The sequence below is a fragment of the Dysgonomonas sp. PH5-45 genome (genome assembly GCF_029893235.1).
Classification (GTDB): Bacteria; Bacteroidota; Bacteroidia; order Bacteroidales; family Dysgonomonadaceae; genus UBA1309.
Genome location: NZ_JARXWE010000011.1, coordinates 1 through 57,671 on the forward strand (window position 1 = coordinate 1; position 57,671 = coordinate 57,671).

47 protein-coding genes and 2 tRNA genes (1 of these 49 running past the window's edge) are annotated in these 57,671 nt (G+C 42.9%); 17 read left to right on the forward strand and 32 right to left on the reverse strand.

The genetic code is table 11. The annotated features are described in order from the left end of the window. Positions 1 to 288 (forward strand): integrase core domain-containing protein (locus tag M2132_RS05595; protein WP_280672151.1); only part of this gene is annotated, 288 nt, incomplete at its 5' end. A gap of 75 nt (positions 289 to 363) precedes the next feature. Here the strand turns inward: M2132_RS05595 and hutH are convergent. The 9 genes from hutH to M2132_RS05640 form a co-directional block, all read right to left on the reverse strand. Then, entirely contained in the window at positions 364 to 1,854 is a 1,491-nt protein-coding gene (gene hutH / locus M2132_RS05600) for a histidine ammonia-lyase (RefSeq protein WP_280672153.1), read from the reverse strand. Positions 1,855 to 1,857: 3 nt separating this feature from the next. Beyond that, positions 1,858 to 2,481: a cyclodeaminase/cyclohydrolase family protein gene (locus M2132_RS05605; protein ID WP_280672155.1), complete on the reverse strand. Its 624-nt coding sequence runs from the start codon at positions 2,479 to 2,481 to the stop codon at positions 1,858 to 1,860. Positions 2,482 to 2,511: 30 nt separating this feature from the next. Then, complete coding sequence (hutI, locus tag M2132_RS05610; RefSeq protein ID WP_280672157.1) at positions 2,512 to 3,777, reverse strand: imidazolonepropionase; 1,266 nt, start codon at positions 3,775 to 3,777, stop codon at positions 2,512 to 2,514. A gap of 99 nt (positions 3,778 to 3,876) precedes the next feature. Next, positions 3,877 to 4,773, reverse strand: coding sequence for a glutamate formimidoyltransferase (gene ftcD, locus M2132_RS05615; RefSeq protein ID WP_280672159.1), 897 nt, complete (start codon positions 4,771 to 4,773; stop codon positions 3,877 to 3,879). Between the two features lie 14 nt (positions 4,774 to 4,787). After that, entirely contained in the window at positions 4,788 to 5,633 is an 846-nt protein-coding gene (locus tag M2132_RS05620; RefSeq protein WP_280698227.1) for a hypothetical protein, read from the reverse strand. Beyond that, on the reverse strand, positions 5,630 to 7,615 hold the full coding sequence (locus tag M2132_RS05625) for a urocanate hydratase (RefSeq protein WP_280672163.1): 1,986 nt from the start codon (positions 7,613 to 7,615) through the stop codon (positions 5,630 to 5,632). Before M2132_RS05625 ends, M2132_RS05620 begins: the two co-directional genes overlap by 4 nt. A 233-nt stretch (positions 7,616 to 7,848) precedes the next feature. Next, positions 7,849 to 9,510: an alkaline phosphatase gene (locus M2132_RS05630; RefSeq protein WP_280672165.1), complete on the reverse strand. Its 1,662-nt coding sequence runs from the start codon at positions 9,508 to 9,510 to the stop codon at positions 7,849 to 7,851. Between the two features lie 349 nt (positions 9,511 to 9,859). Next, a tRNA-Leu gene (locus M2132_RS05635) sits at positions 9,860 to 9,943 on the reverse strand. Positions 9,944 to 9,990: 47 nt separating this feature from the next. Continuing rightward, positions 9,991 to 10,063: transfer RNA gene (locus M2132_RS05640), tRNA-Gly, on the reverse strand. Between the two features lie 451 nt (positions 10,064 to 10,514). Between M2132_RS05640 and M2132_RS05645 the strand changes: the two genes are divergently transcribed. The 5 genes from M2132_RS05645 to M2132_RS05665 all read left to right on the forward strand — a co-directional run bounded on the left by M2132_RS05645 (position 10,515) and on the right by M2132_RS05665 (position 17,034). After that, complete coding sequence (locus M2132_RS05645; protein ID WP_280672167.1) at positions 10,515 to 12,107, forward strand: ABC-F family ATP-binding cassette domain-containing protein; 1,593 nt, start codon at positions 10,515 to 10,517, stop codon at positions 12,105 to 12,107. A gap of 159 nt (positions 12,108 to 12,266) precedes the next feature. Then, positions 12,267 to 13,619, forward strand: coding sequence for a TolC family protein (locus tag M2132_RS05650; protein WP_280672170.1), 1,353 nt, complete (start codon positions 12,267 to 12,269; stop codon positions 13,617 to 13,619). 41 nt (positions 13,620 to 13,660) lie between these two features. Continuing rightward, a complete protein-coding gene (locus tag M2132_RS05655; protein ID WP_280672172.1) occupies positions 13,661 to 14,653 on the forward strand; it encodes an HlyD family secretion protein in 993 nt (330 codons plus the stop codon). 12 nt (positions 14,654 to 14,665) lie between these two features. Next, positions 14,666 to 15,835: an ABC transporter permease gene (locus tag M2132_RS05660; protein WP_280672174.1), complete on the forward strand. Its 1,170-nt coding sequence runs from the start codon at positions 14,666 to 14,668 to the stop codon at positions 15,833 to 15,835. Then, positions 15,832 to 17,034, forward strand: coding sequence for an ABC transporter permease (locus M2132_RS05665; RefSeq protein WP_280672176.1), 1,203 nt, complete (start codon positions 15,832 to 15,834; stop codon positions 17,032 to 17,034). The genes M2132_RS05660 and M2132_RS05665 overlap by 4 nt, the downstream gene beginning before the upstream one ends. A gap of 14 nt (positions 17,035 to 17,048) precedes the next feature. On the opposite strand, the gene M2132_RS05670 is transcribed toward M2132_RS05665, so the two are convergent. Genes M2132_RS05670 through M2132_RS05690 form a run of 5 tightly spaced genes read right to left on the reverse strand, consistent with a single transcriptional unit; the run spans position 17,049 to position 22,040 of the window. Continuing rightward, complete coding sequence (locus M2132_RS05670; RefSeq protein WP_280672178.1) at positions 17,049 to 18,038, reverse strand: glycosyltransferase family 2 protein; 990 nt, start codon at positions 18,036 to 18,038, stop codon at positions 17,049 to 17,051. Continuing rightward, positions 18,031 to 18,978 (reverse strand): glycosyltransferase family 2 protein, encoded by a 948-nt coding sequence (locus M2132_RS05675; protein WP_280672180.1) that lies wholly within the window; start codon positions 18,976 to 18,978, stop codon positions 18,031 to 18,033. The genes M2132_RS05670 and M2132_RS05675 overlap by 8 nt, the downstream gene beginning before the upstream one ends. Further along, on the reverse strand, positions 18,975 to 19,856 hold the full coding sequence (locus M2132_RS05680) for a hypothetical protein (protein ID WP_280672182.1): 882 nt from the start codon (positions 19,854 to 19,856) through the stop codon (positions 18,975 to 18,977). The genes M2132_RS05675 and M2132_RS05680 overlap by 4 nt, the downstream gene beginning before the upstream one ends. Then, positions 19,856 to 21,307 carry a lipopolysaccharide biosynthesis protein gene (locus tag M2132_RS05685; protein ID WP_280672184.1) on the reverse strand — a complete coding sequence of 484 codons (1,452 nt, stop codon included), beginning with the start codon at positions 21,305 to 21,307 and terminating at the stop codon, positions 19,856 to 19,858. Before M2132_RS05685 ends, M2132_RS05680 begins: the two co-directional genes overlap by 1 nt. A gap of 49 nt (positions 21,308 to 21,356) precedes the next feature. Continuing rightward, positions 21,357 to 22,040: a 2-C-methyl-D-erythritol 4-phosphate cytidylyltransferase gene (locus M2132_RS05690; protein ID WP_280672186.1), complete on the reverse strand. Its 684-nt coding sequence runs from the start codon at positions 22,038 to 22,040 to the stop codon at positions 21,357 to 21,359. Positions 22,041 to 22,240: 200 nt separating this feature from the next. Between M2132_RS05690 and uvrA the strand changes: the two genes are divergently transcribed. The 5 genes from uvrA to M2132_RS05715 all read left to right on the forward strand — a co-directional run bounded on the left by uvrA (position 22,241) and on the right by M2132_RS05715 (position 31,591). Then, the gene (uvrA, locus tag M2132_RS05695) at positions 22,241 to 25,030 is read left to right on the forward strand and encodes an excinuclease ABC subunit UvrA (RefSeq protein ID WP_280672188.1); all 2,790 of its coding nucleotides are present in this window, start codon (positions 22,241 to 22,243) and stop codon (positions 25,028 to 25,030) included. Between the two features lie 88 nt (positions 25,031 to 25,118). Continuing rightward, positions 25,119 to 28,340: a leucine--tRNA ligase gene (leuS, locus tag M2132_RS05700; RefSeq protein ID WP_280672190.1), complete on the forward strand. Its 3,222-nt coding sequence runs from the start codon at positions 25,119 to 25,121 to the stop codon at positions 28,338 to 28,340. Positions 28,341 to 28,345: 5 nt separating this feature from the next. Then, positions 28,346 to 29,224, forward strand: coding sequence for a YitT family protein (locus M2132_RS05705; RefSeq protein ID WP_280672192.1), 879 nt, complete (start codon positions 28,346 to 28,348; stop codon positions 29,222 to 29,224). Between the two features lie 6 nt (positions 29,225 to 29,230). Then, positions 29,231 to 29,998 carry an SDR family oxidoreductase gene (locus M2132_RS05710; RefSeq protein ID WP_280672194.1) on the forward strand — a complete coding sequence of 256 codons (768 nt, stop codon included), beginning with the start codon at positions 29,231 to 29,233 and terminating at the stop codon, positions 29,996 to 29,998. A 117-nt stretch (positions 29,999 to 30,115) separates the two neighbouring features. Beyond that, complete coding sequence (locus M2132_RS05715) at positions 30,116 to 31,591, forward strand: O-antigen translocase (protein WP_280672196.1); 1,476 nt, start codon at positions 30,116 to 30,118, stop codon at positions 31,589 to 31,591. Between the two features lie 12 nt (positions 31,592 to 31,603). Here M2132_RS05715 and M2132_RS05720 read toward each other — a convergent pair whose 3' ends face one another. From M2132_RS05720 to M2132_RS05750, 7 genes are all read right to left on the reverse strand, one after another. Beyond that, positions 31,604 to 32,107: a pyridoxamine 5'-phosphate oxidase family protein gene (locus M2132_RS05720; RefSeq protein WP_280672198.1), complete on the reverse strand. Its 504-nt coding sequence runs from the start codon at positions 32,105 to 32,107 to the stop codon at positions 31,604 to 31,606. 22 nt (positions 32,108 to 32,129) lie between these two features. Next, a complete protein-coding gene (ybeY, locus tag M2132_RS05725) occupies positions 32,130 to 32,552 on the reverse strand; it encodes an rRNA maturation RNase YbeY (protein ID WP_280672200.1) in 423 nt (140 codons plus the stop codon). A gap of 24 nt (positions 32,553 to 32,576) precedes the next feature. Further along, positions 32,577 to 33,779 carry a class I SAM-dependent rRNA methyltransferase gene (locus M2132_RS05730; RefSeq protein ID WP_280672202.1) on the reverse strand — a complete coding sequence of 401 codons (1,203 nt, stop codon included), beginning with the start codon at positions 33,777 to 33,779 and terminating at the stop codon, positions 32,577 to 32,579. After that, a complete protein-coding gene (locus tag M2132_RS05735; protein WP_280672204.1) occupies positions 33,780 to 34,361 on the reverse strand; it encodes a 3'-5' exonuclease in 582 nt (193 codons plus the stop codon). After that, complete coding sequence (locus tag M2132_RS05740; RefSeq protein ID WP_280672206.1) at positions 34,355 to 34,930, reverse strand: DUF5063 domain-containing protein; 576 nt, start codon at positions 34,928 to 34,930, stop codon at positions 34,355 to 34,357. The genes M2132_RS05735 and M2132_RS05740 overlap by 7 nt, the downstream gene beginning before the upstream one ends. A 62-nt stretch (positions 34,931 to 34,992) precedes the next feature. Next, the gene (locus tag M2132_RS05745; protein WP_280672208.1) at positions 34,993 to 35,688 is read right to left on the reverse strand and encodes an NAD-dependent deacylase; all 696 of its coding nucleotides are present in this window, start codon (positions 35,686 to 35,688) and stop codon (positions 34,993 to 34,995) included. 137 nt (positions 35,689 to 35,825) lie between these two features. Further along, entirely contained in the window at positions 35,826 to 37,082 is a 1,257-nt protein-coding gene (locus tag M2132_RS05750) for a hypothetical protein (RefSeq protein ID WP_280672210.1), read from the reverse strand. Between the two features lie 362 nt (positions 37,083 to 37,444). Here M2132_RS05750 and sppA point away from each other — a divergent pair, with 362 nt between their 5' ends. From sppA to M2132_RS05775, 5 genes are all read left to right on the forward strand, one after another. Continuing rightward, positions 37,445 to 39,214 (forward strand): signal peptide peptidase SppA, encoded by a 1,770-nt coding sequence (sppA, locus tag M2132_RS05755; protein WP_280672212.1) that lies wholly within the window; start codon positions 37,445 to 37,447, stop codon positions 39,212 to 39,214. Between the two features lie 12 nt (positions 39,215 to 39,226). After that, positions 39,227 to 40,336 (forward strand): tetraacyldisaccharide 4'-kinase, encoded by a 1,110-nt coding sequence (lpxK, locus tag M2132_RS05760; protein WP_280672214.1) that lies wholly within the window; start codon positions 39,227 to 39,229, stop codon positions 40,334 to 40,336. Further along, a complete protein-coding gene (locus tag M2132_RS05765; RefSeq protein ID WP_280672216.1) occupies positions 40,293 to 41,108 on the forward strand; it encodes a purine-nucleoside phosphorylase in 816 nt (271 codons plus the stop codon). Before lpxK ends, M2132_RS05765 begins: the two co-directional genes overlap by 44 nt. Positions 41,109 to 41,114: 6 nt before the next feature. Continuing rightward, on the forward strand, positions 41,115 to 42,143 hold the full coding sequence (gene thiL / locus M2132_RS05770; protein WP_280672218.1) for a thiamine-phosphate kinase: 1,029 nt from the start codon (positions 41,115 to 41,117) through the stop codon (positions 42,141 to 42,143). A 68-nt stretch (positions 42,144 to 42,211) separates the two neighbouring features. Beyond that, positions 42,212 to 42,766 (forward strand): hypothetical protein, encoded by a 555-nt coding sequence (locus M2132_RS05775; RefSeq protein ID WP_280672220.1) that lies wholly within the window; start codon positions 42,212 to 42,214, stop codon positions 42,764 to 42,766. 106 nt (positions 42,767 to 42,872) lie between these two features. Here M2132_RS05775 and sufB read toward each other — a convergent pair whose 3' ends face one another. From sufB to M2132_RS05830, 11 genes are all read right to left on the reverse strand, one after another. Next, positions 42,873 to 44,330, reverse strand: a complete 1,458-nt coding sequence (gene sufB / locus M2132_RS05780) for a Fe-S cluster assembly protein SufB (RefSeq protein ID WP_280672222.1) — start codon at positions 44,328 to 44,330, stop codon at positions 42,873 to 42,875. A gap of 202 nt (positions 44,331 to 44,532) precedes the next feature. Beyond that, positions 44,533 to 45,646, reverse strand: a protein-coding gene (prfB, locus tag M2132_RS05785; protein ID WP_280672224.1) for a peptide chain release factor 2 whose coding sequence is annotated in 2 segments (ribosomal slippage) — positions 44,533 to 45,582 and positions 45,584 to 45,646 — 1,113 coding nt in all. Because the reading frame shifts where the segments join, the coding sequence is not laid out codon by codon here. Positions 45,647 to 45,769: 123 nt separating this feature from the next. After that, positions 45,770 to 46,210, reverse strand: a complete 441-nt coding sequence (locus M2132_RS05790; RefSeq protein ID WP_280672226.1) for a C-GCAxxG-C-C family protein — start codon at positions 46,208 to 46,210, stop codon at positions 45,770 to 45,772. Between the two features lie 21 nt (positions 46,211 to 46,231). Then, the gene (locus tag M2132_RS05795; protein WP_280672228.1) at positions 46,232 to 46,876 is read right to left on the reverse strand and encodes a hypothetical protein; all 645 of its coding nucleotides are present in this window, start codon (positions 46,874 to 46,876) and stop codon (positions 46,232 to 46,234) included. Then, complete coding sequence (locus M2132_RS05800) at positions 46,857 to 47,663, reverse strand: metallophosphoesterase (RefSeq protein ID WP_280672230.1); 807 nt, start codon at positions 47,661 to 47,663, stop codon at positions 46,857 to 46,859. The genes M2132_RS05795 and M2132_RS05800 overlap by 20 nt, the downstream gene beginning before the upstream one ends. A gap of 113 nt (positions 47,664 to 47,776) precedes the next feature. After that, positions 47,777 to 48,811, reverse strand: coding sequence for an inorganic phosphate transporter (locus tag M2132_RS05805; RefSeq protein ID WP_280672232.1), 1,035 nt, complete (start codon positions 48,809 to 48,811; stop codon positions 47,777 to 47,779). A gap of 10 nt (positions 48,812 to 48,821) precedes the next feature. Continuing rightward, positions 48,822 to 49,469 carry a DUF47 domain-containing protein gene (locus tag M2132_RS05810; RefSeq protein ID WP_280672233.1) on the reverse strand — a complete coding sequence of 216 codons (648 nt, stop codon included), beginning with the start codon at positions 49,467 to 49,469 and terminating at the stop codon, positions 48,822 to 48,824. Between the two features lie 249 nt (positions 49,470 to 49,718). Further along, the gene (locus M2132_RS05815) at positions 49,719 to 50,591 is read right to left on the reverse strand and encodes a bile acid:sodium symporter (RefSeq protein WP_280672235.1); all 873 of its coding nucleotides are present in this window, start codon (positions 50,589 to 50,591) and stop codon (positions 49,719 to 49,721) included. Between the two features lie 55 nt (positions 50,592 to 50,646). Then, positions 50,647 to 51,984 (reverse strand): dihydroorotase, encoded by a 1,338-nt coding sequence (locus M2132_RS05820; protein WP_280672238.1) that lies wholly within the window; start codon positions 51,982 to 51,984, stop codon positions 50,647 to 50,649. Positions 51,985 to 52,056: 72 nt separating this feature from the next. Next, positions 52,057 to 52,683 (reverse strand): polysaccharide deacetylase family protein, encoded by a 627-nt coding sequence (locus M2132_RS05825; protein WP_280672240.1) that lies wholly within the window; start codon positions 52,681 to 52,683, stop codon positions 52,057 to 52,059. A 73-nt stretch (positions 52,684 to 52,756) separates the two neighbouring features. Next, positions 52,757 to 56,260 carry a DUF2723 domain-containing protein gene (locus M2132_RS05830; protein WP_280672242.1) on the reverse strand — a complete coding sequence of 1,168 codons (3,504 nt, stop codon included), beginning with the start codon at positions 56,258 to 56,260 and terminating at the stop codon, positions 52,757 to 52,759. 1,209 nt (positions 56,261 to 57,469) lie between these two features. On the opposite strand from M2132_RS05830, the gene M2132_RS05835 reads away from it, so the two are divergent. Further along, positions 57,470 to 57,671, forward strand: partial view of a hypothetical protein gene (locus M2132_RS05835; RefSeq protein WP_280672244.1) — the 5' end (the start) only. Its footprint extends 794 nt past the window's final position; the window shows 202 of its 996 coding nt (coding positions 1–202); it begins with the start codon at positions 57,470 to 57,472; its stop codon lies beyond the right edge, outside the window.

The following is a 57,671-nucleotide window of genomic DNA, read 5'->3' on the forward strand; positions in this document are numbered from 1 at the left end:
AAAAAGATAACAACAAGCATGACTAAAAGTTATGTTCCTTATGCTAATGCAATAGCTGAAAGGGTTAATGGTATACTTAAACAGGAGTTTTTATTGGAAGATTATCAGGTTGACATCAAGACAATGAAACTTTTGGTTAAAGATGCTGTCCGTATTTATAACACCAAAAGACCTCATTGGTCTTGTTATATGAAAACCCCTGATCAAATGCATAAACAAAAAAATGTAGAGATCAGAACCTATAAAAGCAAAGATAGTTGTCGGGCTAGCCCGACAACTATCTCATAATTTATTAATATTTTTGTCTAATAAAACCTGTAACGGCTTTTTAGGACTAGTCAAGAAAAGGTAGCGGACGGCTATTTATACGGCAAGGTTATTCAAGAAATCGACTGTTTTTTGTATTTCTTTATACATAACAACATCGTCGTCTACGAACTTCACTTCTTTCCGATAGTCGGCCAACACTTTCTCCAACACCGGAGAAGTTTTGAGCGGACGGCGGAATTCCACACCCTGCGCCGCATTCATCAACTCAACGGCAAATATATGGTTCAGGTTGTCGATAATCTTCAAGAGTTTTGTTGCCGCATTTGCTCCCATGCTCACATGGTCTTCTTGTCCGTTAGACGAAACAATAGAGTCGCTCGATGCCGCATAGCAATACATCTTATTCTGGCTCACCATAGCTGCTGCCGCATACTGTGGAATCATAAATCCGGAATTGACACCGGGGTTAGCCACCAAGAATTCGGGCAATCCGCGGAATCCCATAATCAGTTGGGCAACACGGCGTTCCGAAATATTTCCGAGTTCGGCAAGAGCGATAGCCAAAAAGTCGTATGTGATGGCCAAAGGCTGTCCGTGGAAGTTACCGCCCGATATAATCTTATCTTCGTCGGGGAAGATGGTAGGATTGTCGGTCACGGAGTTTATCTCGGTCAGCAGTACCGAAGCCACATAGTTTATCGCATCCTTGCTCGCACCATGCACCTGAGGGATACAACGGAACGAATATGGGTCTTGCACATGTGCTTTATGTTGAGCTACGATTTCGCTTCCTTCAAGTAGGTTGCGCATTGTTTTAGCGGTCTCTATCTGTCCGTTATGAGGACGCATCTGATGGATGCAGTCTTGGAAAGGATCGATACGCCCGTCGAAAGCTTCGAGCGAAATGGCAGCGATCAAATCCGCTTTTTTCGACAATTTGAATGCCTGCAACATAGCATAAACCCCATGCGAACTCATAAACTGTGTTCCATTGAGCAATGCCAAACCTTCCTTACTCATCAGGCGGATAGGCTCCCACCCCTTTTCTTTAAGTACGGCTTTTGCTTCGCATTTTTGTCCTTTATAATAAACTTCTCCTTCGCCGATAAGTGGCAGGAATAGGTTGGAAAGAGGAGCAAGGTCGCCCGACGCACCCAACGAACCACGATCGTAAACGATAGGCAGAATGTCGTTATTATAAAAATCCAGAATACGCTGTACGGTAACTACCTGCACACCACTATATCCTAACGATAGGGCATGTGCTTTCAGCAGCAGCATGAGCTTAACTATAACAGGCGAAATTTCGGTACCTACGCTACAAGCGTGCGATTTTACCAAATTCTCCTGCAAGGTAGTAAGTTCGTCTTCCGAAATGCTTTTGTTGCAAAGCGAGCCAAAGCCTGTTGTGATACCATAAACAGGTGTCGACTGCGATGCTATCTTCTTATCAAGATAATCGCGGCACTTCTGTATACGGGCAACAGCCTCTTCAGAGAGTTCAAGTTTAAGTCCGTTGTCTAATATTTGTTCAATTATCTGGAAGTCGAGTCTCCCCGACCCTATATGATATACTTGGCTCATAGGTTAAAATATTTTCTTCACTTCGGTTATCAGGCGTTGCTCTTTAGCAATGGCTTCGCTTTCCAAACGTTCAACTTCTTCTGTCAGGCGTTTCACATACTCTTCGTCTTTGATAGAAGTAAGGTTGATGCGAACGTTTAGTATTGCGCCCAAAACAGCAGTACGCGCAGTCATGATACCCACACATGCGTCTGTTATGGCATTTTGGTTGCCATCGGCAGCCACTTGCGCAATAATATCCATCAAGGCGCAGGCCTTGCGTGCCACTTCCAAAGGAATTTCGGCAGCAATTTTTGTTGCGTCCTGTATCTGCTGGCTGCGCACAGCTTTTTCTTCGTCTGTTTCTTTAGGCAATTTGAAGGCATCGAATACTTTGTTGTAAGCGTCCGAGTCGGCATCAATATCATTGATAAAACCTTTCTGATAGTTTGCAGCAGCAGCAGCAATATCTTTCATGAGGGTTTCTTTGTCTTCGTATTTTTTACGGCCGATTGTAAGGTTTGCAACCATCTCTGTCAGAGCCGAAGCTATCGCTGCGCTCAAAGCCGCAACACTACCCCCTCCGGGAACGGGGTCACTGCCGGCTGTTTTATCTAAAAATCCTTTTACGGTTAAATCTACTAACATAATATTATTCTGTTTGTTTTATTTATTCTATTACTTGTTTAAATCTGGCGAAACTACCACTTCGCCCCTTTTCACAACTGTTTCCACAATATTCATTCCTATATGATAAGGCAGGAATTTGTAAGAAGGGAATTCAAGGATAGCCAAGTCGCCCAACTTGCCTACGTCTATGCTACCCACCTTGTCGGCACGGCCTACGGCGGCGGCGGCATTGATTGTAAGCGCTGTAACGGCTTCTTCGGGCGAAAGCTTCATATAAATACATGCCAAAGCAAAAGTAAGCGGAATGGAGCAGGTAAAACTGCTTCCCGGATTGAGGTCGGTAGCCAAAGCAACGGCACAGCCGGCGTCAATCATTTCGCGTCCCCGGGCATAGTGTTCTTTCAGCGAGAATGCGGTACAAGGCAGCAGTGTTGCCACCACATCATTGTCGCGCATATCGGCAATACCACGGTCGGATGCTTGCAGCAGATGGTCGGCCGAGAGTGCCCCCATTTCGGCAGCAAGTTCTGCTCCGCCAATGCAAACAATTTCGTCGGCATGAACTTTCAGTTTGAAGCCCATCTCTTTTGCGGCTGTCAGGTAACGGCGCGATTGCTCTATGTCGAACACGTTTTTCTCGCAGAATATGTCGCAGCATTCAGCAAGTCCTTTTTCCTTAACAAAAGGCATTACTTCGCGGATCATATAATCGATAAATTCGTCTTCTTTCCCCTTATATTCGGCAGGGGTGGCATGTGCGCCCATGAATGTACTTACTACATCAACCGGATGCTCAGCATTGAGGGTAGTCATTACTTCGAGCTGTTTCAGCTCGGTTTCTTTGTTCATCCCGTATCCGCTTTTGCCTTCAACGGTGGTAACACCCATAGTCAGCATTTTATCCAAACGCTTACGTGCTGTGTCTTTCAGGTCGCCAAACGATGCGTTGCGGGTAGCTGTCATTGTGTTGTGGATGCCTCCTCCGCGTTCCATGATCGACATATATGTGTCGCCACGCATACGCCACGAAAATTCCTCTTCGCGATATCCTCCAAAAACAAAGTGTGTATGCGAGTCTATAAAACCGGGCAACACAGTTTTGCCTTTAGCGTCTATCGTCCTGTAAAGAGAAAGATCCAGGGCGGGCATATCTTTGTCGTTACCAACAAAGGAGATTATCCCGTCGGTAACGACAACTGTTCCATTCTCAATCACATGCAAATCGTTCATGGCAGCAACGCCTTTCTTGGCTGTCTTTCCGCTACATGTAACTACTTGCGACGCGTTTTTGATAATGATGTTTCCTTTCTTCATATTGTAAGTACAAGATGATGGTTCAATAATTTGTTTCCGTAAGCAAGCTGCTTATTGCTATCACACTTACTGAAGCAGTAAAAAAGGTCTGCTACCTTATTACTCCATCAAGTGGGTTTCAAGAATTTGTTTTGTTGAGAAATTTTCTATCCCAAGATAATATTCGGCCGTATCGACCAATGCTTGCATAGGTACAAGACCTACTATCTCACTGCCGGCAATGGTTACACCATAGCGTTGAGCTTCTATACGTGTAAGTTCATGCGCACGGTAAATAGCTGTTTTGGTATAGTCGGTCAGGTTCATAGATACCTGAACAATGCCACGGTCGGTAAGTTCTACGCCCATAGCTTTGCAAAAACGCAAACCGCCACCAATATGACGTATTTTCTTTGCAATAGCATCAGCAACATCCATACGGTTTGTATTCAAGTTGATGTTATACGCAACCAAAGGCATACGTGCACCTATAACCGTACCTCCGGCTGTTGGGTGAGGTTGAGCAGGGCCAAAATCGGCATGCCATTCGGCTTGAGTCATTTTTTCTTTCAAACCTTCGTACTCTCCTTTGCGGATAACGGCAAGATTCTCACGATAAGGCGCAGAAGCAGCTTTTTCGTATAGGAACATAGGTATTCCGTAGCGGTCGGCAACTTCTTTGGCTACATCTTTAGCCATTTGTACGGCTTCTTCCATAGTCACGTCTTTGATAGGGATAAAAGGCACAACATCAGTAGCACCCATACGTGGGTGCTGTCCTTGGTGTGTGTTCAGGTCTATCAATTCGGTTGCTGTTCCGATGGCAGCAATAACCGCTTTTTTCAATGCTTCGGGTTCGCCTACAACGGTTACCACCATACGGTTATGGTCTTGGTCGGTACTGTAGTCCAATAGCTTAACACCTTCTTTTGCACGGAAGTTATCAACAATTTTTTCAATTTTGTTCAAGTCGCGTCCTTCGCTAAAATTAGGTACGCATTCAACGATTTTAGGCATGATTGTTTATTATTTTAGTTTGATTTATTTTTGTTAGATATCTTATTAAAAGCTTCGCGGGTTAAAACCGCAGCTTCATTATCCTTACAATCCCAAATTGTAACATAGTTTTCGGAGATTACATAATATTGCTCCCAATTTGTGTACTTTGAGTATAACATTAAAGTACATACATCTGTGGGTGTAATAAAATCGCCTGTTGTTGGGAGATGCGAATGCATACCTCCTACCAACTCTTTTCCATCCTCAGCCTCATACGAAGTAAAAATGATGTTGTTATGGATACTTTTTTTCTTTCGTAAATTATTCTTTTTATCGAAAGTTAGTAAATAATCATTCCCAAAAATAACGACTCCTGTTTCGATTGGCCCTGTAAGTATATAAACTTTTTTCTCTCCTTTGTAAACAAGTGGGATGAAATTGAGGTTTGTTTTTTTATAATACTTAAAAAGAGTATCCGTTTGAGCTTCCGCTAATGCTTTTTGCCGTATTATGTATAAAGAGTTTTCCTCTTCAGTAAATCCTCTTTCTCCAATATTAATAGTCGCTGAGTTTAAATTAAATGTTTTATCGAAAGTGATATTCCCTATTATCTTTGGAATATCTCCTTTTCCAAAAAACACACACCTTGTAGAATCGGAAGTTGCCGGATAGGAAAAATATCCTTGAATATCATTCCTTTTATCTCCACAATGTTCAAGAAACAAATCTGTTCCATGCCACGATGCCATTTCCAAACGATATAAATACTCCCCTTCTTCTACTATAGAAATAACCTTTTTCTGAGCCTTACTTTGCCCATGAGACAATAACGAAGGTCCCAACAAAAGGAATAAAAACAACAACTTAATTAATCTCATTTTTTCAACAATTCTTTTATATAATCCTCATCGGCAACAAAAGGCATGGTGATGTGATAACCATCGGCATGAGTCTGATTGAACGACTCGCATGTTTCGATGGCATTCTCGTTACGTGCCCACGAACGGCGGGCAACACCGCCCATCACGTCCCAAAGCATAGCCGAACGGATAATATCATCAATGCGCTTGCTACCATCGCAAACAAGGCCGAAGCCGCCGTTTATCGACTTGCCGATACCCACACCTCCACCGTTGTGTAACGCAATAAGGCTCATACCACGGGCTGCATTTCCGGCATAGCATTGCATAGCCATATCGGCCATGACGTTGCTACCGTCTTTGATGTTGGCTGTTTCGCGGAAAGGCGAATCTGTGCCGCTCACATCGTGGTGGTCGCGTCCCAACATGATAGGGCCAACTTCTCCATCGCGCACCAATTGGTTGAAACGGAGTGCTATATTCATCCGGCCCAAAGCATCCTGATAGAGAATACGTGCTTGCGTACCCACCACCAATTGATTCTTTTCGGCATCACGTATCCAGTCGTAATTATCTTTATCCTGACCACGGCGTGTAGGGTCTATACACTCCATCGCAGCTTTGTCGGTACGGATAAGGTCTTCGTGCTTACCGCTGAGGCAAACCCAACGGAACGGGCCGTAGCCATAGTCGAACAACTCTGGGCCCATAATATCCTCTACGTACGATGGCCAGATGAAGCCGTCTTTATCGTCAACTCCGTTGAACGATATTTCTTTCACGCCCGCATCGAAAATAGATTTCATGAAGGCATTACCATAATCGAAGAAATATGTTCCTTTTGCCACAAGTTTTTTGATAACTTCATAATGACGTTTCAGCGATTGATCTACCAAACGGCAGAACTCGTCACGGTCTTCGGCAAGTAAGCGGGTACGCTCTTCGAACGAAATTCCGGCAGGGCAATATCCTCCGCTGTAAACCGCATGGCACGAAGTCTGATCGGATAGTAGTTCTATATGTATATTCTCTTTTTCGGCATACTCCAACAGGTCTATAATATTTCCGTGGAAAGCTATTGAGCAAGGAACTTTCTCGGCAATGGCTTTGCGGGCTATGCTGAAAGCTTCTTCCATGTTGGCCGTAGCATGTTGTACCCATCCTTGATTCAGGCGGGTTTCTATACGCGAGTAGTCTACTTCGGCTATGATGGCAACTGCTCCGGCAATTTCCGCAGCTTTTGGCTGAGCGCCACTCATACCTCCCAATCCGGACGATATGAACATGTGTCCCGCCAAGTTTTTATCTTGTGGAATACCCAATTTTTTGCGACCGGCATTCAGAAGGGTATTGAACGTTCCGTGAACAATTCCTTGCGGGCCAATGTACATCCATCCACCGGCAGTCATCTGTCCGTAGTTGGCTACACCCATCTGGGCTGCAATTTCCCAATCCTTCTGATTGTCGAACTCGCCCACCATCATCGAGTTGGTGATGATTACACGGGGAGCTTCGGGTTTCGATTTAAATAATCCGAGCGGATGCCCCGATTCCACAACAAGCGTCTGCTCGTTGGTCATCACTTCCAGATACTTCATTATCAGCTTGTATTGCATCCAGTTCTGACACACCTGTCCCGTTTCGCCATAAGTAACCAGTTCGTAAGGATACAGAGCGATATCGAAACACAGGTTATTGTCTATCATTACCTGAAAGGCTTTCCCTTCGATACAGTTTCCTTTGTATTCGTCGATAGGCTTCGCTTTCAAATCGCCTTGAGGGCGGTAGCGGTATCCATAAATACGTCCATAGGTTCTTAGCTCTTTCAGAAATTCGGGAGCAAGTGTTTCATGGAGTTCGTTAGGAATGTAACGCAAAGCGTTTTTCAGGGCTGTTACTGTTTGCTGTGGTGTTAGCTTGTATCCGCGGTCGGGAGCGCGGCGTATTCCTTCAACAAAAGAAGGATAGTCAGGAAGTAGATTATCTAATTTTATTTCCATATTATAAAGTATGTATTTTACTAATTTTGCGAAATTAAGCCATATATTCCGTTCGGGGAAAATATCCAATATGTTTTGCACTATATTTCAAGGGGCGAAGATAGCCAAAATTATCAAAATGAAATCATAATTATCTTTGTCAAACCTGAAAGAAGATTTAAAATAACACAGAAAGTCTTATCCCACCACACGCCCCTCTTCTTTTTGCCATACAAGTTTGCACAGACAAATATTTATAATTTATCCGCCAAATTACGGGGCAGGTAAAAGGTATCGTTCTTGTCAATATAAACTGTTACCGAACCCAACTCGAATTGTTTTCCATTCAGGAAGGCTATCGACTTAAATGCCGGAACAATCAACACGTTTTTTCCTTTTTTAACAACAAGTTCAGGAAAACCCTTTGTCTTATTTATGCTGAAGTCCAAACCTTTAAAAACATCTCTATGCTTGGTAAAAATAGCGGCTGTCATATCTTCCAGAGGTTGAGTTAATCCTACGGCATCGAACAGGTATTGGTTTATCTCCACATTGGTGTTCATTCCCACCGGAATATCCCCTTCGGGATGGTAAGCGGCAAGAAAAACCTCCTCGCCCGTATGCCCTCCTGTGGTGAAGCCAAAATAGGTGCGCGAGTTCATTATCTTAACTAATGTGGAACCCATGCTGACGCTACCGCTTGCTTCCATATAATTGGCAGCTTTTTTATAGTTTCGCGACCGAAGCAGAAGGCTGTATTCCTCCTCAGTCAAATCTATGTCGGTATATTGCTTAACAACGGTTTTTATATCTTCGGGGCTGGTTGTGAGTAAAATTTGCTCCAAGCCTTCGGAAGTTTTTTTGTATTGAGATACATTGGCAAACAATTCATCGAATGTCTTTTTATCGTATCCGCTTGTGGAACGGTTATTCCCTATCGAAAAACCGCTATTGCCATGGTCGGGCAAGACGATAACGGTTGTTTCACCATTCTTTAGGGCAAAGTCCATGGCTACGCCTACGGCACGGTCGAAAGCCAGATATTCGGTGATACACCCCACCGCATCGTTGGCATGGGCAGCCCAATCAACTTTACTACCCTCAACCATAAGGAAGAATCCGTTTTCGTTTCCCGACAGCAGATCAATAGCCTTTCCCGTCATTTCGGCAAGGGATGGGATTTGCGTTGTATCGCGGTCTAAATCGTAAGGATGTTCACGGTCGCAAAACAATGCCCAAGCCTTGCTGCCTTTTTCAATATCACGAAAATCCTTCAAGCTGTTTTGTACAAGTCTTGTGCCCGTTGTTTTGAGGCGTTGTTTAATATCGTTGGTCAGAATATTGTTTCCCCCGCCAAACATTACATCTAAGTCTTGATAGGCTATTTGCGATGCCAGATAATCGTATTTCCCCCGGTTATAATAGTGCGCCGCACAATCGGCCGGCGTAGCATGAGGAAATTCAACGGTTGCGACCAATCCTGTGGCTTTATTCAACTGCCGGCGTGCCGCTTCGAGTATCGTTGCTAAGGGTTGATAGGCTTTTGCGGGATCGACAGTCACCAAATCGTTCCCGGGATCGGCCACCGGATAAATGGCTACATTGCTCGTCCGTTGAGGCATACCCGTCATATAGCAAGACGTTGTAGGTGCAGAATCGCCTATCGGGGCGTTCGACGAGAAAGTCTTTACCGTTCCGCACAGATAAGGGTCGATAGCTAAACGTTCACCCCCCTGTTTATTGTAAATCTGATACCACCGGGCAGCCGAAACAACCCCGATGGATGTTCCGTCGGGAATCATTACAATCACATTTTTTGTCGGCTTAACAGGTCGGCGGTACTGCCCCTGTGCAAAAACAGATACCACCAACAACGAGATTGCCAAACTCAAAAAAAACTTTCTTGCAAATTCCATCTTCGTCTTTATTTTAACCGGAAAAAGTGCACCCTTATTCATCGGACGCACTTTTCAGGATTTTTGTTATTTTGCAGCAAAATCAGTATTGCTCCTTGTTATAAATATTTTATTGCATTTGTCTTTCTGAACAAAATGAAGAATCTCTATATTTTTTTATTCAAGATCCTTCGTTACACTCAGGATGACAAAATAGATATATCTTATTTCTTAGATAATTAGCTTTTATTTTTTTAAACGCACTACAAGCCATATTATCTGTTTTCTTATCTTACAAAGATAAATCCTTTACTCTGATTTTCAATCAATATAAAAACAAAAAAGGACTTCAATTTCTTGAAACCCTTTGTACACACGATGAGATTCGAACTCACACATCCTTGCGGACACCACCCCCTCAAAGTGGCGTGTCTACCAATTCCACCACGTGTGTAAAAATCTATATAGAAAAAAAAATGTGACCTCTTGTCACACATTCAGAGCGAAAGACGGGATTCGAACCCGCGACCCCGACCTTGGCAAGGTCGTGCTCTACCAACTGAGCTACTTTCGCAATTACGGGCACAAATATATAGTGTTTTTTTTTATATCCCAAATCTGGGGGAAGAAAATGTAGAACAAATACACGAAAATCCTTCTGGCTCTCCTAAAGCCATTATCTCTATGGATTAGGTTATATTCGCAAATAATATTATCTTCGCATCAAGATTACAAACAAAATAACTACTCCGATGAGAATATCTAAGTAAAAAAACGATGGTTACGTACCATCATTGTTTGCTGTTTGGGCAAGCACATTTTGGACGATAATTTCTTTTTTTAACTCTTCGCTTGCATTTCTTTTCTCAAAAGATATTGCATCGAAAAACTTAGATACAATCATGTAATCAAAAAAAATCAAGACTTCATTCCCTGTTTAATATAGGCATACACAACTTTTTTGTGTGCCTGCTACAAAACGTATTCTAATTTTTTTACAAATCTTATTTTTAAAAATAAATATTATGAGTATCATAGTAAATGCTCTTTCGTATATACATCCCAACAAAGAAACTCTATTTTCAAACATCAACTTATCGATTGCCAAAGGACAAAAAGCATCCCTGATCGGAAACAACGGGACGGGCAAATCTACCCTTCTGAAAATACTGGCAGGAGAACTGGAACAATCGGCGGGAAGTATTCTTCTTCCGGAGAAACCCTATTACGTGCCTCAACATCTGGGGCAATACGACAACCATACTCTGGCACAAGCTCTTGGTGTTGCCGATAAAGTAAATGCTTTGCACGCTATACTGGAAGGTGATGCTTCGGCCGAAAACTTTAAACTACTGGACGACGATTGGGATATAGAAGAACGCATAAACACAGCCTTGGCATTCTGGAAGATACAGCACCTACCCCTTTCGCAAACAATGGCTCAACTAAGCGGAGGAGAAAAAACAAAAGTATTCCTTGCAGGAATACTGATACATTTGCCCCAGATAATCCTGTTGGACGAGCCAACCAACCATTTAGACCACGAAAGCCGGACATTATTGTACCATTTCATCGGGAAAAGTAAAAGTACAATCCTCACCGTAAGTCACGACCGGACATTGCTCAATCTGTTGGATATGACAATGGAACTTACCTCCAATTCGGTTGAAGTATATGGCGGAAACTACGATTTTTATAAAGAACAAAAAGATGGCAAATTGCTGGCTCTGCAAAACCAGTTGAACGAGAAAGAGAAAACCATAAGGCAAGCCCGCCAAAATATGCGGGAGATAGCCCAGCAACGGCAAAAACAAGAAGTACGGGGCAAAAAACAACAAGCCTCCGCAGGAATGGCACGTATCGTGGCTGGAGCCTTGGGAAGCAAAGCCGAAAACAGTTCTGCCAAGCTAAAGGACGTACACACCGATAAAATCAATGCCATTGCAGAAGATATGACGCAAATACGCCAGCAGATACAGACGCAAAAAACATTGAAAATAGATTTAAGGAAATCGGAGCTTCACAAAGGGAAAATACTAATCGAGGCAAAAAACATAAACTTTGCTTATAATGAAAACCTTTTGTGGCAAAGTCCGCTAAACTTTCAGATACAATCGGGCAGCAGGGTTCGGATTATAGGCAATAACGGTACAGGAAAAACAACCCTCGTTAAAATACTTACATCGACTTTGCATCCAACCGAAGGCCATATATTCATCGCGGACTTCCGCCATCTGTATATAGACCAAGAATATTCCATCATAGATAACCGGCTTTCAGTTTTTGAACAAGTGCAGCAGTTTAACGACCGCCATCTGCCCGAACATGACCTGAAAATGCTGTTGCATTATCACCAATTCACCCAAGATGTTTGGGATCAGCAATGCGCGTCTTTGAGCGGAGGCGAAAAAATGAAACTGATACTTTGCTGCATCGCCGTCAGCAACAACTCGCTCGATATGCTCATACTGGACGAGCCGACCAACAATCTGGATCTGTTCAGTCAGGATATACTGACCGAGGCTATCAGCAACTTTGAAGGAACTCTTGTAGTTATATCGCACGACCGATATTTTGCAGAAGCCCTCAATATGGAGCAAGAAATTACTCTCTCCTAATATAAAGGTGCATTAAGATTAAAAATTCTGTTAAACTATTCTGTTTTAAATATTGTTATAGTCATAATAAGTAGTTGCACGATTAAAATAAAGTTTTTATTTTTGCATGGTTGCATAAACAACTATATGTTTAATCATTTATTTATTGCCTTAGAATTTATGAGCAAGAAATATTTATATCTGAGTGTTTTCTTTATTTTGTTTTTGTCATTTTCGGGCCATTCGCAAGAGCTACTAAGTTTGGACGATTGCCGCAAGCTGGCAATAGAAAACAATAAAAACCTGAAAATAGCAACCGAGCAAGAAAGGGTGGCATATTATCAGAAAAAAGAAGCGTTTTCTAAATATCTGCCCGAATTCTCAGCTATGGGTGCTTATCTTAAACTTCAGCATACCATCAACCTATTGCCCGATGTGATTACCATTCCATCGATAGGCAGCCTACCCTCAATGACAATTCCTACCAATGGCATTGGCGAAGTAGATATCCGAAATATATACATAGGCAGTCTATCGCTTACACAACCCATCTTTATGGGAGGGCGCATTGTGGCTTACAACGATGTTATGAAGAATGCCGAGTTGCTTGCAAAAACACAAAAAAACGCCCAACTACGCGATGTGATAGCCGAAACCGATGCCGCATACTGGCAAGTGGTGTCTTTGGCAAGCAAACTGAAATTGGCACAGTCGTATGTCGATTTATTGAAAAAAATGGATTCCGATATAAGCATCATGGAGCAGGAAGGAGTTGCCACCAAAGCCGATGTTTTGTCGGTACGGGTAAAACTCAATGAAGGAGAAGTTGCCTTGGTTAAGGTAGAAAACGGGCTTAGCCTTTCGCGTATGTTTTTGAATCAGCTTTGTGGGTTGGATATCAGTAGGCAAAACACGTTGGTCGACGAACAATCGGAATCTCTCAATATAAACGAAGATATTGCTATAATTCCCAACGTAGATGAAGCCTTGAGTAATCGTCCGGAAGTGAAAAGCCTCGAATATGCAACCAAGATATATAAAGGCAAAGAACGTATCGCCCGTGCGGAATTTCTCCCACAAATAGGTTTCAGAGCAGGATATATGTGGACAAATCCAAATAGCAGGCATGGTTTTGAAAAGAAATTCAATGGAGGGTGGAATCTTGGTTTGGTAGTAACCATTCCTTTTAGTTTTGGCAACACATCCAAACTTAATGCGGCCAAAGCCCAAACCATAATTTCTGGCTTGCAACTTGCCGATTCAAAGGAAAAAATAACACTCGAAGTAAACCAGAATGCATACAAGCTTACCGAAGCCCAACGCAAGTTTACCATGAGTGAAAAAAACCTCGAAAAAGCCGATGAAAACCTCCGGTATGCAAACGTGGGTTTCGAAGAGGGTGTGATACCCACATCCGATGTTTTGGCAGCACATACGGCATGGCTATCGGCGCATTCCGAAAAGATAGATGCACAGATAGATGTGAAACTATCGGCTATCTATCTGAAAAAATCGCTGGGTCGCGACTTTTAAGAGAAATTAAAAGATAAACAAATTTATATATACACACTGTTATGAGTGCAGAAGCAAACAAAACAAAATCGAAGCTAATACCTATCTTAGGTTTTGCAGCCATAATTGTAGGGGTAGGCCTCTATGGTTTCTTTTTTTTGAATAGGGAAGATAAAACTATTCAGGGCGAAGCCGAAATAACCGAAGTACGCATATCGAGCAAAGTACCGGGGCGCATTGCCCATTTTTTTGTAAAGGAAGGCGATATTGTGAAAAAAGGCGATACTTTAGCTATTCTAAGCGCCCCCGATGTTGAGGCAAAATACCGTCAGGCCACCGCAGCCGAAGAAGGGGCAGCCGCGCAAAACGAAAAAGCAATTACAGGTACACGCAAGGAAGAAGTGCGGGCTGCTTACGAAATGTGGCAAAAAGCCCAAGTTGGCACAGACATAGCAAAAAAATCGTACAACCGTGTGCAAAACCTGTACGACAAAGGCGTCACAACCGCCCAGAAGAGAGACGAAGCCGAAGCCAACTACAACGCATCGGTGGCAACCGAGAGGGCAGCCAAATCGCAATACGATATGGCTGTAAACGGAGCACAGCGCGAAGACAAGATGGCAGCATCGGCCATGCTAAGCAGGGCAAAAGGAGCGGTTGCCGAAGTAGGTTCGTACATTGCCGAAACTTATCTTATATCGCCGCTCAACGGGGAGGTATCGGAAATATTCCCCAATCAGGGCGAACTGGTAGGGGCAGGCGCACCTGTTATGAATGTTATGGATATGAACGACAAATGGGGAGCCTTTAATGTGCGCGAAGACCGCTTGCAGAACATAAAGATGGGCACAAAGCTCAACGCCTATGTCCCTGCACTTGGCCGTGATGTACAGATGGAAGTATATTATATAAAGGATTTAGGGTCGTACGCAGCTTGGAAAGCTACGAAAACAACCGGTGGATACGACCGTAAAACGTTCGAAGTAAGGGCTCGCTTTGCCGAAAACCTACCCGATGTACGCCCCGGAATGTCGCTGATTATTAAAGAAAAATAGCTGATCGCTGAAATGAATACCAAAACCGGGATATGGGCAATTGCCAAACGGGAATTCCGTCGTATGGCTTCCTCTAAGATTTGCATCTGGGGGATAGTTTTTGCGCCTATATTTTCGTTGTGCCTACTCATTTATATGATGAACGCAGGCTTACCCACAAAAATACCTATCGCGGTGGTCGATCTGGACAATTCGTCCACATCACGGGCTTTGGCCAGGCAGTTGGATGCTTTTGCAAAAACGGATATCGCCTTCAAAAGCCTCTCTTTTCGTGAAGCCCGCGAACAAATGGAACGTTGGGAAGTATATGCCGTTCTGACTATACCCCGCGATTTCTCGAAAGATGCCACTTCGGGCGCACAACCCAAACTGGTGTTTTATACCAACAATGCCTTTCTTATTTCGGGTAGCCTCTTGTTTCAAGACCTGAAAACGGCCTGTGTATTGGCCTCAGCTTCGGTAGGGCTCAAAACGGCGGAAGCAAAAGGGATAACCGAAAGCCAGATTATGCCCGTTCTACAGCCAATAACGGTGGAATCGCACGCTCTGTCGAATCCTTGGTTAAACTATTCGTTGTACCTCAATAACATGGTTCTTCCGGGAATATTACAACTGATAGTGCTGATGTTTACCGTTTCGGCACTGGGTTGCGAAGTAAAAGCCGGCGAAGGTAGCAAGCTGATGAATATGGGGGGAAATTCCATATGGAAAGTCATGTGTGGAAAATTGTTGCCTTATACTGCCGTCTACATGCTCATTGCGCTGTTGTTCATGTCGATTCTGTATTTTTACAATCATTTCCCGCTGAACAATGGTTTCGTGCCAATGCTGGCAGGCTATTTCGCACTGATTATAGCAACACAAGCCCTGGGCGTGATATTACTGGGAATTTTTCCTAACTATCGGCTTGCTTTGAGTACGGCAAGCTTGATTGGGATACTCACGTTTTCGTTAACAGGGTTTTCGTTCCCCATTCAAGCCATGGATTCGTGCCTGTATGCCATAAGCCATTTGTTGCCGCTACGTCATTTTTTCAGGATATACGTAGACCAAGCCTTAAACGGATTGACCATAGGATACTCGGCATATAGTTATGCTATTTTGCTGTGCTTTGTATTGCTGTCTTTCCTGTTTTACGGAAGAATAAAAGATTTTTTATCTGAAAACAAATATGAAGAATGAAAAAATTCTTTGTCGACATATACTATGTTTGGTGGAACGAACTGAAAGTAGTTTTTAAAGACCCTGCCGTCATTCTGCTATTTTTTATAGTTCCTTTGGCTTACCCGTTGATTTATGCTTATATCTATAACAACGAGGTGGCTCAGCATGTACCTATTGTTGCTGTCGACGATTCGAGGTCGGCAAAAGGGCGCGAATTTATCCGCATGGTCGATGCTTCGCCCGATGTAAATGTTGTGGCACGCGCAGCAAATATGGAAGAAGCCCGTGAAATGTTGAGGCGCGAAGAAGTTTATTCCATCCTGTATTTACCAAACGATTTCAGTAAACGTATAGGTCGCACGGAGCAGGTTCCTGTTTTTGTGTATGCTGACATGAGCAGTATGCTTTTCTATAAAGCATCTGTGTTGTCGGTAACGGAAGCCTCGCTCAAGATGGGCGCGGATATCCGCGTCAGCGAAATGGAGCATGGCACTCAGGCGCAAGACGAAGCCTCGATGCAAGCCGTCAAATACGAGTGGATTCCGTTCTATAATACACCAAACGGTTTTGCCAGCTTTTTTGTTCCGGCCGTACTTATCCTTATTATACAGCAAACCCTTGTGCTTGGTATAAGCACTTTGGTGGGTACGCACAACGACCGCAAAACCTTTACCGTAGCATCGCTTGTGGCCTACGGGAAAAACGTCAATGCCGTTGGGCTGACCATCGGTAAGGCGTTTTGCTATTCGTCGCTCTATCTGATTGTTTCGGTTTGGATACTACGGGTTATACCCTACATATTCAATCTGCCCCAGATAGGTGACCCGGTCACGATAATGGCATTCGTTTTCCCATATCTGCTTGCTGCAACATTTTTTTCTATGACCATATCGTACTTCGCCTCCCAACGCGAATTTTCTATGTTATTGTTTACCTTCACCAGCGTTCTGCTGATCTTCCTGACGGGTATTTCCTGGCCTTGGACGGCAATGCCGGGCGCGTTGAAAGCAATAGCATATATTTTCCCCTCAACACCGGGGGTACACGCCTTTGTAAAGATAAACACAATGGGAGCCACACTCTATGATGTGGGGTTTGAAATCACCGTTTTGTGGATACAAACACTTTTCTATTGTGTTTTAGCCTCGTTGATGTACCGCTGGTGGATAAGAAATTATGATCCCCGCTTCAAGGGGCAGTTGGTTCCGGGCAAATAAAAAAAAGCAGGGTTTCATTTAGTTTTGAAATACAGCATTCTGATTAACCCTGCACAGCTTTTCGCTGATAACGAAACGGGAAGCCTTAGCATTGACATGCGTTCTTTTCGTTCATTGCAGGCAAATATCCATCTGAAGCAAAGGGTAGCACGGAAAGTACTGCTGTTGTACACCTTATATTTTTTATTTGCTTCGGCCAATTTGACGAGCCACGCCCTCAAAGCTTTCAGATACTCCTTATTCCCCATTCCATCGGGATTTTCTTTAGAACTGATTACCGAATGTATAACCAGCTCAGCATCCGAAGGGTATATCTGCAACCCGGCAAACTCACGCTTATATATCCGGTTTACACAACTATTCATCAATTCTTTCTTTGCTTGGCTTATATTTGTGTAGTGCCACCGATAAAGTGTAAGGCAGGATGGGAGGTTGGCCAACTTATATATTTCAGATAAACGTGAAAACAGGTCATAATCTTCAGCCAGCGGAAAGTCGGCAGCATACGGATGTTGCCTCAACACATCCCCCCTGACCATGATGCTCGACTGTATAAAGGTATTTGTAAAAAGCAGCGTACAGCGTATATCTTCACACCTATCGCTCAAATTCATTTTTCGCAAATACCTTCCATCCGAATCTATCATTCGCCCCCATGTGCCACAGAGAGCATAATCAATATTTTTATCCAAAAAATTGACCTGTCGGGCTAACCGCTCAGGTAAGGAAACATCATCACTATCAAGAAAAGCCAGATATTCGCCTGTAGCCTCATCAATAAGCCTGTTCCGGGTATATATCAATCCCCGGTTCTTATCGTTGCATAGGCATCGTATACGGGGGTCGGTATACTTCCGGGCAACATCGCCGCTACCATCGGTCGACCCATCGTTTATAATGACAAGTTCCCAGTCTGTAAAGGTCTGAGCGATAATGCTGTCGATAGCCTCGCCAAGATATTCCCCGGCATTATAAACAGGCATCAGAACAGAAACTTTAGGCATCTCGGTAGTTTATTTTTTTTAGTATTGAAACAATCTTGTTGTTCAGCCCCTCAGGCGTGATACTTTTTATAATCATTTTCAGGTAAAATCTATCGCCGGTCATCCTATAACATTTCCACCACGAAGGAATTGTTTTTATCCGATATCCGTACGCTTCGTAATAATACCGTAAGGCAGTCATTGTAATAAAACGGGCTTGGGCTTTATTCCAATTCTCGTCAGTAAAGCGATTTCTGTGCTTTTCGAGGTACGCTCGGAAAAATGCTACCATAGTTTCTGTTTTTTCAAAATCCTGTAAGGTTACGCGGGCATGTGGTTGCTCATTAAAAAGATATAAGGGACGTTCGTCGGCATATACCTTATAGTTTGCCTCCAAAAGCTCCAAAACAAGAAAATAATCTTCGTTCTGCGGAACATTCTTAAATCCGCCAACACTGATAATAGCCTCCTTTTTTATACAAAGCATAGGCGTATAGCTGTTTCCATTGATAGCAAAATGCTGAAAGTCGCCTATCACCGGAATACTGTCGGCTTTGGTTTTCCCTCTGTTTCGCATTATCTGGTATCCTACGGCATGCCCGTCGTAACCGGGGTTTTGCTCAAGAAAAGATACTTGATAAGAAACTTTCCGGGGCAGGAAAATATCATCATCATCAAGAAACAATATATATTTGCCCGAAGCCGCATTTATTCCATTATTACGGGTTTGACTCACCCTGCTATTTTTTTCGTTGGCAAGATAAACGATTCGTTTTTCATCAATTAAATCGGACAACACTTTCCGGGTTTCGATCTGAAAGTCGGAACCTTGCCCGTTATCGTCAACAACAATTATTTCAAGATTACCGTAGTCTTGTGCCAAGCAACTTTCTACCGAAGCCCTGACCGTATCCGGGCGGTGATAAGTAGCTATAATAACCGATGCTTTTGCCCGATTCATTCTTTATTCATTTTTTCAATTATTTCATCAATCAGATGGTCGGAAGCATCATCGCCACGCCAATGCGAAGCATTAGAACTGTGTAGCCAACGCTTACCATCTATAAACTCGATGGTCGAGTTATTATCGAAACCCATCCCGGCAAGAGGTACCAGTTTGAAAGACGCAAACTGTATTTTCCCCCTATCCAGAGTAGAATACACTCCTTTCCACAAAGAACCTCCCGTATCTAAATACACGTTATCATATACACAGGGCATAAAGTTAACCTTATAATCCGATATGAAGCTATATCTGAAAAACAGCAGCCCCGGCCACAAAAACCAAGGCCCATCGGCTTCGCCGCGCCTGTATCCGTAAAAACCCTGTGCTTTGGTGAGAGCCTCTATACTTAAGGGGCATGTAGGGAAAACATCATGGTCGAGCAAAGCAAAGTATGCAGGTTTACGCTTAGAGATGTAGTTATAGTATATCCAATTTATGGCTGTTGCATGCGAGTAGCTACCCCTGCGTTTCAGCCATTCTTTCTCGAAGCGCGGTAGCTGGATATAACCTATACCTTCTTCTTTACACAAGCGTTGTATAAGAGATTGTTTTTCAGAATTATTAGAATTATCGGCTACCAAAAAAGTGTATTTCTGGTCTGTTATATTTTCGCGGATATATTTTATCTGAAGCTTTATGACATGTTCGTTGTTGAAGGCTACCGTAACGATATCTACCTGATTATTTGCCGGGGGGAGGGTATTATTGTTGCATCCAAAGTGAAAACAACGGTCAAAAGGGGTGTTCACCAACCTGTTTACATAACGGTACATCGCTTTCAGATAAAAATACCTTTTCAACGAAAGTTTATTATCGACTGGCTTTAGTTTCATCACGCATTATTCTTCTTTAGCAAAGAAAGTAATTCTTTTATTATTTTAGACCCTGTAAGGTAAGTTATCATAAAATAAATAGCGGCAACTACAACAACTTCCGATATAAAAAGCATCAACAGATTGTCTATAACGAACCTCAGCAGGAAACCCACGGCTATCGACACACTTGCTATGCCAAAATACGGAAGAATGTCTTTCAGGTGTTCACCAATGGTATAGTTTATAAGCCGCCCGGCAGCAAGCAAATTAATAACATAACCTGCTACGTTGGCAGCAAGCACACCAAGGGTAATGCTGTATATATCCCAACGCAAAACAACGGCTAAAACAAGTGTAAGGGCTATTATGGAAGTAAACACTATTTCGGCTATCAGTATGTAGGACGATTTTCCTTTTACTTTCAACACATTAGAGCAGAGCATGTTTAGAGAGTAAAAAATTCCGCCTATTGCTAATACTTGTAAAATGGGAACCGACACTATCCATTTTTCGTCAATTACTCCCACCAAAAAAGGGCGGGCAACCAATGCCATGCCCATAAAGAAAGGAAAAATAAGGAAAGAGGTAGCCCTCATTATCTTACGGAAAACACGCTTTAGGTTTTCGTCGCCCCCTTCCACTTTCGACAGCACGGGGAAGGATACCCCCAACAGGGTTCCCGAAATAAAATCCGCACCACTCGTATATTGGCGGTTACCATAATCGTAAATACCTGTTGCCGTATTGCCCAAATTAGCGGAAATTACACTCGGTGTTATCCGCGAACTTACAGTATCCAATATACTCTTCAAGAGCAGATTACTGCCAAAGGCAAACAACTCCCTAAACGATTGCCACGAAAACAGTAGTTTGGGCCGCCACGAACTTACTACCCAAAAAAGTAAGGTACGAACAGCCACCGCCGAAACCATCTGCACAGCCAGCGCCCACGGACCATACCCCTGATAAGCCAATATCAATGCCAAAGAATAGGAAACAAATATCGCCGTTATCCCTATTTTCGTGTTCTGTTTGTATGATAGTGACTTTATCATCTGCACAGATTGCACCGAACCTAAAGCGCTAAACAAAAAAGTCAGGAATATGAATCTCGACAGGGGGATAAGTTCGGGACTGGGTTCTTCTGGAATACGGCTAATAAGTGGCGCGCAAAAAAACAAAACGACGTAAAGTACAACCGCTACCACCAGATTGAAATAGAAAACCGTATTGTAATCGGCTTCCGTTACATTCTTTTTGCGAATCAATGCCGCGGGGAATCCGCTGTCTTGCAAGGCATTGGCAATATAAGTAAAAATAGATATTGCGGCAACCAACCCAAAATCGGTTTGTGTCAGCATCTTTCCTAACCAAATACCCGAAGCCAAAACGAACAACTGCTGAAAAATCTTTTCAATGCTGCTCCATTTCAGTCCCGATATGGTTTTATCTTTTAGCGATTCTGACATATATCTATTTGTTTTTCATCTGGTTTGATATAGCAAAAACATTAAGTTATTACTTATCTCCTTTATTTGCCAACAGTAGTTTTGCCACTTCAAGATCAAGAGGAGTGGTTATTTTAATATTCGTAGGTTCACCTTCCACCAAACAAACGTTTATGCCTATCGCTTCCACAACCGAGGCATCGTCAGTGAAAGCAGGGTTATAATCGGTTTTGTATGCTTCCTTCAGAATATCAGCAAGAAATACCTGCGGAGTTTGCACCATTCTTATGCTACCGCGGTCTATGATGTGGCTATTGCCATCGTTCTGAACTTCACGAAGGCTGTCGACGGCCGCTATGGCGGGGATTATGGCTTTTTTCTCCTTAATCCTACCGAAACACCTGCCGATAAGCTCCTCCGACACGAACGGACGGGCAGCATCATGCACGGCAATAACCTGGCCTGTGGCCAGCTGCAAACCATTTTTAACGGAATGGTAGCGAGTCTCTCCTCCGGTAGTGATAACATGCGGAATGTCAAAAGCATATTCATCACAAAGTTTTTGCCAATAACCTACATAATCGGGTGCAAGAACAAGAACAATCTGCATTGAATTGTCGTAACCGTAAAAAGCATCAATCGTATGCATCAATACAGGCTTACCGCCAATGGCGATAAACTGTTTAGGCAAATCGTGCCCCATGCGTAATCCCTTGCCTCCGGCAACTATAATAACACTGTTTTGTTGCTCCATTTCCGGATTCTTTCATTTTTTAGATTTACAAAGATAATCATTCTGTTCATTGCCTTGCGCCATACCCATAAAGTAAATGTCGGCTTGAATACACAACAAAAATATTTAATAAGCATTAAAGCTTATTTTCCGAGCTTGCTAATACAAGGTAGATTTGTTCAAAATTAGTACCTTTGCACTCATTTTTAGATAGAAGGAATATGTCTGAAGAAAAAAATATAATCATAAAGGGGGCACGGGTCAATAACCTGAAAAATATTGATGTTGAAATCCCCCGCAACAAATTCATTGTTGTAACAGGCCTCTCGGGTTCGGGCAAGTCTTCGCTCGCTTTCGATACTTTGTACGCCGAAGGTCAAAGACGTTATGTGGAAAGCCTATCGGCCTATGCCCGCCAGTTTTTGGGGCGCATGCACAAACCCGAATGCGACTATATAAAAGGGATTCCGCCGGCAATAGCCATCGAGCAAAAAGTTAGTTCACGCAATCCCCGTTCAACAGTGGGAACTTCCACCGAAATTTACGAATACCTCCGCCTATTGTATGCCCGCATCGGAAAAACAATTTCGCCTGTTTCGGGCAATGTGGTAAAGAAACATCAGGTAAGCGATATTGTAGACAAAATGCTGGCGTACGAAAACGGAACACGTTTAGTCATACTTACCCGAATTATTCTGCGCGAAAACAGAACGGTTGAACAACAGTTAGATATCCTCTATAAAGAAGGTTTCTCAAGAGTAGAATATAAAGGGAAATTTGAACGGATAGACGATTTACTGGCCGAAGAAGAAAAGCTCGACCTATCAAAACTATATCTGGTAATAGACCGCTTGCAATCCGACCACGACAATGCCATAATCAGCCGCTTCTCACAGTCGGTCGAAACAGCCTTTTTTGAAGGAGAAGGCGAATGCATCATTCGTTTTTATCGGGAAAAAGAGATAGAAACTTTCGATTTTTCCAAAAAATTCGAAGCCGATGGCATTCAGTTTGAAGAACCGTCCGACATGATGTTCAACTTCAACAATCCGGTGGGAGCCTGCCCCCGGTGCGAAGGGTTCGGACGAGTCATAGGCATAGACGAAAATCTGGTTATTCCCAACAAATCGTTATCGCTCTACGAAGATGCTGTTGTTTGTTGGCGAGGCGAAAAAATGGGCGAATGGAAAGATGAATTCATAAAAACATCTCACCTATACGATTTTCCCATTCACCGTCCTTATTTTGAACTGACGGACGCCCAACGAGACTTACTTTGGCATGGAGCCGAAGGAGTGGCGGGCCTTGACGATTTCTTCAAGATGCTCGAAGAAAACCAATACAAAATACAATACCGTGTCATGCTTGCCCGCTATCGTGGCAAAACCACTTGTCCCGAATGTAAAGGTTCGCGTTTAAAAAAGCAGGCATTGTATGTTAAGGTAGGAGATAAATCTATTGCCGAACTGGTGAATCTGCCTATATCGGAATTGAAAGAGTTTTTCTCTAACTTGCAACTCTCAGACACCGATGCTTCAGTGGGCAAACGCCTTTTTACCGAGATAAACAACCGAATACAATTCCTGATAAATGTAGGTTTGGGATATCTGACTCTGAACCGCCTGTCGAATTCGCTTTCGGGTGGCGAAAGCCAACGTATAAACTTAGCCACATCGTTGGGAAGCAGCTTGGTGGGGTCGCTCTATATTCTGGACGAACCGAGTATAGGCTTGCACTCGCGCGATACTGAACTACTGATAAAAGTATTACGAGATCTGCGAAACCTCGGAAACACGGTTATCGTGGTGGAACACGACGAAGAAATTATCCGCGCCGCCGACTATATTATCGACATCGGCCCAAAGGCAGGCCGTCTGGGTGGTGAAGTAGTTTATCAGGGAGATATTACAGGCTTAGAAAAGAACACAAAGAGCTATACGGTACGCTATCTGAATGGAGAAGAAAAAATAGAAGTCCCCGCCACAAGGCGTAAGTGGAACAACTACATAGAGGTTTTAGGTGCGCGCCAAAATAACCTGAAAAACATCAATGTGAAATTCCCACTCAACGTTATGACCGTTGTTACAGGTGTGAGCGGTTCGGGAAAATCATCGCTCGTGACCGATGTTTTTTACAATGCACTTCGCCGTTATTATAAAGAAACAAGCGATGAAATCGTTGAATTTTCAGGCTTGGCAGGCGACTTAAGCCTTGCAAAGAATGTTGAAATGGTTGACCAAAATCCGATAGGGCGTTCATCGCGCTCCAATCCGGCAACCTACATAAAAGTATATGATGAAATTCGCAAACTCTTTGCCGAACAGCCTTTAGCCAAACAATTGCACTTTACACCCGCATTTTTCTCTTTCAACGTAGAAGGCGGACGGTGCGAAGAATGCAAAGGCGAAGGCACGATTACGGTCGAAATGCAATTCATGGCCGATATCACGCTCGAATGCGAAGAATGTAAAGGACGCCGGTTCAAACAAGACGTGCTCGATGTTGAGTACAGAGGTAAAAGCATTTACGATATTCTGGATATGACCATCGAGCAGGCTATCGAGTTTTTCAGCACAGGCAAAGGCAGCTTTGAGAAAAAAATACTGAAACGCCTCAATACCCTGCAAGAAGTAGGGCTGGGCTACATAAAAATGGGGCAATCGTCTTCTACCCTTTCGGGTGGCGAAAATCAGCGGTTAAAGCTGGCCTACTATTTAGGAGAAGAAAAAACCGAACCCACAATTTTTATTTTTGACGAACCCACAACAGGACTTCACTTTCACGACATCAAAACCTTGCTCAAAGCTTTCGATTCGCTGATAAGCCGGGGTCACACCGTTATAATCATCGAACACAATATGGACGTCATTAAATGTGCCGACTATATTATTGATATCGGCCCTGAGGGAGGGAAACAAGGAGGTAACATCGTTTGCACGGGAACTCCCGAAAACATTGCCGGGAGCGAAGAATCTTACACGGGAAGATACCTGTCGGGGTACTTGTTGTAGGGGTTATGTATTTATGCCTTGCTGTTACTAATTTAATTCAAAGAAATATTTACCTTTGTCCCATCAAAAAAATATAGCGAAAAGGACTATGGAATACAATTTTAAAGAGATCGAAGAGCGATGGCACAAGTATTGGTCTGAAAACAATATCTACAAAGTAACAGAAGATAAAAACAGACCTAAATATTATGTGCTCGATATGTTTCCTTACCCCTCGGGGGCAGGCTTGCACGTAGGTCATCCGTTGGGATACATTGCATCCGATATCTTTACCCGCCACAAGCGCCTCAAAGGGTTTAACGTTTTGCACCCTATGGGATACGATGCTTATGGGCTTCCCGCCGAGCAGTATGCCATACAAACAGGGCAACACCCTGCCATTACAACAGCTCAAAACATTATCCGATATAAAGAACAGCTCGACAAGATAGGTTTTTCGTTCGACTGGAGCCGCGAAATACGCACCAGCGAGCCTATCTACTATAAATGGACACAATGGGCTTTCGTCCGGATGTTCAATTCGTATTTTTGCAACGACGAACAACAGGCACGGCCAATAGAAGAACTTGTCAGCGCTTTTGAAACCAGTGGAACAGAAGGCTTGAACGTTGCCTGCGGCGAAGAACTTACTTTCAGTGCCGACCAGTGGAAAGCAAAAACTGAAAAACAAAAGCAAGAAACACTCCTCAACTACCGTATCGCTTATCTGGGCGAAACGATGGTTAACTGGTGTCCTGCCTTAGGCACTGTATTGGCTAACGATGAAGTCATTAACGGCCTATCGGAACGGGGAGGATATCCCGTTGAACAGCGCAAGATGCGTCAATGGTGTTTGCGTGTTTCGGCCTATGCTCAACGCCTGTTGAACGGCTTGGAAGAAATAGACTGGACAGAATCTATAAAAGAAACCCAGCGCAATTGGATTGGTCGCTCAGAAGGAGCAGAAATGCGATTTAAGATACACCGCCCCCTAACCCCCTCCAAAGGTGGGGGAACTGCAGGCTACGTCACCACAAACAAGTTAGACTGGCATGCCAATATAGATAATGCCAAAGAAATGAGAAAAACTCCCACTGAAACTGAGAATATTATGTGGGAGGCATTGCGTAACCGAAATGTGGGAGGTTACAAATTTCGTCGTCAACATTTGATAGACAGTTTTATTGTCGATTTTGTTTGTCTTGAAAAAAGTGTTGTTGTAGAAATTGATGGAGGATATCACAACGACCCCACTCAAAAGCAAGCAGACCAAGCGAAAACAGAAAGACTCGAAGAATTAGGATACCACGTAATACGATTTTCAAACGAAGAAGTTATTGGCAGTCTGGATGAAGTTTTAGAAAAAATTAAAACCTACTGCCAACAGCAAGTCTCCTCCTCTGGAGGAGATTTAGAGGAGGTGGAAATCTTCACCACGCGTGCCGACACGGTTTTCGGGGTTACCTTCATGGTGCTTGCTCCCGAGAGCGAATATGTTGTCGCATTGACAACCCCCGAACAAAAAGCCGAAGTGGATGCTTATCTGGCTGCAACAAAAAAACGTACCGAACGCGAACGCATCACCGACCGCAAAGTATCGGGAGTGTTCTCCGGCTCGTATGCCATCAATCCGCTTAACGGAAAGGAAATACCCGTTTATATATCGGACTACGTTCTTGCCGGATACGGAACAGGAGCCATCATGGCTGTACCTGCTCACGATAGCCGCGACTATGCTTTTGCAAAACATTTCGGGTTGGATATAATCCCGCTTGTGGAAGGATGCGATGTAAGCGAAGAAAGCTACGACGCCAAAGAAGGCACAGTAATAAATTCCGACTTTTTGAACGGGCTGTCTGTAAAAGAAGCTATTGAACGGACAAAACAATATATAGCCGAAAAAGAGATAGGACGTGTAAAAGTGAATTACCGTTTGCGTGATGCCACTTTTTCCCGCCAGCGTTATTGGGGCGAACCCTTCCCTGTATATTACAAGGACGATATCCCCTATATGATTCCCGAACAATATCTGCCGCTGGAATTGCCCGAAGTAGATAAATTCTTGCCCACCGAAACGGGCGAACCTCCTTTGGGAAATGCCAGGATGTGGGCGTGGGACACTGTGGGCAACAAAATTGTTGATAAATCACTCATAAACAATACGACCATATTCCCACTCGAATTGAACACAATGCCCGGATTTGCCGGATCGTCGGCCTACTATCTGCGCTACATGGATCCTCACAACGAAAAAGCTTTGGTAAACAGGGATATTGTTGAATATTGGCGTAATGTAGACCTATATATAGGTGGAACCGAACATGCCACAGGGCATTTGATTTATAGTCGTTTTTGGAACAAATTTCTATACGATATAGAAGTGGCATGCGAAGACGAGCCTTTCAGGAAACTGATTAACCAAGGAATGATTCAGGGGCGGAGCAACTTTGTTTACCGTATAAATGGCACAACCAAGTTTGTTTCCTTCGGTTTGAAAGAACAGTACGAAACCACCCCCTTGCATGTGGATGTGAATATCGTGAACAATGATATTCTGGATTTAGAGGCTTTCCGCGCATGGCGTCCGGAGTTTGCCGAGGCTGAATTTATTCTGGAGGACGGCAAGTACATCTGCGGATGGGCTGTCGAAAAAATGTCGAAATCGTACCACAATGTGGTGAATCCCGATGATATAGTTGAAAAATACGGAGCCGACACCCTGCGCCTGTATGAAATGTTCTTAGGTCCCCTTGAGCAGTCTAAACCGTGGGACACAAACGGGATAGACGGAGTTCACCGTTTCTTGCGTAAGTTTTGGAATCTGTTCTATCAAGGCGATAGTTTTAATGTATCGGACGAAACTCCTACAAAAGAGGAGCTCAAATCGTTGCATAAGATGATAAAGAAAGTAAGTGCCGATATTGAGAATTTCTCGTTCAATACATCGGTTGCTGCATTCATGATCTGCACAAACGAGCTTTCGGCTCTCAAATGCAACAAGAGAGCCATTCTGCACGACTTTATCATCACCCTTGCGCCCTTTGCTCCGTTCATCACCGAAGAGTTGTGGCATAGCATGGGTAACGAAACAAGCGTTTTCAACGCCGAGTGGCCCGTTTTCAACGAAGAATATCTGAAAGAAGATTCCTTCAAGTATGGCGTGGCCTTTAACGGTAAAGTGAGGTTCGAGGTAGAGTTCCCTGCCGATGTAACGGCAAAAGAAGTTGAAGAAACAGTTTTGAAACACGATCTGGCACAGAAATGGCTGGATGGAAAAACACCGAAAAAAGTAATCTTTGTACCTAAAAAAATGATAAATGTGGTTTTATAAAAGCTATGGAGAAAAATAAATATTTAAAAGATTTTTACTGGAAGGACTATATGACCATAACCATAGGTCTGGTTCTTTATGCTGTCGGTCTGATAGGGTTTGTTGTACCCGGAGACATTGTTACCGGAGGTTTGGCAGGTATAGCCCTGTTGATAGAATATGCAACCAACAAGGCTGTGCCCTTGCAGGTGTCGTATTTCGTTATTAACGTTGCCCTGTTGAGCATCTCGCTCAAGATTTTGGGACTGAAGTTCCTGGTGAAAACAATCTACGGCGTTGTCATGCTGACTTCCCTGTTGTTTGTTGCCCGTATGGTTATCCCTGCCGAAGGGCTTATCGACAACGAGCCTCTGCTGGCCGGTCTTATCGGCGGTTTGATTTGCGGCACAGGTATCGGTTTGGTTTTCAGCGCAAACGGTAGCGCAGGCGGTACTGATATTATAGTTGCCGTTGTGAACAAGTACAAAAACCTTGCTTTCGGGAGAGGGATGTTGCTGTGCGATTTCTGTATAATAAGCTGTTCGTATTTCATATTCGGCGATACTAAAATTGTAGTGGCCAGTCTTATCGTGATGGTGGTAATGACCTATATGATCGATATTGTTATCAACGGTTCCCGCCAATCGGTGCAGTTCCTTATCTTCTCGGACAAGTACGATGTTATTGCCGATGCTATCAATAAAGAAATGCATCGTGGATGTACAATACTGGACGGCACAGGCTGGTACAGCAAAAAACCTACAAAAGTTATTCTTATGATGGCAAAACGAAGCGAATCGGTAAGCATCTTCCGGATGATAAAAAGTATCGATGAAAAGGCGTTCATATCGCAATCGACCGTTAGGGGCGTTTATGGGCAAGGCTTCGATGCTATAAAGAAATGACGGAGAATGAATCTTACCAATAAAAAGATAATAGTAACAGGAGCTTCTTCCGGCATAGGGAAGGAGCTTTTGTTTTTATTGGCCGCATACCAAGGGGTGCGGATTATAGCCGTAGCCCGTGGTGTGGAACAAATAGACACTTTTTGGGGGAAAGTTATCCCTTTTGCATGCGATGTATCATCGCCCGAGGGAATAGACGCTCTGTTCACTTTTGCGCAACAAACTTTTGGCAATACCGACCTTTTTATAGCCAATGCCGGTTTTGCTTATATTGAAAAACTGGATGAGGCCGATTGGAAACATATCGAAGATATTTTTTCGTTGAATACATTTTCGCCCATCTACACATTGCAGAAGTTAATACAGGAGGGTAATTCCGAAAAAAACTTTGTTTGCACCGTTTCGGCAGCGGCAATAGTTTCTCTACCCGCTTATGCTCTCTACTGCTCTTCGAAATCCGCTTTACGCCATTTTATAAATACTTACCGTTACGAAAAACCTGCCAACCTGCACATCACAACAGTTTATCCGGTGGCAACAAGAACCGGTTTTTTTGATAAAGCAACGGGCAAGAAAGCTACTCCCCTGCCCTTTCCGGCACAAAACGTACAAATTGTAGCCAAAGCCATAATAAAAGGAATAGAAAAAAATAAGAAACAGGTTTTTCCTTCGTTTATATTCAGGGTGGCATATCCTTTAGGACGGGCATTTCCTTTTCTTTTTACGATATACTCCTTGCTCGAAAAAAGAAAAATGAGCCGATGGTTGAAATAAAATTATACTTTTACAGATAAAAATAATTATGACATTCGCTTTGTCATCCTGACCGTAGTTACGTTCAACATAGCAAGAGAAAAACACATCCTAATATTGTTTTATAGCTAAAACGTTTTGAGCAAACAGAACTCGTCATATAAGCAGATTGTGAAGTCTACCGGAATATTCGGGGGATCGCAAGTCGTGAACATTATTATCGGTTTTGTGCGGAACAAGATTGTTGCCCTGCTGCTTGGCAAAGCCGGGATAGGGTTAATCGGGAACTATCAGTCGGTGGTAGATATGGTTCGCTCTGTGTCGGGCTTAGGGTTCGACGTAAGCGGTATGCGCGAGGTGTCGGCAGCAGCCGCCAGCAACGATCGCCGTAAGTTGGAACAAGCCGTCAGCATCTTGAGATGGTGGATACAAGGCACAGCTATGTTGGGAGCATTGGTCTGCCTGGTTTTTTGCTATCCGATAAGTATAAATACTTTCGAAACAGGTAGCTACGCCATTCCTGTGGCTCTGTTATCGATCTGTGTGTTTTTCTCCACTCTGTCGGTGGGTAATACGATGGTAATACAAGGCATGCGGCAGATAACCTCCCTTGTAAAAGTCAATGTATATGCCAACTTCGGGGCGTTGGTAGTATCAATCCCCATTTATTTCTGGTTAGGAATGAAGGGGTTGGTATTGTCGCTTATCTTGGGTAGTTTGGTTACATTCCTGTTCAGCTATCACTATTTTCGTAAATTGAAGTTGAATACGATAAAAATACCTGCCAAGATTGCTCTAAAAGAAGGCAAAAAAACCTTGCAATTAGGTACGTACATTGTTTTGGCTACAATAGCCAATGCATCGACCATGTACCTGATACGCGCATCCATCACCTCCGATTTGGGGTTAGACGCCGCAGGCTTATTCCAAGCCGTTTGGACAATTACGGGTATATATTTGGGGCTGATACTCCGCTCTATGGGTACGGACTTTTATCCTCGCCTGTGCGCCATTGCCGGCAAAAACGCAGGAGTACGCAAGCTGGTAAACGAGCAAACGTATATCGTTTTGATCATTGCCTCACCAATGATAATAGCCATGATTCTGTTGGCGAAGGTCGCCCTGTCGGTACTTTATTCATCCGATTTCCAAGCGGCAAACACACTGCTGCAATGGCAGGTATTGGGGTCTTTCCTGAAAGTGCTGTCGTGGCCTATGGGGTTCATAATTCTGGCTAAAGGAAAAGGGCCGTTCTATCTCATATCCGAAGTGTTGTTCTTTGTCGTTTATTTACTCAGCGCACACCTCTTGTTCCCAACAATGGGTATAGATGCCGCAGGGTTGGGCTACCTGATAGCTTACGGTGTTTATCTGGTTTGGATGTTTGTCGTTTCGGCTCGTTTATGCCGTTTCAGATGGCGCAGGGATGTGGTGGCTATGATGTTTTTTAATACACTGCTGATTGTTGCTACATTTGTGTGTATGCAAAAGATAGAAAGCTTTTGGGCATATGCTGTCTGTGGAGCGATTCTTTTGTTTTCAGTCATTTATTCGCTCGTCAAATTGAACAAGACTGTGGATATACGCTCTTTCTTGAAGAAGAAAAAGGAATAATGCGCAAATACCCTAAAATTCTTCCGAATCTTTATAGTTACGCGAATTGGGGTTAGGCGCACCAAAGCGTTTGCTGGTCATGCTCGCCACTTCTACTTTCCACACCTTCACGTTGCGAAGCGCAGGCTCCGAATATTTAAACTGGCGGTCAGAATACTGGCGCATAATAATGTTTAAAGCTTTTGCCTTTTCATCGAGATTTTCTTCGAACGTAACCTTACCCCGGCACATAACACTGCTACCCTTTATTCCATAGCTACAAGCCACATCCTGATGCTGATAGCGCAGAACGGCATCCGTACAAAAGACGATACAAACTTCAGGATTCTTTTCCAAGGCTTCTATACTACTGCCTTCGGGAGCAGAATGGAGGTAAATAATCTCCTCTTCGTATCCAAAATTCATGGGAATGACATAAGGCAAGCCTTCTGTGTCGATCATCGCTACATGACAGGTCTGTGCCGAGCGAATAATTTTTTCTATAATCTGTTTTTCTTCTATCGCTATTGTAACCATAACAGAGTGTATCGGTTTAAAATTATTGTTGGGGGAGAATGGCTAATGCCTCGTTTTCGCACCGGGTCATATTTTCGCGTTCGGACGGAGATTTATCGTTGATGCCACAAAGATGCAGAATGCCGTGAATGATGATGCGGTGAACTTCTTCATGGTAATCGGTATGGAACTGTTCGGAGTTCGACTTCACGGTATCGAGGCCTACGAATATATCGCCCGAAATAACGTTTCCTTCGGTATAATCGAATGTTATGATATCGGTATAATAATCGTGTTGGAGATACTGCTTGTTTATTTCCAATATTTTCTCGTCCGAACAGAATATATAAGCCACATCGCCCACCTTTTTACCATACAAGGTTGCGACGGCTTTTATCCAACGGCTTACCTCTCGCCGTTTTATGTTGGGCAGCTTTACCCCTTCCGTCTGATAGGTTATAGCCATGATATTACAATATTATTCCGATGGTTATTCTACATACAGCACCAAGCCTTTCAGGTACTCGCCCTCGGGATGGTAAATATTAATAGGATGGTCGGCAGGTTGCGTCAGCTGGTGCAGTATCTTAACACTGCGCCCCGATTGCGCGGCTGCACTGAACACAGCCAAGCGGAAAGCTTCCTTGCTGATAACCTGCGAACACGAAAACGTGAACAGTATGCCACCCTTGGCAATCTTATCAAAAGCAACGGCATTCAACCGCTTATACCCTTGCAGGGCGTTACGTATAGCCCCACGATGTTTTGCAAAAGCAGGGGGGTCGAGCACAATCAAATCGTAATCGCCTTCGTTTATTTTCCCTAAGAATTTAAACGCATCTTCGGCATAAGATTCGTGCCGGGGATCGTTTCCAAAATTGAGCTCCACATTGTTTTCGGTAAGCATAATAGCTTTAGCCGAACTGTCTACCGAACAAACACGCTTGGCTCCACCACGCATGGCATAGAACGAAAACCCTCCGGTGTAGCAAAACATGTTCAGTACAGAACGGCCGGACGAATATTTCTCAATCAGAGCACGATTGTCGCGCTGATCTACAAAGAAGCCCGTTTTTTGCCCTTTCAACCAGTCGGGACGGAACTTTAAGCCGTTTTCAACGGCTATTTCGTCAACTTCGTCTGCGTGTCCTCCCCACAAATAGCCGTCTTCTTGTCCTAAATCGGCTTTGTAGGGCAGCGTAGTTTCAGACTTATAGTAAATATTCTTGAGAGTGCCTCGAAGCACTTCTTTCAGAGCTTCGCAAATATACATACGGTCAATGTGCATCCCTGCCGAGTGCGATTGTATGACCGCCGTATTGCCATAAACATCAATGATAAGTCCGGGCAGATTGTCACCTTCGCCATGCACAAGGCGGTAGGCGTTATTGTGTTCGGATACTACGCCTATTTTTTTACGTAAATCGTAAGCAACCGACAGGCGTTTCACCCAGAAATCGTGGGTTATAGCCTCGTCCCGAAAAGTCAGTACACGCACCTCGATACTGCCTATCTGGTAATGCCCGGTAGCAATATAATTGCCCGCGGCTGTATAAACTCTGACGGTTTCGCCCTCAACAAGACCTTCGTCCTTTGTGGCAACGGCTCCCGAAAATACCCAAGGATGAAAACGCAACAAGGCGTCTTCTTTTTTAGGACGTAACGTTATTCTTTTATAGTTCGCTTCACTCATTCAATTTATAGGTGTTTCGTTCAGTTTTTCATATATCTTAAGGCATGCCCAAGCATCGACCGAAGCATACATCTTTTGCGCATCGGTCAGCACATCAGCCTCCCAGTTCGACAACCGTTGTGTTTTGGTAATACGTTTGCTGAATAGGATGGCGTATATACGTTGCAGGCCCAACTCCTTTATCCCCACCTTTTTTACAAATGCTTGCAGTTCTATAAAATTTTGAGGAGCAAAAGTTTTGACGCGCTTACGTATGGCCGCAAAATCATCTTTCAAGGATAATCCTATTTTCTGAACTTCCGGATCGTCCAAAAGCTCCGCCAAGCAAGGGGGAAAGTCTATCAAGTTGAGGCGGAACAGGAAACAAGTGTCGCGTGTGGCAAGTTGTATGAGGCTCACTTTATACGATTTGCCCCGTTGAAAACTGGGTTTGGTTTCGGAATCGAACCCAATTATTTTGGTTTGCCTAAGATATTGAACGGCCTGCAAGGCTTTTTCTGCGGTATCAATCACAATGATACGACCCGGAAAAACCTCAACAGGAAGTTCTGATACTTGTTCTTTCGATATATTTTCTACCACAACCCGTTATCGTTTTGAAGCGTGTCACCGTCATCTTCGGTATCTATTTCAGGCGAATATTTCAGTACATGCAGCGCACGCAATACATTGACAAGTTTTTGCCCCCAATATAAGCAGAAGTTTTCGTGACATATACAGAGTGCATCGTTCATATGCTCAACCACCCCTCTTTCGTATATGGTAATAAAGTTCTTTAAATCCTGATAAATGTCGGTCAGGTCTTCCGATATACTTGCCACGATGGGTGTGTCGCTATACTTCATATCTTGTAGAAATACTTCCAGATAGCTATCATCATTTGCATAAACAGCGTACAGGCGAGACGAGATGTGGTTATATAAATCTTCTGTTACGGCTACTTCCTGCTCTTCGTCCTCTTCCAGAAACTGGCTTTCGGGCAAAAGGGATGCTTTCAGATAAAGCAAAGGCAACAGTTTTGTCAGTTTATCCGTCAGGAAAGGTTTTCCTTCATCCTCAAAACTTTCTAAAAACCGACAATATTGCACAGCCACAGTAACAAACTCGACTGTACTTGGCGCATAAACAATGCTCTTCTCTTTTTCACCCATTATCTTTCAGACTATCGCTAAATAACTTGCTCACAAAATTACATAAAATATAAATCAAATCGTTACAGATATTTTAATAAATTACGTAATTCGCTAACCCCCTCACCAGCACCTTTACGGATAAAGTGAATACCTTGCCTTGGAGCTTTCACTTCTTGAGGGTCTATCAGGAAGATGGGAACGCCGGGTTTTGCATAATTTACCAATCCGGCTGCCGGATAAACATTGAGCGATGTGCCGATAATGACCAAGGCATCGGCTTTTTCTACAACCCCGATAGCCTCTTCTATGGCTGGAACCGCCTCTCCAAACCACACTATATGCGGGCGTAGTTGTGCCCCATCTTCTCCCTTATCACCTACATGGATATCCGGTTTTTCTTCCGTTAGGGTATAAATTAGGTTAGGGTTGGCAACAGATTGAACCTTGACCAACTCCCCATGCAGATGCAAAACCTTTGTACTTCCAGCCTTTTCGTGCAGATTATCTACGTTTTGCGTTATGATTTCAACATCGAAGTCTTGTTCCATTTGGGCCAATCCTACGTGTCCGGCATTAGATTTTGCCTTAAACGATTCGCGCCGGCGTTTATTATAGAACTCTAAAACCAATTCGGGGTTACGTCTGAAACCTTCGGGTGTAGCAACATCCTCCACGTTATACTGTTCCCACAGTCCGCCCGAATCCCTAAAGGTGGATATTCCGCTTTCGGCACTCATGCCTGCACCTGTCAATACAACAATCTTTTTTTTGCTCATAACACACATGTTTACTGTTCTGTTACAAAATTAAGAAAAACAGCGAACAATATTTTGTTTCATATGCAAAAAAGCCGTATTGCTTTTTCTCAGCAATACGGCTTTAATTTTATACTAACAAGGGTTGTTTTCTCCGTTTAATTCATAACTTTTCTTGACCAACCCGAAGCTCCTTTTACAAGGAGAATTCCTTGAGGCAGTTCTTTGGCATTAATATTGAACTCCCCTTTTGGTTTTTCGGCCGAATATATCCGCATACCCAAAACGTTGTATATCGAAACTGTTTCTGCAACCGGAGTGTTTATGCTAAGGCTTCCGTTCACGAGAGAGACATCGCCCTCAGTAATTGCCGCCAATACATCATTAGATGCTAAACTTTCGTTTGCGCTATAATGATAAACAACGTATTGGTTAAGCACAGGTATCTGTGTCCCTCCATAAGTTTGATATCCAAATGTTTCTACTTTCACTACATTATCATCAGCAGATTTAGACTTGCTGCGGGAAGCAATTTCATTGTCGCCCGATTGCCCCTGTTTTCCATTATATATGGTTACTTCACGTCCTTGGGTAAACCACTCTCCGCTTTCTTCGTTCCATTTATACAATTCCCAAAGAATTATATTAGAATTTTCGTCAAGTTTATACACTTCCTTACAATATTTATTCCAGTTGCTCCACACATTTTCTTTATCCATCCTACGCAGGTATTCAATATAGGATACAAGTCCGGTTTCATCTGTAGAACATTCTGCTTTAAGCTCTTCGGTCAAAAGCCACTTGCTATCATTGCCAATTGTATAATATTTTATCAGATTGATGTAACCATCCTCGTTATAAGAAATATTTTCCATATGGTCTTTGGCGGAAGTGTCATTTTCCAGAGAATAGCTTTCTATTTGGTTAATCAGGCCGGCTTCGTTATAAGTATAAAATACTTCTTTGTAGGCCGTGGCTATCTCTTCATTACCTTCTTGCCGCAAAATATATTCTTTAGAGTGAATTATACGCCCGGTATGGTCGGTAGTGATAACAGTTCTTTCGCCCAAATGATTTGTTTCACTATTCTGATATCTATTCTCTATAATAGTTGTATTGTCAGATTCTTTCTGGAAAGTTCTTACACTTTTCTTTGTACTATCCGCATTATAAACAACAGCACTATCGACGACTGTCGTTCCCGAAGGTTTTTCACCCGACCGAAGTGTACCATTATCCAAATTATCATCAGCGACCGAAGGTTGACCATTTTGAAGCAGAAGAATATCAATAATAGATAAATTCTTAGAAATGGTGTCGTTGCTTGGTTTATCTTTATTGCCCGACTGTCCGAACAAACTCGTTGTCAGAAACATTGCAACTGACAAGATAAGTAAAAAGTAATTTTTTTTCATAAACAAAATTGAGGTTAAAAAATAAAAGAAATTATTGTAGTACTACAGAGACATAACTCCCTTGTTAAAAAGAAGTTATTAGTTCTAATATACATAAAAAATATGAATTTTCCAATCTTTTTGTCTTAACGGTTTCGTGTTTTCCCGCTTTATTAACAAATAATAAAGAAAAATGTTTGTCTTAAATTGTGATTAAAACATTTTTTCTACGACTTATAGTAGTACAATATAGTTTTCGTTTTCGGCCCAATGGTTATATAAATCTGTCTATTTTATAGAACATCAGATATTTGGAGTAAGAAAAAGAGGAAGATTGTTTTATTTTTTTTAATTTTGCTGTTCGCAGCTAAAACGGTAACGACATGAAAGGTTTTTTTAAAAGTGTTTTAGCAACGATTGTTGCTCTATTTATTGTAGGAATCATCACCTTTGTTTTAAGCTTAGGTATCTTCGGGCTGATACTAAGCAGCTCGTCCGAAACATATGTTCTGAAAGACAATACTGTTTTTGAATTGAAGCTCGAAGGCACTCTCAAAGACAGGGCTCCCGCAAAAAATCCTCTATACGAATATTTAGGAGTAAGTCAAGCATCCAATATAGGATTGGACGATATTCTTAGCGGTATTCAAAAAGCAAAAGAAAACGAGAAGATAAAAGGTATCTACATTCATGCCGGAATGCTTTTCGGGTCGACAGCCTCCTTGCAAGAGATAAGAAATGCCCTAACCGATTTTAAAAAGAGTGGCAAATTTGTTGTAGCCTATGGCGATACATATTCGCAAGGATGCTATTATCTGGCATCGGTAGCCGATAAGATTGTGTTAAATCCACAAGGAATGGTTGACCTGCATGGTTTGTCGGCATCGCCAATGTTCTACAAAGGGCTATTAGACAAACTGGGTATCGAGATGCAGATATTTAAGGTTGGAACTTATAAATCGGCCGTAGAGCCATACATAAACGAAAAAATGAGCGATGCCAACCGTGAGCAAGTGGCTTCGTTCCTGAATGATACGTGGAGTTCGGTGCTTGCAGATATTTCGGCTTCACGAAAGATATCGGTCGAAAACCTGAATTCTCTTGCCGATACCTGCCTGATGATGAAAGATCCTAAATATCTGGCTACCAACAAAGTTATCGACACCCTGCTTTACGAAACCGAAATGAAAGATTATCTGAAATCGCTCGTTAAGGTAGATAAAGACGACGACCTTTCTCTTGCCAGCGTCAGTAACCTTATCACTGTTCCCCTAAAAGAAAAAAATACAGCGGAAGATAAGATTGCGGTCCTTTATGCCGAAGGAGGTATTTACAGCGGACAGAAACCCGACCCTAACGGAGAAGACATTCTTGACGGACCTCTTATCAAGGAAATAGAAAAACTAAGAAAAGACGATAAAGTGAAGGCTGTTGTATTTCGTGTGAATTCGCCCGGAGGAAGCGCCTATGCCTCGGAACAGATATGGAAAGCTATAACAGACCTTAAAGCAAAAAAACCGGTTGTGGTTTCGATGGGCGACTATGCCGCATCGGGAGGTTATTACATTTCGTGCAACGCCTCTAAAATCATAGCACAACCAACCACACTTACCGGTTCTATCGGAGTATTCGGACTATTCCCAAATGCCGAAGGCTTGACAAAGAAAATAGGCTTATCGTTCGACAATGTGAAAACAAACCAGCGGAGCGACTTTGGTGAAATAACCCGCCCGATGCGTGCCGACGAGAAAGCAATGTTGCAACGTTATATCAACAATGGATACGACCTATTCTTGACCCGTTGCGCCGATGGCCGTAAGATGGAAAAAGACTCGCTTGCAAAAATTGCCGAAGGACGTGTCTGGACAGGGAAACAAGCCCTTGCCATAGGGTTGGTTGACGGACTTGGAGGAATAGACGTAGCCATAAAAGAAGCTGCGAAACTGGCCAAGCTGAAAGATTATTCCTTGCAGAATTATCCGAAGAAAACAAGCTTCTTTGACCTTTTGCTCTCATCGAGCAAAGACGATATGGCAGCCAAAGCTATGAAAGAATATCTGGGAGCCGATTATAAAGCTATAAAATCGATTAAAGAACTTCAGTCTACCGACTATGTTCAAGCCCGTTTGCCGTACGATATACAAATGAAATAATTAGATCATACTTTGAGAAACAACAAGCCTGTACATATCAATAAATGGTTGCTACCTTTTTCTTGGTTGTATGGGCTTATTGTTTTTTTCCGCAACAAGTTTTTCGATTGGGGGATACTCAAACGTAAGTCGTACAACGTTCCTGTGATATGTGTAGGCAACATCACGGTAGGCGGAACAGGAAAAACACCACACATAGAGTACCTGATCCGGTTGCTTAAAAAAGATTATAGGGTTGCCGTGCTGAGCAGGGGCTATAAACGCCAAACCAAAGGCTTTGTCCTTGCAAATCAGAATTCAACAGCCAGAGAGATAGGCGACGAGCCATTGCAGATAAAAACCAGTTTTCAGGACATTCTGGTTGCCGTAGATACCAACCGTTGCAGGGGGATTGAGAGGCTTTTGGCTTTGGATGAAGAAATGCGTCCGGAAGTGATCCTGCTGGACGATGCTTTTCAGCACCGTTACGTAAAACCGTCCTTCTCTATCCTGCTCACAGACTTCAACCGCCCAATGTCGGAAGATTGCCTGCTGCCCGCCGGACGGCTCAGAGAGCCTGTTGGCCATGCCAGTGCCGCAAACATGATTGTCATTACCAAATGCCCCCAAAGCGCGAAGCCTATCGACTTGAGGATATCAACCTACAATGTGAATACTTTTCCTTATCAGGACTTATTGTTTACAACACTTACTTACGGCTCTTTATTCCCTTTATTCGCTGCCGCATCTCCTTCTGCCAAGCTCACAGAACTGAAAGACAAGAATGTTCTGCTCGTTGCGGGAATAGCGAACCCCGATTTACTCATTGGCAAGCTGAAAAAGGCAAGTAAAACCTTAGAAACAATTATCTTTGCCGATCATCACAATTTTTCAGGAATCGATATCCGAAAAATAAACGAAGTTTTTGACCGGATGCCTGCCCCTAAGATGATTGTGATTACAACCAAGGATGCGGCCCGTCTGCGCAATGTTAAAGGCTTGAGCGAACAGGCAAAAGAGGCAATGTACGTCCTTCCGGTAGAAGTTTCGTTCCTGAATAAGGACGATGAGGCAAAATTTAATGCAAAAATATCAGACCATGTTAAAAAGAATACAAGAAACAGCCGACTTCATAAAAAGTAAATTCACCGATATTCCCAACTACGCTATCATCTTAGGTACAGGTTTAGGCGATTTGGTGAACAGCATAACCAACAAGCAAGAACTTCCATACACAGAAATACCCAACTTTCCTATATCGACAGTAGAAGGACATAGCGGAAAGCTTATTGTGGGGCAGTTGGGCAATAAAACCGTGCTTGCCATGCAAGGGCGTTTCCACTATTACGAGGGATACGATATGAGACAAGTAACTTTCCCTGTACGTGTATTCCGTGCTTTAGGTATAAAATACCTGTTCGTATCGAATGCGGCAGGAGGAATGAACAGTAGCTTTGAGTTGGGCGATATAATGCTGATAAACGACCACATCAACCTCTTTCCCGAACATCCGCTAAGAGGCAGGAACGACGACAGTCTGGGTGTTCGTTTCCCCGACATGACCAATGCTTACGACAAAGACCTGCGGCTGTTAGCAACCGATATTGCCAAAAAAAACAACATAAAACTGCAACACGGAGTGTACGTTGGCACGCAAGGCCCTACTTTCGAAACACCGGCCGAATATAATTTTTTCCGCATAATAGGGGGCGATGCGGTAGGCATGTCTACCGTGCCGGAAGTAATCGTGGCCAACCATGCCGGTATGAAAGTAATGGCTTTCTCCATCATTACCAATATCTGTGTGATTGGGCAAATAGCCGAAACCACACATCAGGATGTGCAACTCGCAGCCAAAGACGCCCAGCCAAAAATGGCTTTAATAATCAGCGAAGTTATCAGCAAACTAAAGTAAAAGAAAATGCAACATACCCAAATATCAAGCCTTGGTGAGTTCGGCCTCATCAGGCATCTCACCGAAAATATCAAGTTAAAGAATCGAAGTTCGGAAAAAGGCGTGGGCGATGATGCCGCCGTACTCGACTATACAAACAAAAAAGTGCTGGTCACAACCGATCTGTTGCTGGAAGGGATTCATTTTGACCTGACCTATGTCCCAATGAAACATCTGGGCTATAAGGCAGCCGTTGTGAATTTTTCAGATATCTATGCCATGAACGGACAGCCCAAGCAGATAACCGTATCACTAGGTATATCAAAACGTTTTTCGGTCGAAGACCTTGACAGCTTTTATTCGGGTCTTCGTTTGGCATGCGAGCAGTATGGCGTAGATATTGTGGGGGGCGATACTTCGGCTTCGCTCACAGGATTTTCTATCAGCATTACCTGTATCGGGGAAGGCGAACAAGGCAAAATAGTGTATCGCAACGGGGCAAAAAATACAGATCTTCTCTGTGTATCGGGCAATTTGGGAGCTTCGTTCATGGGACTTCAACTTCTGGAACGCGAAAAATCTGTTTATCAGGGAGAGAAAGACTTCACACCCGATTTTTCAGGAAAAGAATATCTGCTCGAAAGACAGTTAAAACCCGAAGCAAGAATAGATATTGTGGAACAACTGGCAAAAGAGGGGATCGTTCCTACTGCCATGATAGATGTTTCGGATGGACTCTCGTCCGAGATTCTGCACATCTGTAAGCAAAGCAATACGGGTTGCCGTTTGTTTGAAGAAAGAATCCCTATCGACTACCAAACCGCCGTAATGGCCGAAGAGTTCAATATGAATGTAACAACGGTTGCGCTCAGCGGAGGAGAGGATTACGAACTGCTTTTCACCGTTCCCCTGCACACGCACGACAAGGTTTCGGCCATGAAAGACATTCACGTTGTAGGCCACATAACCGACCCCTCTTTGGGTGCATGCCTGCTAACCCGCGACGGAGCCGAAATAGAACTGACCGCTCAAGGGTGGAACCCATTGAAGGAATGACGGATTACACAAAAGGGAAATTATTAATATCTATATAATCAAAATGATTCTTTAAATTTATTATTATTATGGAAAAGAAAAAAAGTATTTTCATGTTGCTCTTTGCATCATTTATGTTGATTTCGTGCGCAGTAACTGCCCAAACATCATTCACATTGAACAAAGAAGGTGTAGGTTGTTTGAAAAAAGGAATGCTCTTTTCTAAGATTCCTGCAAAATGCGCCGGATTGTACGACCGCTTTGAGAAAAAAGTGATTGAAGACGAAATGGACGGAGATTACACTCTTTACGTTTTCTATTCAGGAAAAACGAAAGTAGCCGAAATCACAGATTACGGATACGAAAAAACGGTGGCTGGCATCACGGTTTTTGCCTCAAACATATCTACCCCCGATGGTGTTTCTCCGGGAATGACCGTCAGAAAACTTTTATTAAAAAAAGGTGTAAAAGGCCAATACAGGGATGGTATGGAACTATCTCTTAACGGATACACTATCGGTTTTGACGGTATGACCGATTATGGATACAAGGTTTTTAACAATGCTTATGCCAAAGGTACTGATGTAAAACTAACCAATGCTTGCTTCAAGGCCGATGCCAAAGTAGTATCGATAAGCCGTTAAAACAGGATTTTACATTCTTGGGGTTATATACAAAAAACTTCATCCGAAAACGAAAAAATCGGATGAAGTTTTTTTTATTCTGAAAAAGCCAAAAATTCGGCTATTTTTATCCTACACTGCCCTCCAAGCTTATCTGGAGTAGCTTCTGGGCTTCTACGGCAAACTCCATCGGGAGCTTCTGCATCACTTCTTTGGCATAACCGTTCACGATAAGGCCTACCGCTTCTTCGGTTCCTATGCCGCGTTGGTTGCAATAAAATATCTGGTCTTCGCTTATTTTTGAAGTCGTTGCTTCGTGTTCTATAATTGCCGTTTCGTTTGCTATGTCCGAATACGGGAAAGTATGTGCCCCGCATTTATCGCCCAGCAATAAACTGTCGCATTGCGAGTGGTTACGTGCGCCTTCGGCTTTGGGCGATACCTTTACTAACCCACGGTATGAGTTTTGGCTGAATCCGGCCGAGATACCCTTCGATACAATACGGCTTTTTGTATTTTTGCCTATATGAACCATCTTTGTGCCTGTATCGGCCTGCTGATGATTGTTTGTTACGGCCACTGAATAAAACTCGCCTATCGAATTATCGCCCGACAGGATACATGAGGGGTACTTCCATGTGATGGCCGAACCTGTTTCGACCTGAGTCCACGATATTTTTGAGCTTACACCCTTACAAACTCCCCGCTTGGTTACAAAATTATAAATACCTCCATTGCCGTCCTTATCGCCCGGATACCAGTTCTGGACGGTCGAATATTTCACTTCGGCCCTGTCCATTGCCACAATCTCCACGATAGCGGCATGCAGTTGGTTTTCATCGCGCATGGGTGCTGTGCAACCTTCCAGATAGCTTACGTACGAGTCGTCGTCGGCAACAATCAGTGTACGTTCAAACTGACCGGTATTAGCGGCATTGATACGGAAATATGTGGATAGCTCCATAGGGCAGCGAACACCCTTAGGGATATACACAAACGATCCATCGCTGAATACTGCCGAATTTAGCGCGGCAAAAAAATTGTCGCGATACGGAACCACCGACCCCAGATATTTCTTAACCAAATCGGGATGCTCCTTCACAGCCTCGCTAAAGGAACAGAAAATTATCCCTTTTTCGGCTAACGTACTTTTGAAAGTTGTTTTCACCGAAACGCTGTCAACAACGGCATCGACAGCCATCGACGAAACTCCGGCAAGCTGTTCACGCTCGTGCAAAGGGATTCCCAATTTATCGAATGTTTTTATCAACTCAGGGTCTACCTCATCCATACTTTTGGGCCCGTCTTTCTTTTTAGGGGCAGCATAATAGCTTATAGACTGATAATCTATTTCGGGTATGTCGAGATGCGCCCACCGGGGCATATCGAGCGTAAGCCAATACCTGTATGCTTTGAGCCGGAACTCAAGCATCCATTCGGGCTCTTCTTTTTTTGCCGAAATGAGGCGTATCACTTCTTCGGAAAGCCCAATTGGAATTACTTCTGTATCTATATCCGTAACGAAGCCGTATTTATATTCGCCACTTGTTACTTCTTCTAATATTTTATCTTGATTGTCAGCCATTTCTGATTTATGTATAGAGTTTCCCTTATATTAAAACAAACAAAGCACGGTCAAGGTTTTGCTTTGCCTTACTTGCTTGTTTTATAATATACAAAGTTACATAAACAAATTCTATTTCTTACGAAGATTATCGGCTATTCCCCATATATCAATTATGGATATTTTCTATAATCATAACCCGAAGGCAAAGCGGCATATTGTGTTATGCCTCACCTCCAAATTCCATCAGGTAAGCCTTGATAAACTCGTCGATATCGCCATCCATAACTCCGTTTACATCAGATGTTTGGTAGTTGGTACGGTGATCTTTTACCCGGCGGTCGTCAAAAACATAACTGCGGATTTGTGATCCCCATTCTATTTTTTTCTTTCCGGCTTCGACCTGCGACTGCAAGCTACGGCGTTTTTCGAGCTCCATCTCGTACAGTTGCGATTTCAGCAAACGCATAGCGTTGTCCTTGTTTCCAAACTGCGAACGGCTCTCGGTATTTTCTATCACTATTTCCTTTTCTTCGCCGGTTTCTTCGTCCTTATATTTATAGTGCAAACGAACTCCGGTTTCAACCTTGTTCACGTTCTGGCCACCGGCTCCGCTCGAACGGAAGGTATCCCACGTAACATCGGCCGGATTGACTTCTATTTCTATCGAATCGTCGACCAAAGGCACAACAAAAACCGAGGCGAAAGACGTCATTCGTTTTCCTTGCGCATTGTAAGGTGAAACACGTACCAAGCGGTGAACCCCGTTTTCGGACTTCAGGTAACCGTAAGCAAAATCGCCTTCAACCTGCATTGTGGCTGTTTTGATTCCGGCCTCATCGCCGTCTTGCCAGTTAGTGACCGTCACCTTATATCCTTTCGATTCGCACCAACGCTGATACATACGGAACAACATGGAAGCCCAGTCTTGACCTTCGGTACCTCCTGCCCCACTGTTTACCTTAAGAACCGCGCCCAGCTTATCTTCTTCGCGGCGGAGCATGTTTTTCAGTTCCAGATTTTCGATCAAACGGATTGCCGTCTGATATGCCGTGTCTACTTCGTCTTCGGTAGTGATGCCTTCTTTCTGGAAGTCAAAAGCGAGTTGAAGTTCTTCGGCAGCATTCCGCACTTCGTTATATCCTTCAATCCAAGCCTTTATGGCTCTGATTTTTTTCATTTGTTCTTCAGCCGTTTTGTTGTCGTTCCAAAACGCCGGATCTTGGGTTCGGATTTCTTCTTCTTCTAATTGGATTTTCTTTGCATCGACGTCAAAGATACCCCCTCAGCGCAGACTCGCGCTCCAACACTTCTTTTAGTTGGTCTATAGTTATCATGTGATTTTTATTTTATTTATTGGTATTTTTCAACTTTTGAGACTGCAAAAGTAACTAAAAAAACGGACTTTATACCATGGTAAGGAAAAGCCCGCTTCGTCACAGAACCAGTATATCATCTAATTATTGCCCGCGCAACAAGTTTTCTTCTATCAGCCGGGCGCAATAACGCACATACTCTTGGCATGGCTTTTTCTTTTTCCCTTCTGCCAAACCCGGCTCAAGGCCCAAAAGCCGTTTACATAGAATGCTTCCGTTTTCTTCCTCAAACTTTTGGGCAAGCATCTGCACGGTTTTATAATTGCGCTGCTTGTCTTCTTTCCGGTTGGCGTTGGCCATACCCGTTGCCAAACCTGCAATCATAGACATGCCCGAAACCGCTCCGCAAACCTCACGCAAACCACCAAGACCGCCCCCAAAAGAGCACGACAGCTTTGCTATCGTTTCGGTATCTACTCCAAATAAATCAGCATAAGCCATTGCAACGGCTTGCGCGCAATTGTATCCGCTTTTGTGCAGCTCTACGGCTTTTTCAACTCTATCTTCCACCAATTTATCTTTCATTTATTTAAACAAGGATTAACTCTAAAAGAACAGGAACTTCATCCCTAAAGAGAGTTTTATATAATCGGTAGGTTTCAGGTAACTGTTTCCGGCAGCGCTTATTATGTACAATTCGTTCGTTCCCAACTCGTAAAAAAGAGTTACTGTTTCGGCAAAGAAACGTTTTTGAGACGGTATTTTGTAGGTAAGGCGTTGCCCCACATAAAGGTTGAAACGTAATTTTGAAGAAAACGAATAATAGTCGTTAGGATACTTGTCGGGTTCGGATGTCCAAAAATCGTCGTTCAGTATAGTGGTTACATACATGCCACATGCAAGGGGATCGACCGATAAGTTATGCCCCAAGGGTTTTTTCCATGGAATAAAATTTTGCTTCAGGGTAAATGTCACTTTAAAATCGGAGGTAGAATATTTGGGCAGGAAACCCATAAAAACATCCGTCTCCCACTGGTTGTTTTTTCCATAGTCCCACCCCGTGCCAAACGACAACAAACCCATTCCGCCGGCATATTGTATCTTAGAGTATGCCGGAATCAGTTTTTCCCATTGCGAACGGTACTTCTCTATGCGTCTTTCGTAGCCGTTTTGGGCTTGTACATTATTAACCAACAGACCGATTATGACCAACGCCAGATAATATTTAAGATCAGAAAGAAACCACTTCATATTCATATTTGTCGTTGGGGAGTATCGTGAAAAGTAAATATTTTCTTTTTGCCACATTGGGCGATCCGTAATAGATAATGCCATCGTCAAACAAATCGTCGGCCGTTACCTGATGGTCGTGCGCATTAAGGCAAAACTGCAACTTGGGAAACTCTTTTATATTGCGCTGAAAAACACGCGCCACATTGTTATTAAACTGCTCGGAATAGGGACGGGCGTGCATAACGAACACGGTTTTTTCGTGTCCTTCGCGTTTTTCGTTATACTGGTCTTCTATGAACGTGAAATCGGGAATAGGCCTGTCGTAGCTATACTCCAAAGCATTGGTATTGAGGCACACAAACTTTACATTTCCGGCCATAAACGAAAAATTTTCCTTTCCCCATATTTTCCGGTATATCTCTTCGCCATTCCCTAAGCAATCGTGGTTACCGATAACGGCAACGTAGGGCACTTTCAGTTTACCCATTATATCGCGCATCCAAAGGAACTCTTTTGTTAATCCGAAGTCGGCAAGGTCGCCCCCATGTATCACAAAGTCGATATCAGTGCGCCGGTTAATGTTTTTGACCATGGCTTCCGTTTCGTCATACCAGCGTTGAGTATCGCCCGTCATAACAAAACGTATAGTGTCTTTGTCCTTACACGCAGCCTCTATACGAGTTATGTTCTTTGCATTAATATTCTTTTCGCCTGTAATACGCCCATCGTAAGGATGGTACTCAAAGGCATCGCATCCACTGAATATTAATACGCTTGCTATCAGTATTAATATGTTTCTTGCCATAAATAAAAAAATCTTTTAAAATCTTAACCGATCCTCCCCTGTTAAAACAAAGCAAGCAAACCTTTTTTCAGATTTGCTTGTGTTTTATTTATTTTCAATATTTTAGAACAAACCTATATAAAAAAATCAAGAATAACAAATACTATCATTGCCAAAATAGCACTGACCGGTATTGTGAGTATCCAAGCCCACAGGAGGTCTTTTGTTATACCCCAACGTACGGCCGAAAGTCTTTTTACGGAGCCTACCCCTATTATACTACCTGTAATAACATGCGTGGTACTTACCGGCACATGGAGTATTTCGGTAATAAACAGCGTCAGCGCTCCTGCCGTTTGAGCACAGAACCCTTCAACAGGCGTTATTTTGGTTATTTTGTTGCCCATCGTTTTCATGATTTTCCATCCTCCGCAAACCGTACCCAAGGCTATCGCCGTGAAACAGGCCAAAGGAACCCAGTCGTGCATGTCGTTCATCGATTCCATCCAAAGCCAAGGATGTATGTCCGGATTTTCGTGCGTTGTAGCAATCAAGGCAGCAGCAATGATACCCATTACTTTTTGCGAGTCGTTAAGCCCATGCCCTATACTCAAACCGGCCGATGATATTAGCTGAAGACGTTTAAACCATCTATCGGCTGTACGAGGTTTTACCTTCTTCACAGCATGCAGGGTTGCAATAGATATTATATTACCGCCAACCATACCGATAAGGGGAGCCACAACAATGAAGAGTGCTATAATCCCAATCACGCCCGCATGCACCGCTGCAAATCCTGCTGCCGCGATACCCGCTCCGGCAAAACCACCAATCAACGTATGCGACGACGACGAAGGAATACCCAATTTCCAGGTTATCAGATTCCAGGTGATAGCCGCCACAAGCCCCGCTATAATAACCAGCGAAGGATTGGATATGAACGACATATCAACAGTTTTAGAAACCGTATCGGCAATACCAAAACCGCCTATTATAAACTTAGCGATGAAATATGCAATGAAATTGAAGAATGCCGCCCAGATAACGGCTTGTGTAGGAGATAAGACTTTTGTGGTAACTACTGTTGCTATGGAGTTAGCCGCATCGTGAAAACCATTGATAAAGTCGAAGATTATAGCTAAAACAATAATTATAATTAATAGCGTCATTGTAGTTCTGTTATGCGTATTTGACGATTATTGTTTTTATGATTTTGCCTACTGATTCTGCCGCATCGGTAGCTCTTTCCAATTCATGGAGAATATCTTTCAGTTTAATAACCTCGAAGGGGTCTTTCTCGTGGTCGAACAGGTCGATAAGGAAATGCTCGTAAACATCGTCGGCCTTATGCTCTATTACGGCCAGTTCGGAACAATATTCCCTGATGACTTCGGGTTTCTTTTTCAATATTATCAATTCGGCGATAGCTTTCCGTAAACAATCGGCCGACTCACGCACCAATTCCGCCAATTTTATTGCGCTTTCGGGCATTTTTTTGGGCTTATAAAGCGTTATGCGCTTGGCACTGCTGTTTATAAAATCGGTAACATCATCCAGCATGAGCGACAAGTCGTTTATGTCTTCCCTGTCGAAAGGTGTTATGAATGTGTTGTTTAGTTCTTCAAAGATTTTGGATTGTAATTTGTCTCCCCGGCGTTCCTCCTCTTTTATTTTACGGAAGCTTTCAACTGCTTCCTCATGTGTTTTAACTTGTACGCACTCTACCATGTAATCGGCTGCGGTGTAAATGACGTCTGCCATTTCGCGGAGAAGGGGAAAAAATTTGTTTTCGTTTGGGGTGAATCTGTCAAAAAGATTATTCTTCATATAATTTAAATAGTATATAATGTCTTTGAGCGGAGTACCAGCTTTTCGAGTAAGACATTTCTCGAAAGCTAATCGCACACAAAGATAAAATAAAAAACTACTTTTTAAAGGATAATTCGCCTTAAAAATAAACAACACTATTAATCTTAACAAAAAGAGTTATACTATTAAGATACAATAATATACGGACATAAAACTCTTAACTAAAAAAACAAAAAAAAGGGATAACCCACATTTTTTCCCGGAGATTCACTCCGGTGTGTTGTTTCTCTTTTTCCAGATTTGGTAAGAGTTTATAACATTTTGCCAAAGAACATATGCTCCGGGGCCTATCGAAGATATCGGATTCAGGTATGTCTGTGCCATCCAGATAGCCAGAATTGTGTTTTTCTGTCCAAAGGCCTGCCCTCCCGCTATACGGTCGTTGTAGCGGCTGCCTATTGTCTTCCCCACAAGAAACTGACAAACGCAAAGAACAAGGGCTACAAAGGCTATAACCGCCTCTATGTAATAATTGTTATCGTCTTGCTCCGAGATAAACTGAATGGTGCGTGCCGTTACAATAATCAGTGCCAGATTCCATAGATAGAATGACACCGACTGCGACCGGCTGATGAAAAAATGTACCCGTTTAAAGAAACGTTTAATTATAATATCGAGCACAAGGGGCAACAAAAGAAGCAGGAAAATATTTTTTGATATAACCGTTACGGCTTCAAGAAAAGGTATGCTGCTATCCGGTTCAACAACCGCAAATATTATTGGCGCACAAACAGCCACCGCCATATTACAGAGAAGAGTGTAGGCCGTCAGACCGGCTACATTTCCGCCCAGCATGCTTGTTATCACAACCGCCGAGGTTGCCGTTGGGGTAAGTATGCAAATCAACGCACCTTGAGCAACAACAGGATTGAAAAAACTAACTATCCAATAAACCGCTACCGAACCCACCAGCTGAAGAACCAATAACCACCAGTGCATCCTGCTCGGTTTTATTTCCTTCAGCCTCATATTGCTGTATGTGATGAGCAACATACAGAAAATAAGGTATGGCGTCAGGAACGAAAGATGCTGAAGCAGTGGATAAAACAAAGCGCCTATACACATAGATACAGGCATCATATACGATTTTAGTTTCTTCACCGACAATCCCACAGCAACAGTTTTTCTATAAAATTCAATAGTCGAACACTAAGGCTTCGCCTTTTACATCATTGAGTACCCCCGCATCGAAGGCCAACCGGCCGTTCAGGAAAGTTTTTTCGATGGTTGTAGACAAGGTTTGCCCTTCCACGGGCGACCATCCGCATTTATACAAAATATTATCTTTCTGTATTGTATAATTCTTATTAGGGTCGACCAGAACCATATCGGCATAATACCCCTGACGCAGATAACCCCTCTTGTGTACACGGAAAAGGGTGGCAGGCGCATGGCACATTTTGTCAACAACCTGCTCTTTGGTTAATCTCCCCTGTTTTGCCAGCTCAAGCATCATTTGCAGGGAATGCTGTACCAAAGGCCCTCCCGACGCAGCTTGCAGGCAGTCGCCCTGTTTTTCTTCGGGCAAGTGTGGGGCATGGTCGGTTGCCACAACATCCAATCGTCCGTTCAGCAAGCCTTGCAACAGAGCATCCCTATCGTTTTTTGTCTTAATGGCAGGATTCCACTTGATGCGTGTTCCGTATTTCGCGTAATCCTCGTCCGAGAACCAAAGGTGATGCACACAAACTTCGCCCGTAATTTTCTTTTGGGCAAGGGGCGTTGCATCAAACAGAGTTACTTCCTTGGCCGTAGACAAGTGCAATATATGAAGCCTCGCTCCATATTTATCGGCCAATTCTACGGCTTTTGCCGAAGACCGATAGCAAGCCTCTTCGCTACGAATGAGCGGATGGTATTGCACCGGAATACTATCGCCGAATTTTGCCTTATAGTACTCTATATTCTTTTTTATTATCTCTTCTTCCTCGCAATGGGTTGCTATGAGCATATCTATTTCGGCAAAAACAGATGAGAGCGTCTTCTGGTTATCGACCAACATATTTCCGGTCGACGAGCCCATAAAAACCTTTATCCCACAAATATGCTTCTTGTCCGCTTTTTTCAGCTCTGCCAGATTATCGTTGGTTGCACCCAGATAGAACGAATAGTTTGCGTACGATTTCTCTTCGGCAGCCTCAAACTTAGCATCCAAAGCTTCGATGGTGGTTGTTTGTGGTTTTGTGTTAGGCATTTCCATGAAAGAGGTTACCCCTCCGGCTATTGCCGCACGGCTTTCGGTACGCAGATCACCTTTATGAGTCAGACCCGGGTCGCGGAAATGTACCTGATCGTCTATCACTCCCGGAAGAAGCCATAACCCCGAAGCATCAATAACCTCGGCTTGCGATAGTATGCCTTCGGGCACTTCGCCCGGAACAAATATGTCTTTAATTATTTTTCCCTCTATCAGTACTGAACCTACAAACGAACGTCCTTCGTTTACGATGGTGGCATTGTGGATAAGAATCATGTTTTTATTTTTTTCTCAGAAAAGTTTTATAAATCTGAACCTGAACAAAGATACATAAAAGTTCAAGTAAACTTATTTTCGCAACGAAGGGATTGTCCGGAACGAATAGCCTTGTTCCAGCAACCACTCTATGGCTTTGGGCAAAGCCTCCTTCATGTTTCTTTCGGCTTTGAGCGAATCGTGAAAAACAATGACAGACCCATTGCGGGTATATTTCTGTACATTCTTCAATACCGAATGGGGAGTCATGTATTTACTGTAATCGCGGGTAACAACATCCCACAATATAATTTTATAGTGTTTCCTTAATCTAAGGAACTGAGGGATACGCATGTGCCCGTGAGGAGGGCGAAACAGGTCGGAGTTGATATACTCTGATGCCTTTTTTGTGTTTTCCACATATCTGCCCGACCAAGAACGAACACCTTGCAGGTGGTTGTATGTATGATTACCTACCTTATGCCCCCGGTCTAAAATATCTTTATATATTTCCGGATGTTTGCGGACATTATCTCCCACACAAAAAAAGGTAGCTTTAATCTTATACTTATCCAGAACGTCCAAAACCCACGTTGTGATTTCGGGCACCGGCCCATCGTCGAAGGTCAGGTAAACAACCTTTTCTCCATCAACCGGTATTCGCCAATACCCGCCGGGAAAAAACATTCTGTATATAAAAGGAGGTTGCTCTATTAACATTACGTATGTCCGAAACCGAAAAACAAAAGATTGCGAATCAATGGGGATTCGCAATCTTTTGTTACATATTAGTTTATTTTTGGAATTCCTGTAATAATGCAGGATTGTATTTCTGCATCATACCCATAGATTTTTCCAAAATCTTGTTCTCGAAAGCAGCAATAGCCGTATCACCCTGACTGCGGTAATAATTAGATATTGCATTGTTTGTTATATTCTTCAAGGTGAAGTCAGCTAAATCGATCATCCCGTTCGAGTAATAAATCTGGGAATAAGTAATCAGTTTACTTACCAACTCTTCGTACGTTTTTTGCTCTCCATTCCGCTGGTAAGCACTGCTCAGCATCAGCATCACGTTGATATATTCGCCAATATCAGACGAGCACTTGTTCATATGGCTCTGTTTTAAACCATGATACCAGCCTAAAGTTGAGTACACCCTATCGGTAATTGATTTGGCAACAGCATTGGCCTTCGCTTTCTGTCCTAAATGCAGGTAAGAGTCAACAAATGTAACAGACTCGTAACCCATCGGAACGGTAGATGCCGGCACAACTTCCATTATCTTATCCAACGCCTTCAGAGCCTTATCGTTCTTACCTTCCTCTATGAGGGCTGTGATAAGCTGCGCAAACATCAGACGGTAAGTCTTGCAGGTACGCATATTGGTTTCGTCGATATATACTTTCGGATTGTTGATTCCCGTATAACGGAACTTGTTCATCATATTGTTGTACGTAACATCGGTATTCACTCCGCCTTGCACTCCGTTTTGAGGAATCTGCCCCGGAACAACACGATAGGTAAGCCCCTGCAACATAAAGTTTTCTTTTTGCAGCCCCATATACATATCGTTGCCCACAGTAACAGCAAAATAGACAGGGCGTTTCCAGTTGTCGGCATTGATATTTTTCAACATGTCAAGAATCATAAGTTCGCTACGGTAAATAGCCGAACCCTCGCGCCCTATGTTGACAACCATATCCCGTTTTGGTTGAGTTCCCAAGTTTGCCCAGTTTACCTTACCCTCGTTCACATTCATGTACAAAGCCGATCCCGGAATAACAGGAGCATCTGTTATGAAAGGGTTTTGAGGAGTATAAAATATTTCGGCATCTCTTAGGTTATCCATCACTTCGTCGAGCAATACCGAGTCTTTAAACACCGATGTATCGTAATACTTCGTGAAGTCTACCGCCTGCATAGCCGACATAGGGTTATTGGGGTCGATACCCATTTGGTTTTGAAGTGTTTTTTCAATAAAGTTTTTCGACATCACAAACGCGTACCGTCCTTTTTCGGTTGCATAATGTTTCTCTTCCCAGTCGATAGGCAACGGTTTTGAGTTGTATGCCTGACGGCGCATCTGATCTACATACCAATCGGTTTGCAGATAACTCAGGTTACATACACGCACATCTGTACGGTATCCCTCAACTTCTTGTATATACCACAACGGGAAGGTATCATTATCTCCGTTGGTAAATATTATCCCTTGTTCCTCGCAACTATCCAGATAGTTCATAGCCGCATCGTGCATGATGTATCTGCCCGAACGGTCGTGGTCGTCCCATGTTTGCGAAACCATTTGTACGGGAATCAATAGTGTCAGCACCGAAATAATGATTGCAACGGCAGGTGTTTCACTCTTCAGATATTTCTTAATCAGAGTCCACACGCCAGCCACGCCAAGACCTATCCAGATTGAAAAAGCGTAGAACGACCCGGCATAAGCATAATCGCGTTCGCGCGGCTCAAATGGTTTTTGGTTCAGATAAATCACAATGGCTATACCTGTCATGAAAAACAACATGAAGGTTACCCATAACTGTTGCGATCCTTTTTTGCCGCTCATCAGCTGGAAGGCTATACCCAATATACCCAAAATCAGAGGCAGCATATAGAATTTATTGTGCCCTTTATTGTTTGCGATATCGGGCGGCAGGTTATCTTGCGACCCCAAACCGAGAATATGCTCGTCGATGAAGCCTATACCCGTTATCCAGTTTCCGTTCGAAATTCCTCCCATCGATTGAATATCGTTCTGGCGACCGGAAAAATTCCACATAAAATAACGGAAATACATGAAATTCAGTTGATACGAGAAAAAGAACTGCAAATTCTGGAAGAATGTTGGTGTAACACTGGGGCTTGTTACCCCTCCCCAACTTGCGTAACCGCGCATATAGCGGTCGTAGCCGGGTTGGTCTTTCGAGGCATGCATACGAGGGAACAACATAGCGTTTGTGTACTCATAGTCGCCCGAAGTTTCGGTAACCACGTAGCGGTCTTTCTCGGCAGGCGACGTTTTCACCACCCTGCCATATTTATCCTTAACATTAGTTTGCTTAGCTACTCCGTTTTCGCGAACCACTTCCGATGCGTATGTACGACCATAGAACAACGGCGTATCGCCATACTGCTCGCGGTTCTGATAACTACCCAACGAGAATACATCTTCGGGCGAGTTCTGATCCATCGGGGTATTTGCCGCCGAACGGATAGGAATCAACGCAAAAGAAGAGTATCCTATCATTATCACAAACAAACACAAAACAGAAGTGTTAAGTAAACGGAAAGTAACACCTTTATATTTGTATAAGAACACGATAAGCCCTGCAAGTAGTACCAGCCAGAACAGAACGCTCGATCCTATAAATATCGTACCCGACAGAACCGCACAAAGCAAGAAAGCTATTTTTGCCCTGCTCATGCTACCTTTCGCCGAGAATGTTTCGAAACCTGCCCAAGCCAAAGTGACAAACAACAGAATCAGATATGCAAAAGCTCCCGAATTGTACGAGAAGCCTAAAGAGTTTACAAAGAATAGTTCGAACCATCCTCCCAATTTAGAAAATCCGGGAATGATGCCATACATCAATACAACAATCAACCCGAAAGAACCTAATAGCGAAAGGAGAATCCCTTTGGTGCTGACCGCGTTCGATTTCTTGAAATAATAAACCAACACAATTGCGGGGATACACAGCAAGTTCAACAAGTGAACCCCGATAGAAAGCCCCATTGCATAGGCAATCAGCACAAGCCATTTATCGGCACCCGGCTTGCCTGCCCGGTTTTCCCATTTCAGAATCAGCCAGAAAACCAAAGCCGTAAACATAGAAGAGTAGGCGTAAACCTCACCCTCTACGGCCGAAAACCAGAATGTATCTGAAAACGTATAAACCAAAGCTCCAACCAAGCCACTACCCATAATGATTATGAGTTGTGCCAAAGACATTTCTTTGTTATTATCCTGACAAACAAGCTTCTTTGCCAGATGGGTTATTGTCCAAAACAAGAAGAGGATAGTCAGCGCACTCAACAATGCCGACATGATGTTTACCATTGCTGCCACCTGACTGGGGTCGGATGCGAACAAAGAGAAAAACTTACCGGTCAACATAAAAAACGGAGCACCCGGCGGGTGACCCACTTCCAACTTATAGGCAGAAGTTATAAACTCGCCGCAATCCCAGAAGCTGGCACTGGGCTCTATCGTCATACAGTAAACTACTGCTGCAATGGCAAAACTTAGCCATCCAAAAATGTTGTTAATCAGGTTATATTTCTTCATCCTTCTCCAGAATAAGTATTTTGAATTATCTTCTTATTGTACTCTCCATAAGATTCGCTGCAAAGATAAACAAATAGGTGAAAGATTTTTTAATTTAAATGCCTGTTTTTCGGTCTTATGTATAAAAACCATCATATTAAATCTTAAAAGACATTTAATTTAGTAAAACAAAAAAACGGAAATCCTATATCAAAAATCGCCCGATATAAGGATTGCCGAACAAGGGTGCAGAAACAAGAAATACTGACTTATGCTCCATCGAAAAAACGGATAAAAAAATGTGTAAATTCCGATAATGGTTAAGATTAAGACCAAACAATACAAACTCTAAAGTAACCAATTATGGAATTTACACACGAACAAATTACAGAAATCACGAATTTAAAACATCAGATAAATTAAAGACCAAACACTTCTTTAATATACTGAAATGAAACAAACGACTTTTAACGTCTAAAATCAACACACACTAACTAAAACTTTAATCGTAAGAAAAAATAAACTTACGTTATACGTATATCCCATCACTACATTATCGCCTTTTGGGCTATTCCGAAAAAATTGTGGAGAAAAAAGGATAAAAGTTGAAAGAATCTAATTTCAGGTGTAAAATAAGATTACAAACGATTAAAACTCAATCATATTCAAAAAACACAACATTCATCCAAATTATAATTATTCGATTTGAGAGACTTATCTTTAACTCCACAATCTTTCGGAATAATTCTGAATAGAATCAGAATTGAATAAATAATGAAATAGGGTTATTTTAATGCTAATTCACTTGATTAAACTGTATCTGATAACAAATTGTTATCTTTGACCTAAAGATAATAGCACTCTATCATCTATTTGTTTTTGTAAGCCAATGCAAAGTAAAAGCCCCGAGGCAAAAAAAACAATAAAAAAAAAGAGTATAAATTCACCCGTTTTCAACTTTGTGACAACAAACTGTTTCACTTTTTAAAAAAATGAGACTTTTGAGCCCGTTTTCTATCCTCAAACACCTCGTTTTGCTTCAACTTATCGGATTTATATAGATAAAATGAAACTAATTATCATATTTTTCTTACAAAAAACAATCAACCCCTTTTATTTGTTACAATATATATCGGTTAACAACTATTTATAATTGAATTCTGTTATATTGAAGAAAATAGTAGTAGCTTTGTGTCACAAATACAATATACAATTACTGTATCATAATTTATGAATCAAATATTAAAAAAAGGCATCATTAACAACATTTTAGCTAAAATACCGGCTCACCTAAATCCTGTCGATTTTTTACAAGACGCACTCAATCTCAGCAAAGAATCAGTATATAGACGCATCAAAGGCGAAGTCTCCTTCAGCCTAACAGATATCATCAAACTATCCTCTGTGTTGTCCTTTACTTTGGAAGAAATAA

Bases quoted from the DNA above. Each gene is read 5' to 3' on its own strand.
- M2132_RS05825 (WP_280672240.1), bottom strand. From the start codon at position 52,683: ATGTTAATAGAGCAACCTCCTTTTATATACAGAATGTTTTTTCCCGGC.
- thiL (WP_280672218.1), top strand. From the start codon at position 41,115: ATGCAACATACCCAAATATCAAGCCTTGGTGAGTTCGGCCTCATCAGG.
- M2132_RS05830 (WP_280672242.1), bottom strand. From the start codon at position 56,260: ATGAAGAAATATAACCTGATTAACAACATTTTTGGATGGCTAAGTTTT.
- M2132_RS05625 (WP_280672163.1), bottom strand. From the start codon at position 7,615: ATGGAAATAAAATTAGATAATCTACTTCCTGACTATCCTTCTTTTGTT.
- sppA (WP_280672212.1), top strand. From the start codon at position 37,445: ATGAAAGGTTTTTTTAAAAGTGTTTTAGCAACGATTGTTGCTCTATTT.
- M2132_RS05645 (WP_280672167.1), top strand. From the start codon at position 10,515: ATGAGTATCATAGTAAATGCTCTTTCGTATATACATCCCAACAAAGAA.
- M2132_RS05815 (WP_280672235.1), bottom strand. From the start codon at position 50,591: ATGATGCCTGTATCTATGTGTATAGGCGCTTTGTTTTATCCACTGCTT.
- M2132_RS05605 (WP_280672155.1), bottom strand. From the start codon at position 2,481: ATGTTAGTAGATTTAACCGTAAAAGGATTTTTAGATAAAACAGCCGGC.
- M2132_RS05795 (WP_280672228.1), bottom strand. From the start codon at position 46,876: ATGAAGTGGTTTCTTTCTGATCTTAAATATTATCTGGCGTTGGTCATA.
- sufB (WP_280672222.1), bottom strand. From the start codon at position 44,330: ATGGCTGACAATCAAGATAAAATATTAGAAGAAGTAACAAGTGGCGAA.
- uvrA (WP_280672188.1), top strand. From the start codon at position 22,241: ATGTCTGAAGAAAAAAATATAATCATAAAGGGGGCACGGGTCAATAAC.
- M2132_RS05805 (WP_280672232.1), bottom strand. From the start codon at position 48,811: ATGACGCTATTAATTATAATTATTGTTTTAGCTATAATCTTCGACTTT.
- M2132_RS05650 (WP_280672170.1), top strand. From the start codon at position 12,267: ATGAGCAAGAAATATTTATATCTGAGTGTTTTCTTTATTTTGTTTTTG.
- M2132_RS05720 (WP_280672198.1), bottom strand. From the start codon at position 32,107: ATGGTTACAATAGCGATAGAAGAAAAACAGATTATAGAAAAAATTATT.
- M2132_RS05665 (WP_280672176.1), top strand. From the start codon at position 15,832: ATGAAAAAATTCTTTGTCGACATATACTATGTTTGGTGGAACGAACTG.
- M2132_RS05740 (WP_280672206.1), bottom strand. From the start codon at position 34,930: ATGGGTGAAAAAGAGAAGAGCATTGTTTATGCGCCAAGTACAGTCGAG.
- M2132_RS05630 (WP_280672165.1), bottom strand. From the start codon at position 9,510: ATGGAATTTGCAAGAAAGTTTTTTTTGAGTTTGGCAATCTCGTTGTTG.
- M2132_RS05730 (WP_280672202.1), bottom strand. From the start codon at position 33,779: ATGAGTGAAGCGAACTATAAAAGAATAACGTTACGTCCTAAAAAAGAA.
- M2132_RS05800 (WP_280672230.1), bottom strand. From the start codon at position 47,663: ATGGCAAGAAACATATTAATACTGATAGCAAGCGTATTAATATTCAGT.
- hutI (WP_280672157.1), bottom strand. From the start codon at position 3,777: ATGAAGAAAGGAAACATCATTATCAAAAACGCGTCGCAAGTAGTTACA.
- M2132_RS05620 (WP_280698227.1), bottom strand. From the start codon at position 5,633: ATGAGATTAATTAAGTTGTTGTTTTTATTCCTTTTGTTGGGACCTTCG.
- M2132_RS05765 (WP_280672216.1), top strand. From the start codon at position 40,293: ATGTTAAAAAGAATACAAGAAACAGCCGACTTCATAAAAAGTAAATTC.
- ybeY (WP_280672200.1), bottom strand. From the start codon at position 32,552: ATGGCTATAACCTATCAGACGGAAGGGGTAAAGCTGCCCAACATAAAA.
- M2132_RS05810 (WP_280672233.1), bottom strand. From the start codon at position 49,469: ATGAAGAATAATCTTTTTGACAGATTCACCCCAAACGAAAACAAATTT.
- M2132_RS05750 (WP_280672210.1), bottom strand. From the start codon at position 37,082: ATGAAAAAAAATTACTTTTTACTTATCTTGTCAGTTGCAATGTTTCTG.
- hutH (WP_280672153.1), bottom strand. From the start codon at position 1,854: ATGAGCCAAGTATATCATATAGGGTCGGGGAGACTCGACTTCCAGATA.
- M2132_RS05710 (WP_280672194.1), top strand. From the start codon at position 29,231: ATGAATCTTACCAATAAAAAGATAATAGTAACAGGAGCTTCTTCCGGC.
- M2132_RS05790 (WP_280672226.1), bottom strand. From the start codon at position 46,210: ATGAAAGATAAATTGGTGGAAGATAGAGTTGAAAAAGCCGTAGAGCTG.
- M2132_RS05690 (WP_280672186.1), bottom strand. From the start codon at position 22,040: ATGGAGCAACAAAACAGTGTTATTATAGTTGCCGGAGGCAAGGGATTA.
- M2132_RS05675 (WP_280672180.1), bottom strand. From the start codon at position 18,978: ATGAATCGGGCAAAAGCATCGGTTATTATAGCTACTTATCACCGCCCG.
- M2132_RS05820 (WP_280672238.1), bottom strand. From the start codon at position 51,984: ATGATTCTTATCCACAATGCCACCATCGTAAACGAAGGACGTTCGTTT.
- M2132_RS05705 (WP_280672192.1), top strand. From the start codon at position 28,346: ATGGAGAAAAATAAATATTTAAAAGATTTTTACTGGAAGGACTATATG.
- M2132_RS05745 (WP_280672208.1), bottom strand. From the start codon at position 35,688: ATGAGCAAAAAAAAGATTGTTGTATTGACAGGTGCAGGCATGAGTGCC.
- M2132_RS05655 (WP_280672172.1), top strand. From the start codon at position 13,661: ATGAGTGCAGAAGCAAACAAAACAAAATCGAAGCTAATACCTATCTTA.
- M2132_RS05685 (WP_280672184.1), bottom strand. From the start codon at position 21,307: ATGTCAGAATCGCTAAAAGATAAAACCATATCGGGACTGAAATGGAGC.
- M2132_RS05775 (WP_280672220.1), top strand. From the start codon at position 42,212: ATGGAAAAGAAAAAAAGTATTTTCATGTTGCTCTTTGCATCATTTATG.
- M2132_RS05680 (WP_280672182.1), bottom strand. From the start codon at position 19,856: ATGAAACTAAAGCCAGTCGATAATAAACTTTCGTTGAAAAGGTATTTT.
- M2132_RS05660 (WP_280672174.1), top strand. From the start codon at position 14,666: ATGAATACCAAAACCGGGATATGGGCAATTGCCAAACGGGAATTCCGT.
- M2132_RS05670 (WP_280672178.1), bottom strand. From the start codon at position 18,038: ATGCCTAAAGTTTCTGTTCTGATGCCTGTTTATAATGCCGGGGAATAT.
- leuS (WP_280672190.1), top strand. From the start codon at position 25,119: ATGGAATACAATTTTAAAGAGATCGAAGAGCGATGGCACAAGTATTGG.
- ftcD (WP_280672159.1), bottom strand. From the start codon at position 4,773: ATGCCTAAAATCGTTGAATGCGTACCTAATTTTAGCGAAGGACGCGAC.